The following is a 49902-nucleotide window of genomic DNA, read 5'->3' on the forward strand; positions in this document are numbered from 1 at the left end:
GCCCGTCCTTTTTGGACGGGCGGGACGCCCATCCCACAAACTTGTGGAAGTTATTTAATTCTCATTCCTTAGAAGCAAACCTGACTCGAATTAACACTACATTAATCCAGTAGCTTAACAAATAAGGATTGAAACTTATGACAGAAATTGGACCCGATCCAAACCGACCTTATCCGATGGCCGATCAGCGGCGCGTATGCTTCATCAAAAACTTTATTAAATCCCCCAACATTATCGTCGGCGATTACTCATATTACGACGATCCAATAGATCCAGAAAATTTTGAAAAAAATGTACTTTATAACTACGGAAACGACCGATTAATTATTGGTAAATTTTGTGCGATCGCCACCAACGTCAAATTCATAATGAACGGTGCAAATCACAAACTCGACGGAATTTCAACTTATCCTTTTCCGGTTTTTGGAAATGGTTGGCAAACAGCCATGAATTTATTAATGGAACTGCCAAGTAAAGGCGATACCGTCATTGGCAATGATGTTTGGATCGGCTATGAATCCCTGATTATGCCCGGAGTAAAAATCGGCGACGGTGCAGTCATTGCCGCCAAATCCGTTGTAGTAAAAGACATTCCCCCTTACACCATTGCAGGTGGAAATCCCGCCCATCCAATCAAACAGCGTTTTAGCGATGCTGAAGTAGCACAACTATTAGAAATTAGGTGGTGGGAGTGGGAAATAGACAAGATTTCGCGCAATGTCAGTTTGATTATGCAAGGTGATATTCAAGCACTCAAAAAAGCTGAGTAAACTCGCAAATACAGCGATATTAATTTTAACTCTGATGCTGAGTACAGGTTCCGGCGCGATCGCGCCGGCGAGCAAACTCCCAGCAGCCGAGCCCGGAGAGATATTCTAATCTGCGTTCATCAGCGTCAATCTGCCTGCATCTGCGCTCAAAAAATCCCCAAAAATCACCATGCAAACCCAGGTATCCCCCATACCGTACCGCCCCTCCAACTTACTTAGGATTGCGAATTAAATAATTTACACTCTTGAAAGTGGGGAGTAGGGGTTGGGCTCTTATAGCCCGCCCTTTCTGGACGGGCGGGACGCCCATCCCACAAGAACCATCACGCATTGTAAGTTATTTAATTCTCATTCCTTAGCGGGGCCCACAGCCTCGATCGCATCCTCCAGGGCGATCGATACATGAGTCCAATGAGTCCCCCCCTGACAAAAAGCCACGTAAGGCTCCCGCAGAGGCCCGTCAGCCGAAAACTCCGACGTACTCCCATCAATAAAAGTACCCCCAGCCATCACTAACTGACTTTCATACCCGTGCATCGGAGCCGGCACCGGATCTAAATAGGAACCGACGGGGGAATTTTGCTGAACAGCCCGACAAAAAGCAATTAACTTATCAGCAGAACCGAATTCGATCGCCTGAATCACATCTCGTCTTCTAGCCAAAGGCATAGGATTCACTCGATAACCCAACTTATAAAAAACATAAGCCGTCAAATGATTGCCCTTCATCGCCTCGCCCACACAACCGGGAGCCATAAACAAACCCTGAAACAGCAACCGATTCAAATCAAAAGTTGCGCCGCCGCTGCTGCCGATTCCCGGTGCCGTCAAGCGACAAGTTGCCGCCTCCACCAAATCCGCCCTGCCGGCGACGTAACCTCCAGCAGGGACGATCGTACCCCCCGGATTTTTGATTAAAGAACCAGCCATCAGATCCGCACCCACAGCAGTAGGTTCGCAATCATCCACAAACTCCCCGTAACAATTATCAACAAAGCAAATTGTGTTAGGATTCTGATGTTTGACTATGGCGACGATTTTTTCAATCTCAGAAATAGACAAACTCGACCGCCAAGAATAGCCGCAAGAGCGCTGGATAAAAACCAGGCGAGTCTTTGCTGAAATAGTAGAGCTCAATGCCTGCCAATCCAAACTTCCTTCGCGAGTTAGAGGCAACTCACGGTAACTAATGCCAAACTCAAGCAGTGAACCTTGACCTTGCCCGCGCAAGCCGATCACTTCTTCTAAAGTATCGTAGGGAGAACCAGCCACTGCCAACATTTCGTCACCAGGACGCAGGATGCCAAAAAGAGCACAGGCGATCGCGTGAGTACCCGAAACAAACTGTACCCGGACAGCCGCAGCCTGGGCCCCTACCACTTCGGCAAACACCCCGTCCAAAGTCTCCCGACCCAAATCATCGTGGCCGTAACCCGTAACCCCTGCAAAATGGTGGACTCCAACCCGGTGGCTGCGAAAAGCTTTTAAGACTCGTTGAAGATTTTGCTTGACTGTAGTGTCAATACCAGAAAAAATCTGAAAGAGTGCCTGTTCTGCTTCCTGTAGCCGTGAAACGCTATTCATCTATACCTCGCTCACCCTTTGCGTGCGCGCTGTTCATTATGGCGTAGATGCGGCCCCTAGTTTGTAAACATAATATATTCATGACGATTGCAACTTCCAAAAAAACTTCTCCTGATTGGCCTGTCGTAGGCTTTATGGCCTTTCTGCACATCGGTGCTTTATTTGCTTTGCTGCCGGGTAATTTTAGCTGGTCTGCGGTCGGGCTAGCAGTCTTCCTGCATTGGGTAACAGGTGGTTTAGGAATTACTCTCGGATATCACCGCCTCGTCACCCACCGCAGTTTTCAAACACCCAAATGGCTAGAGTATTTTCTAGTTATTTGCGGTACCCTTTCCTGTGAAGGTGGCCCGATCGACTGGGTAGGAATGCACCGGTTACACCACATACATTCCGACACCGAAACAGATCCCCACGATTCCAATCAAGGCTTCTGGTGGAGCCACATGGGCTGGATGCTATCGGATCTCCCGATCAGAGTGGAAATCCCCCGCTTTACTAAAGACATCGGCGACGACCCAGTATACAAGTTTCTCCAAGCATATTTTATCCCCATCCAAGTTGTCTTCGGTGTGTTGCTTTATTTATTAGGCGGCTGGTCTTTCGTGGTGTGGGGCGTGTTTCTGCGGATCGTGGTGGTGTTCCACTGCACTTGGCTGGTTAACAGCGCTACCCACAAATTCGGCTACCGCACCTACGAGTCGGGCGATCGCTCGACCAACTGCTGGTGGGTTGCCCTCCTTACCTACGGCGAAGGCTGGCACAACAACCACCACGCCTTTCAATACTCGGCTCGCCACGGTCTCCAATGGTGGGAAATCGACTTCACCTGGATGACAATTCAATTGCTGCAATCGCTGGGTTTGGCAACCAAAGTGAAATTAGCAGAAAAATAGCGATCGGCAATTAGTCATTGGTTGTCGCTCATCAGTTCTGGACTAATGGCTGGTGACCAATGGCTAATCCTGTTTTTGCGATCGGTATAGGTTGGGTTGAACAGAGATCGAATCCCCTGGTGCGATCGACCCAACCAAAACCAGAATCAGTTATAATATAATTGGGAACAAAAAATTTTGTTTGGCAGCCAAATTTTTTATTTTCAAAATACAACCGTAAATCTTTTTCAATCCTAATCCCAAATCTATCATTGATTCTTTATTAGTTTGGGCAAGTGTGCAGCAAAAAAGTTCACTGCTCAATCCAAACTATTATGTGTGAATCTAGCTCGGCATCTCATCAGAAATCAAAAAGAGAATGACAATTGCAACGCAAGAAAAACTCCAATACAATTGGAAGCACGTTATTAGTTTAGCAGGACTTCATATCGGCGCTTTGTTCGCACTGCTACCCAGTAACTTCAATTGGACAGCAGTGGGTTTAACAGTATTCATGCACTGGATAACCGGCGGTTTGGGAATAACTCTCGGATGGCATCGCCTGCTCACCCACCGCAGTTTTCAGACACCAAAATTCGTAGAATACTTTCTAGCATTTTGCGGAGCCCTTGCCTGTCAAGGAGGAATAATTGATTGGGTTGGGCTGCACCGATTGCACCACACCCACTCTGACCAAAATGCGCTCGACCCTCACAATGCCCAAAAGGGTTTTTGGTGGAGTCACCTCGGCTGGATGCTATATAAAGGTCCAGCTCACGCTGAAATTCCCCGCTGCACAAAAGACATTTCGAGCGACCCCTTTTACCAGTTTTTGCAAAATTACTTTCTGCCAATTCAAATCGCCTTTGGCGTGTTGCTTTACTTAGCAGCCGGCTGGCCCTTTGTAGTTTGGGTAATTTTTGTCCGCTTAGTTTTCGTTTATCACTGCACCTGGTTTGTTAACAGCGCCACTCACAAATTTGGCTACCGCACTTACGAAACAAAGGATAGTTCTACTAACTGTTGGTGGGTGGCTGTCCTGACTTACGGCGAAGGCTGGCACAACAACCACCATGCTTATCAATACTCTGCGCGTCACGGGATGGAATGGTGGGAGATTGACTTCACTTGGATGACAATTCAAGTTTTGGAAGCACTAGGTTTGGCTACTAAAGTGAAATTACCAGCAGCAAAATAGCAGCAATTCTGTCCTAGACGCAGAACCTATGTAGGCTGCGTACTTCGCACCTTACCGCTTCAGAAACCCGGTTTCTTTAAGAAACCGGGTTTTTTGGTGACTAATAACCTATGACTAATGAGTCCGTTTTTGCTCGCCCCGGCCGCGCAAATATTCCGCTAAAAACGCCAATCCTCCCGAACCTACTATCAACAGCACGCTCAAAGCATTAATATCCGGTTTTACTCCTGTCCGAATTCGGCTAAAAATTTCCATCGGCAGAGTTGTAGTCCCGCTACCTGCGGTAAAACTAGCAATCAAAAAATCGTCCATGCTGAGGACAAAAGACAGGAGACAACCCGAAACAATTCCGGGTATTAATTGAGGGAGCAAAACTTTAATAAAAGCTTCAACAGGCGTTGCACCCAAATCCAAGGCAGCCTCTTCTAAATACGGGTTTAAATCGGCCAATCTAGTAGAAACAGCTAGGGCGATGTAAGCCAGACAAAACACAACGTGAGCGGCGACAATCGTCCACAAACTCAGAGGAATCGCCAGCGCTGCTAAAAATACCAGAGTAGCAACTGCGGTAGCAATATCTGGAATAATAATCGGCAAGTAGGAGACTCCCTGATATAAACTCTTGCCTGGAAAGCGGTAGCGGGCTAAACCAACCGCCATCAAAGTGCCGAGTACCGCCGAGATTGCCACTGCACAAACAGCCACTGTTAAACTGTTTCTCAGGGCAATTAAAATCCGCGTATCGCTAAATAATTTAACGTACCAATCTAAGGTAAATCCTTCCCAGCCGGCGCTAAAACGCGATTTGTTAAAGCTGTAAAAGGTGAGTACCAGGATGGGCAGGTACATATAAAAAAACATCACAACGGCAAATATTACCTGCCAAGAAACCTTAAATTTAGGTTTTAAGTACATATCGGCTTGTATGTCCTCCTGTGTATTTTCGGGGGTATTTTCCATTTCTCGGTAATCGGTAATTGGTAATTAATTGGTAATTGGTAATTGGTAATCGGTTGTTGTCAGTTGTTATTTGTGAGTAGCTACCAATAACCAGTAACCAATAACTAATGACTAATAACTACTGACTAATGACTTCTTTAAATTGCATTACGATCGCCATATTTGAGCAAAAGGGCAATTCCGATACTCACTGCAAAGATTAATACCATACTCAGAGCCGAACCCAGACCCCAATTTTGAGTCGCTCCCAAAAACTGATTGTAAATCAAACGAGCCGCCGTCATGCTCGAAGCTCCACCGAGCAACTCTGGATCGACAAAATCGCCCAAACAGCTAATAAATACTAGCAAAGAACCCGCAGCAATTCCCGGCATCGTCTGAGGTACTGTCACTTTCCAGAAAGTTTCCACTGGATTGGCGCCCAAATCCTGAGATGCTTCTAGCAACCTGCGGTCTAACTTTTCTAAAGAAGCGTAAAGAATTGTCACTATATAAGGCAAATAACTGTAAGCCATGCCGATTAAAACTGCGGAACTTTGATTAAGTAATTCCAGAGGAGGAATTCCTACAAGTGCCAGCAGCGAGTTGAGAACCCCCGTAGGACGCAGAATTGTAATCCAAGCATACGATCGCAACAGCGAAGAAGTCCACAGCGGCAACACAAAGCCTAACAAAGTTAAATTCCGCCACTTTTTCGAGACATTGAGGGCGATCCAGTAAGCGACGGGAAATCCCAGCAGCAAACACAGAATAGTAGTCCCCGTTGCGAAAAAAAGCGATCGACCAATCACCTGCAAATTCAGCGGCTCAAACACTCGCAGGTAATTGCCGATTCCCGAAGGATTCACCAAGTCTCCCGGCTTAATATTCGGCACCAAACTAAGCTGAAAAATCACCAAAGTTGGTATGACTAATAATAAAAGCAGCAACAAGCCAGAAGGGCCGAGCAATGCCAGTGGCCCAGCCCACGCCGACCAGCGAGAAACAGTTTCAGCCTTCGAGGGAGAACCGGGAGGAAGAGGAGGGGGAGCTTGAGTGGAAACAGCCATAAATAAATAGTTTTGAGTTTTGAGTTTTGATTTGTAGGGGCGGGTTTCACCTACAATAATCGCCTAAAATAAACAATCTCATAAACCCGCCCCCACCCCACGGTAAATCGAAATGTAATGTAGGGGCGGGTTCACCTACAATAATCGCCTAAAATAAACAATCTCATAAACCCGCCCCCACCCCACGGTAAATCGAAATCTACATGAAATTTATGGCAAAAATAAGATTAGCCGCTGGTTAATTGAGTCCAATAGCGATCGTACACGTCTATAAATTTTCCTACCGGAGCAACACCTTCGCAATTTTTCAAAGTTGCCTCAGAAGGGAAAAGAATTTCATTTTCGCGGACTTCCGGCGTCAGCAAACTAAAAGCATCTTCCGAAGGAGTTGAGAAACTGAGCCGTTCTACTAAAGAAGCAGCGACATCCGCTTGCAGCATAAAGTTAATCCACTTATAAGCTGCTTCGGGATTGGGAGCACCTTTAGGAATTACTAAAGTGTCAGTCCACAGAGAAGAACCGCTTTTTGGCACAACATAGCGCAATTTGTCATTATCTGGAATTACCTCATTAGCATCAGAAGAATAACACATAGCTACCTTCAAATCCCCCGTCAGCATTTGCGGCCGCCAAGCATCAGTGGTAAAAGATGCGATCGCCGGTTTGAGTTCAACCAACTTTTCATAAGCTTGTTTCACTTGCTCTGGGTTCGTAGAATTGAGAGAATAGCCCAACATCCGCAGCGCAGCACCCATCACTTCTCGAACATCATTTGCCAGCGTCATTCGCCTTGCTAACTCCTGTTTGTGCTTCCACAAATAGTCCCAATCTTCAGGAGCTTCTTTGAGCTGTTCGCTGTTGTAAATTAAGCCTGTGGTTCCCCAACTCACAGGGACGCTGTAGCGGTTTCCTGGGTCATAGACGGGGTTTTGGAACTGTTTTTTGAGCCGATCGAGTCCGCCCAAAATCGAGTGGTCTAATTGGCTCAACAGCCCCAGTTCCGTCATCTGAATCACCATGTAGTCAGACGGGTAAATGATGCTGTAGGCGCGGGCGCCACCGGCTTGAACTCTCGCCAGCATCGACTCATTGGAGTCGAATACATCTGCGATGACGCGGATGCCTGTTTTTTCGGCAAAGCGATCGAGCAAAGCGTTATCGGTATAGCCTGCCCAAGTATAGATGAAAAGTTGGTCGGCATCACCTTTGACGGGAGGAGCAGATTGTACGTCTGCAAGCCGCCAGCCACAACTCGAAACAGCTAAACCGGAAATTGTCGCCGCCGAATTTTTTAGGAACTGACGGCGTGTAGAATTAGCCGGAAAAATCCTGGAAATTGGTAAGTTAGTCGGAGGCACAGTTCGATTTTAGATTTTAGATTTTAGATTTTAGATTGGGGAATTGGGGATTGGGGAATTGGTAATTGGGAATTGCTAATCGGGAATTGGGAATTGTCCTATGTTATTTGTTAGGAGAACGAACCACCAACAAATCACCAATGACTAATGACTAATGACTAATGACTAATGCCAACTACCAACTGCCAACTGACTAATTCCGATCAGTCAAAGCGAGACAATCAGTAGTTCCCCAGTAAGCGTAAATCGGCGTGTGCGGATCTGGGAAAGAACCGCCGGTATTTGGCTGGCGCACTGTAATTTTATCGCCCGACGGCAACTCAACGACGTAATGAACGTGCGTCCCCATGTACATAGTATTTTTGAGCCGCCCTTCAAAACAGTTGACCGACACTTCCGGCTGGTAGAGATTCAAATATACTTTTTCCGGCCGAACGCTGACCACAACAGAGTCGCCTGTGACACCATTCCACATATCCGACTGCTGAACGATTATTTTCAGATTGGCTGATGTGCGAACTGTGATAGTCGATCGGTCGATCGATTCTACCGTACCCGCAAACAAATTCGTATCGCCAATAAAATCCGCCACAAAAGCCGTCTGCGGACACTCATAAATTTCTTCAGGAGAGCCAATTTGCTCAATCCTGCCCTCGTGCATCACCGCAATCCGGTCAGACAGACTCATCGCCTCTTCTTGGTCGTGAGTCACCATCACAAAAGTCAAACCCAATTCTTGATGCAAATTCGACAGTTCCAACTGCATCTGCTTCCGCAACTTCAAATCCAGAGCACCCAGGGGTTCGTCCAACAGCAGAACAGCCGGTCGATTTACCAGAGCTCTCGCCAAAGCCACCCGCTGCTGCTGGCCGCCCGACATTTGACCGGGAAACCTGTTGGCGAAAGATTCCATTTTCACCAATTGCAAAACTTCCCGTACCCGTTCTTCAATTTCTGCTTTCCCCAGCTTTTTGATCCGCAATCCAAAAGCGATATTGTCCCAGACATTCATGTGTCCGAACAAAGCATAGCTTTGAAACACAGTATTTACCGGACGGCGGTAAGCTGGAGTGTTGGTCATCGACTGGCCGCGAATCATCAATTCGCCCGCCGAGGGAGTCTCGAACCCAGCGATTAAGCGCAGCGTCGTAGTCTTGCCGCAGCCACTGGGCCCGAGGATGCTAAAAAATTCTCCTTGGCGGATGTTGAGGTCAACTCCACGGACTGCGGTTTCGCCATTAAATACCTTAAATACCTTGCGGAGTTCAACGTCAAGCGCTGTATCCGTTGCTGTCGTACCTTGGTTGAGTGCTGTCTGAAACATATTCGCCCTTTCCTGGGGGTAATGCACGCCACTTAAATACAGTTTAAGTTTAGACTTTTCTGTATTTTAGGTGAGGAATGTTGGATGTAACAGGTTTTGGGATTGGTTCTTTAAATTCTATCCCAGAGCGCACCATTGTCAGCAACAGGCTTTCCGGCCTGTTCCACAAGACAATTCACTCTTTGTGGAACAGGCACCATTGTCAGCAACAGGCTTTCCGGCCTGTTCCACAAGACAATTCACTCTTTGTGGAACAGGCACCATTGTCAGCAACAGGCTTTCCGGCCTGTTCCACAAGACAATTCACTCTTTGTGGAACAGGCATCTTGCCTGTTCATAAAAGGCTTATTGAGAATGGTGCAACATCTCAGATCAACTGGGCATCTATTTATTCTCAGGACTTGGCGTGGGAGAGGGTTTTTGCGGTTTCTCGGTCTTGGGTGCTTCTGCTTTTTTCCACTCTGACAAAGGTCGTTGGACGGCATTTTTAAAGTCAAAAGGCACTAGCAGCACGGGCAAATTTTGGGCGGAATTTTGAGGGGGCGCTTCCGGCGGATTGGCTTGAGCGTACAAGAAGCGGCCGCTAAAGTCTGTTTTGCCTAAAACTAGGCGGTGAGTTTCCTGGTTGTCCAGTTTTACTGTGACTGTAGCTTGGGGTTGGTCGAGACCGAATTCGGGCAGTTGAGCAGCAGTAGTATTAATCGTGCGATCGCTCTTTCCTGTTGCCAGCCTGTCTAGCAAAAAATCCACCGATGCCTGACTTGCGTGTGCTTGCACTGGCAATTTCATTTCCCAGCTAGACTTGCCTCCTTTTGTAGCATAAACTCGCTCAAAAGTCAATATTTTTTCGGGAGTTTTGACTGTAAAGAATTGTACGCGATCGGAGTTAAAAGCAAAAATTTTCTGTTTTTCTTCCTTAGCAGCTTCCTGTTTAGGAGCCACTTGCATCTCGAACAAAGCAACCAACCCAGTCATGCTAAGTGCGACGGCTATCAATACAAATGTATTTTTCTGCAATTTCATAGTAACTGGGAATTGGGCATTGGGAATTGGGCATTGGGCATCGGGAATTGGGAATTGGGCATTGGGGAGTCTGTTATTAATAACAACTGACAACTGTCAACTGACAACTGTCAACTGACAACTGTCAACTGACAACTGTCAACTGTCAACTAACTTATCTTCTCTTCCACCAGATAGCGCCCCCAATTCCCAGTCCGAGTAAAGGCCAAATTAGCCAAGCTAAAACCAGCAATCCTACTTGGATAGCCGTCATGTTAATGCGACGGTTGGTAGCTTTTTTCGGACTGATAGAAAAGCTTTGCTGGTCTGGTTTACTCAACCAACTGACTGAATTGAGAAACACGTCGCTATTGAGTTGTTGGTCAAACCAACCGTTAGTCACAAATTGAGATGTGCCAATTACTACCATTCGCGATGTTTTTCTAGAAGCTGAAGGCACAGAAGGAGTTGCGGTTGGACTGGGAGATGCTGTGGGAGATGCTGTGGGAGATGCTGTGGGTGTTGGCGAAGTCGTCGGTAATGCTGGAGGCGTAGCTTCTTGCGAGACAATCACCGAATAGCTGATTGGGGAAGCTGTTGGCGAAGTTGTCGGTGATGGTAAATCTGTCGGCGATGGGGAAGTTGTCGGTGAGGGTGAATCTGTCGGCGATGGGAAATCTGTCGGCGATGGGGAATCTGTCGGCGATGGTGAATCTGTCGGCGATGGGGAATCTGTCGGCGATGGGGAATCTGTCGGCGATGGGGAAATTGTCGGTGAGGGTGAATCTATCGGTGAGGGTGAATCTGTCGGCGATGGGGAATCTGTGGGTGAGGGTGAATCTATCGGCGATGGGGAATCTGTCGGCGATGCTTGGGGTGAAGGCGAGGGGGAAGTTGGTGTTGGTGAAGGTGAGGGCTTTGAGGGAGTGGTGTCAGTGGACGATCGAACTAAAGCTACACCTAATAATAGCGGGCCTTGTCGATCGGTCTTCTGATCGAACTCCAATTTCTTAGTCGTTAAATCGCTTTCCGCCCAACTTTCCTGACTCGTCCAAATCAGCGGTTTTGCCTCTATCCCTTCTACTGGCGAGGTTTCCAAAGCACGCGCAAACGGATAAAATGAAATGCCGTTGCCAAAACTTTGAGTAATCGGATGTTCGCCGTAGCGCCTGACTGTGGGAACCGTGGGGCCCAGGCCAAATCTTTGACCAGTGCCCGAAGCATCGATGGCCAAACGGGTGTCTAGTTTTACGCCCCATTCTTCCAGCAATTTGCCCAATCCCGTATCAATTGCCGGGTCTACCATTAACAATAAACTGCCACCGCGATCGAGATAAGCTTTTAGTGCTTTAATTTCTGTATCGGAAAACGGTTTGTCCTGCCCGGGAACGATTAAAGCATCTGCATCTTCTGGCACTTCTTTGCGTTCGGTCAAATTCAGCGTTTGGGCGTTGTAGTATTTATCTTTCAAAGCTTTTTCAGCTTGCTGAATTCCGCCTTGACCTTCCTGTATCGGGCGGGCTCCTTTGCCTTGTAAAAAGTAAACTGTAGCAACGCGAGTGCTCAGGATTTCTTCTAAGCCATTGGTAAGTTTTATCTCTGAAAGCCCTTGATTTGGGTCGCTACCAAAAGCAGTCCCACCTTTTTGCAGAACTTGTTTTTTGTCGCCGGATTGCAGGTAAACTTCTCCGATGCTGGTAATGCTAAATTCCCGCGCTTTTCCAGGTTGGGCCTGCGGGTCAACAAACTCGAATTGGAACTTTTCGCCTCCCTCGCGTTTGTAGTTTTGCAGCAATTCTTTGATTTGGGGATTTTGGATGGGGTCAAATACCCAAACTTTGACTGTTTGTTGCAGGTTTCGCAGTATTTGTTGAGTCTGCGGGGCAAGGGTAAATTGTTGGCTTTCTGTTAAGTCAATGCGGACGGGATAGCGAACGGCTATGAAGTTAATTACTCCGAGAATCACAAAGACGGCTAGGGTGGCAATCAGGGCGTTGGTGCTGGCTTGAGTGGAACGCTGCCCCCAAAAGCTTTGTTCGTAACTCAAATATAGCAGCCAAAGGGCGATCGTCACTGCTCCTGCAATCACTAAACCGACTGTCAGAGGTTCCCATACTCCAGATACAAGTGCTGCTGTTACCCCCGCTGCGATGAGGAGGGGGCCCAGCAAAAAAACGTATTTCCAATTTGTTTTCCTAATTTTCATAATGTAAATATTGAGTGACAAAATTATGGTTGGAGGATGTTATTCTATATCGCATTAGCCTGCAACCATGCTGTTAAATCGGATGGCTTGTTGAAATCGATCACGGCATCTCCTAGTTCTTCTAATTCCTGTATACCTAATTGACGGATGCTGTTTTCAGTTTCCGGTTGTATTGTGCCTAAGCGCTTCACTAGCTGACGCAATATTAACGAGACTTGAGCAGCTTTTGTCACCTGTTCTCTGGCTACATCTATGGCAATCTGCTGGTCTTGAATCCACAGTTCTTGCTTCTGCAATTCATTTAATTCTTCCTGAGTGAAGTTTTCCTCGCTGGCAATTCTAAAAGCTTTCTGAATTTCGGGAACGGCACTGAGTGTTTCTGGTACTGTCTCCAGAGTGCTGGTATTTTCTAGAAAGTAAATCCATTGATCTGCGGTTGTTTCTAATTCTGCTAATTCCTTGCTAAATTTTGGCAGTTCGATAAATACTAATTCTATTTCAGTATCTGGACACTCAAACTGTTGTTCTTTTTCTTGGAAAACAAACCGTGACATAAATTCGGGCTGATTTTCAAACATTTCAAAGTCGGCAATTTTCAAGGAAATTACTGTTTTTAGTCTTTCGTAGCGTTCTTTTCCTGTTAATTGCTGGCTGTAGCTTTTGGCAGCGTTGTACAAAACTCTGTTTCCAAAGGAAGGCACGTTGATTAGTTGAATTTCAACTAGGGCGATTCTGCCGCCGTTAATTGTGGCTTTGACATCTAGGTGTGTGTCTTGGGTTGCGAGAGTTTGAGGTTCTGGTTGGGAGTCGATTATTTCTAAGTCTTCGATGACCGGCTGGGCTTCATAAAGGATGGCGTTTAAAAAATTAATCAGGATGTCTTTGCTGTCGCTGGAACCGAATATTTTTTTGAACGCAAAGTCGATTTTGGGATTGATAAATCTCATTGTTTGAGGTATTTTGTAGAATGATTAACAGGGAAAAATAACCTTCCCTTTGCTCTTTACTTCTCTTTACTTTGGCAAAAATAACCTTCTCTGTCTCGGCCTTGTCTAGTGTTTTTAAGAACGCTGATATCGCAAGGCATCGATGGATTGGGCGGTCAGAAATACTCCTAAAATGATGTAACTGGCAAACATAATTAAACTGCTGGTATCGAAAACTCCCTTGACAAGATTGGTGTAATTTGTTAGGAGCGACAAATGTCCTAATGCTGTTCCGAAGGGGCCACCGATACTGACGGCGACTGCATCGATCACCCAGAGAAATAATACTAGAGTGAAGGTGAGGATGGCTGATAAAATTGTGCTGTCGGTGAGGGAGGAAATAAACATTCCGAGGGACAATACTCCTGCTGCTAGTAAGATTAAGCCGCCGTGTCCTAGCAGAAGAACTCCGGGGGGTACGGGTGGGGTTGAGGAACTGAGGGCGATCGCCTCGCAGAACAGCAGGGGCAGCAACATTGTGGTATAAAATGTTAAAACTCCCAGGAGTTTGCCGGTAGCAACGGCCCAGTTTGTTAAGGGCGATGTGGCTAATAGTTCTAAGGTTCCACGTTTGCGTTCTTCTGCGTAAAGTCCCATTGAGAGTACGGGTAGTACGAACAAGGAAAGGGAACCCATGATTCGCAGGAAGAGTTGCAGGAATTCGTAGGCTACGTCGATGGGAGGTTCGGTAATTCCCATTTGGTCTCGCTGGCCGATTTGGGGAATTAACCCGTCGGGGGCTAGGAGGATGGCTATTAAAAAGTAGCCGGTGATTAGCCAAAAGACTGCTGCGATGGCATAGGCTAATGGCGATGCAAAATAGCTTTGTAGTTCTTTGCGGTAAATTGCGACAATATTACTAATCATTACTAACATTTAGGAATTGGGAATGGGTAATTGGGCATTGGTAATTGGTTCATTCTGAGTCGCCTGCGGGTGGTGTTTCACTGCTGTCGCTATCCTGTTTTTTTCTTTCTATTGGTCGCTTTTTGGTAACAGGTGGCTGTTCGGGCCGAGAATCGCTACTCGGTTGTGGCTTTTTTTTAATTGGCCGATTTTTTACAACTGGTTGGGATTCTGGTTGAGAACGTTCGATCGACTTTGGTGCATCTACAATCGGTTCTGATTCTGGTTGAGAACGTTCGATCGACTTTGGTGCATCTACAATCGGTTCTGATTCTGGTTGAGAAAGCTCGATCGACTTTGGTGCATCTAAAATCGGTTCTGATTCTGGTTGAGAAAGCTCGATCGACTTTGGTGCATCTAAAATAGGTTCTGGTGCTGGTTGAGAAAGTTCGATCGACTTTGGTGCATCTAAAATCGGTTCTGATTCTGGTTGAGAAAGTTCGATCGACTTTGGTGCATCTAAAATCGGTTCTGATTCTGGTTGAGAAAGTTCGATCGACTTTGGTGAATCTAAAATCGGTTCTGGTTCTGGTTGAGAATGCTCGATCGACTCTACTGTTTCTACAATCGGTTCAGGTTCTAGTGGAGAAAGTTCGATCGACTCTACTGTTTCTACAATGAGTAGATTTTCGACAATCGGTTCTGGCTGAGAAAGTTCGATCGACTTTGGTGCATCTAAAATCGGTTCTGGTGCTGGTTGAGAAAGCTCTATCGACTTTGGTGCATCTAAAATCGGTTGGGGTTCTGGCTGAGAAAGCTCGATCGGCTCTACCATTTGAACAATCAGCAGATTTTCGACAATCGGTTCTAGTTGAGAAAGTTCGATCGACTCTGGTGTTTCTGAAACTTTGAGATTTTCGACAACCGGTTCTGGCTGAGAAAGCTCGATCGGCTCTACCATTTGAACAATCAGCAGATTTTCGACAACCGGTTCTGGCTGAGAAAGCTCGATCGACTCTGGTGTTTCTGAAACTTTGAGATTTTCGACAACCGGTTCTGGCTGAGAAAGTTCGATCGACTCTGGTGTTTCTGAAACTTTGAGATTTTCGACAACCGGTTCTGGCTGAGAAAGCTCGATCGACTCTACTGTTTCTACAATAAGTAGATTTTCGACAACCGGTTCTGGCTGAGAAAGTTCGATCGACTCTACTGTTTCTACAATAAGTAGATTTTCGACAATCGGTTCTGGTTGAGAAAGTTCGATCGACTCTACTGTTTCTACAATGAGTAGATTTTGGACAATCGGTTCTGGTTGAGAAGGCTCGATCGACTCTGGTGTTTCGACAATGAGTAGATTTTCGACTATCGGTTCTGGTTGAGAATGCTCGATCGACTCTGGTGTTTCGACAATGAGTAGATTTTCGACTATCGGTTCTGGTTGAGAATGCTCGATCGATTCTTGTCTTTCTACAGTTTCCAGAAAATCTGCCACTGGTTGCATTCCAGGTTCTAAATCGCTTATTTCCTCTGCTGTTTCTGCAATTGGTTCAGATTCTGGTTGAGAATAGTCGCTCGACTCTACTGTTTCTACAACTTGCAGATTTTGGACAATCGGTTCTGGTTGAGAATAGTCGCTCGACTCTACTGTTTCGACAACTGGTTCGGATTCTCGTTCATGATGCTCGATTGACTCTACTGTTTCTGGAACAACGGGCAGATTTTCGACTATCGGTTCTGGTTGAGAATGCTCGATCGACTCTACTGTTTCTGAAACTTCTAGATTTTCGACTATCGGTTCTGGTTGAGGATGCTCGTTCGACTCTACTGTTTCTACAACTGGTTCCGATGCTGGTGGAGAAGGTTCGATCGGGAGTATCTCACTTTTGTAAAAAATGTTTTTTACAAAAGTGAGCATCCTGCTTGCTTGTTTAGATATCTGTAGCGAGTAAGATGATCTGGTTCCTGTGACACCCAAACTGAGATTGTTCCCTTTTATCGGCTGTACGGTTTCTACAACTGGTTCGGATTCTGGTTGAGTATGCTCGTTCGACTCTACTGTTTCTGAAACAACGGGCTGATTTTCGACTATCGGTTCTGGTTGAGGATGCTCGTTCGACTCTACTGTTTCTGAAACTTCTAGATTTTGGACAATCGGTTCTGGTTGATGATGCTCGATCGACTCTACTGTTTCTACAACTTGCAGATTTTGGACAATCGGTTCTGGTTGAGGATGCTCGTTCGACTCTACTGTTTCTGAAACAACGGGCTGATTTTCGACTATCGGTTCTGGTTGAGGATGCTCGATCGACTCTACTTTTTCGACAACTGGTTCTGATTCTGGTTGAGAATGCTCGATCGACTCTACTTTTTCGACAACTGGTTCTGATTCTGGTTGAGAATGCTCGATCGACTCTTGCCTATCTGAAACTAGCGAATTTTCGACAATCGGTTGCGATTCCGATTGATGAGAATCGGCGATCGAGTCTTGAATTTCTGCTGATTCTTGGAGATTTCGATCGACCTCTGGTTCGGTGTGAACCAGATTTTCTTCCGGTTTCTTTTCAGCCGCTGTCAGCCTTAAAAACACATCTTCCAGAGTAGCGCGAGAGCGACGCATTTCGCACAGTCCAAATCCAGATGCGAGGATAGCTGCGGCAATTTCTCGTCCGGGTTCTATGTCGGGTTCGCACAATGCCCGCAGGCGGTAGCGACTCACTAAAAATTGATTGCTTGGAATCAATTCGATCGATCGAACTCCCCGCAAATTTTCCAAAGAAGGCAACAGCAGACTGTTTACCAAATCGGCCTCGCCTTCAACTTCGACTTCGTAACCCTCTCCCACCGCCAACTCTCCCATCAAATTTTCGGGAGTACCCGCAGCGACGATTTTACCGCGATTGATGATGGTGACGCGGTTGCAAGTCATGCTGACTTCCGGCAGAATGTGCGTGGAAAGGATGATTGTGTGCTGGCCGCCAAGGCTTTTGATTAAATTGCGGACTTCGATGATTTGTCGGGGGTCGAGGCCGACGGTTGGTTCGTCTAAGATAATTACCGGGGGGTCGTGGACGATCGCCTGGGCGATACCGACGCGCTGGCGAAATCCTTTAGAAAGCTTGCGGATTAAAACTTTGCGTTTATCAACCAGGCCACAGCGTTCGATCGCGGAGGTAACTCGTCGTGCGCGATCGCCCGCAGGTACTTGCTTAATCCGGGCCACAAAAAACAGAAACCCTTCCACAGTCATTTCTGGATAAAGCGGCGGGTTTTCCGGCAGATAGCCGATGCGCTGTCTGACGGCCATCGAGTTTTCGTGAACATCCATGCCGGCGATGCGGGCCGTACCGCTGGATGCCGGCAAATATCCCGACAAAATCCGCATCGTTGTGGTTTTGCCCGCGCCGTTTGGCCCCAAAAAACCGAGAATTTCTCCTGATTCGACCGAAAAAGACACGTCCGCGATCGCTGCGGTCGAACCGTAAGTTTTGCTCAAGGCATCTACTTCAATCATTTGTCAGAAGTCACGCGATTTTAGGTTTGAGATTTTAGATTTACTTTACCAACCACAGGCGGGACGCCTGTTCCACGAAGGGGAAAGTCCCGCCCGATCGGCGGGTCGATCGAATTTATGGCGAAATTTTTAATTTGATTTTGTCTTCCAGTGTAGTCTGGCAAGAACCAAATCTATCATAAGGGTCGATCGGACTGTCAACTACCCAGCATCAAGCGGAGTACCGCTATGATGTGGGCTTGTATCTGAACTCCACCGCAATTCCGAAAACCTTTGTAGGATTTGGGCTTTGGTTTCACCGCTCGATACATCAGGGGATGCTGACAAGCTCCCCGTGCTCATCCAGTCTTGCCGGACAAGCAACGCTCTCATTGCAATATTTCGCGCACCAACCAAATCAGCGTGTAACTCATGACTACAACATTCGCATCGAAACAATAGTCCTTTGTTTGGTCTATTAGCATCCGAACTATGTCCACATTTAGGACAACTTTTCGATGTGTCATGAGCCGGAACTTTAGTTGCTAACGAACCATTTAGATTGGCTTTGTAGTCGATATACCCGTGCAATTCGGCATAAGACCATTTAGCTTTATTTCGATTAGCTCTACGTCTCTTTTTGCTTGCCTTCCTGCCCGATTTCCTCCTAGTCCTGTCCCGTATTCCGGTGAGGTTTTCTAGTCCAATTAGGGTGTTAGGTTTGGCAATATCCTTACTGATCAGGTGGTTTACATCAGCGATAAACCGTCTTTCTTTCCCAGACAAAGCGATTAGTCTTCGCTTCGCTGAACGAGTGTCTTTACGCTGAAGAGTCATCCGTGCTTTATGGTAGCGGTTAGCTTTATGTCTAGCATTCTTCCCTGAGTAGAATTTAGCCTTATTTTGCAAGTCTATTTCCACCGCTAAGTAGCGCATACCCACGTCAACACCAGAGACTCTAGTTATTTTCAGTGGGTCAATCTTAGGCGTTTCTATTTCGATACTTACCATCAGATAGTATATCTTGGAGGAACGCTGATAGACAATTTTAGCCGCTCCAATCCTGGCACCATTAGCAATTAAATCTAAATGCTTATTGTAACCATCATACGAGACCACTATTCGACCTTGGAGAGTGATGATACTCACTTGCCTCTCGGCTTTAAAAGAGTAGTCACGTTGATAATTTAGGGTACAAGTTCGAGATATATATTTGGGGGCTTTGTCTAGCCCTTTATACCGTCTCTTCGTGTAGCCTTTAGCAATAGCATCGTTAGATTGTTTTACCTTAGTCCACAGAGTCTTATAGGTTCCAGACACTTGTCTGGGTACATTGCAAGCCATTTGCGCTCCCAGCCCAAATCGAACCCGCAATTCGTTGTAGACCGCTTTCTGTAACTTAGCACCATTGCTGGTTTTGCCTGCATCAAAAGCAACTTGTGAAGTGTAATTCAAGGCATCTCGGTAGGCTAAAGCAGTCTGAGACACCAAAGCTTTTTGCTCGGCAGTCAGTTTTAGTTTTAGCTTGGCGGTGATTACTTGGGACATTATTTTCACGAACTTTGGTATTATTGTATCTCGTGAAGATAGTAAAAACAAGGGGCAGGATCAGGAATCTGTTCGTTCTTCGACCACCCCTTCCCGTACAACATCTAAAGATTGTCGGTTTTGGTCAGGGGTGGATCTCTTCACTCACGCGCATTCCTTCCGACGCTCACGCCCTGCGGTAGAGCGCGGGACTCCTGCTGTCTAGTTGAAGCAAAATGCTAGGTAGTAGGGTGCGGCGCGGGGAAATGATTAGCCGATGTACATCGAATCGCTACCAACCGACGCACCCTACCAGTAGAGTCCGTGCCTACCCGAACCCTCTACTAGCTGCCTTCGATGTTGTTAGGCGCTGTTTCTAGGTTGATATCGGCATTAAAAACAATCACAAATTGAGCATGGGGGATTAACTGCCGGACGATCCGCAGATAGCCGTCAGCATCGGAATGCCTGAAAAAGTGGGCCACAGTGATTCGCTGCATATTGGGAAGCAGGCGAACAACCAACCACCTGTTAAGGCGCTGTTTGTAGGGCATAATTAAGTTTGTCTCCATTCAGTGTTGGAGCCAAAGCCAGTTCAATGCTTGTCTAGGGCGCGGACTGGCTTTTGACTTTTGTTAGACTTTGTGTCTATCTCTAGGTTATGACACCAACTACATATAGTCAACTGAATAAATAGAATAAACTGAACTAAGTACGGGACATATAATGACGCTGGGGCAAAAGCTAAGAGAAAGACGTGAAAGTCTAGGTTTGACTCGAATACAAGTGGCAAGAGCGTGTAATGTGGTGGAATCCACAGTAATCAACTGGGAAACCGACAGACACGTCCCCAAGCTATACCCAGCACAGATGAAAGCCCTGTGCGACTTATTGAAATTCTCGATCGAAGATTTAGTAGTTTAGCTTGGGGAGTTAAGATCGAGTAGGTTGGACAATCGCGCTTTTTTGCAGAGAGGGCGATCGCTTTCTATTTGGATTACTGCTGAAATTGAGCCAACAACCAAGCCCCTACCTGTGCTTGATCTTCAGTGCGACTCCGCCGCAAAGCCTCTTCCAACACAGCAATAGTTAATCCCGGCAAAACTTCCGATCGCACAAGCCGCCGACTGCCATTATCAGCAATAATAGCAAAGGCAATAATTTGAGATTTCTGCACGTCTACTACCCAATATTCAGCAACTTTTAACTCTTCGTAAAGCAACCGTTTTTCACCAATATCATCAGCCAAAGTTGAGTCAGCAACTTCTATGACTAAATCTGGCGGTGGGGTAACGTCAAGACTTGCGATCGAACTTCCCCTCGGTGCTAATTGCGCTCTTTCTCCAATATAGTATGATACATCCGGTTGACACTCTCGCACTCCTGTTTTCCGGTAGCTACAGTTATCCAATCCGTTAAGAGAAATACCTTTGATAGTACAAAATAGGTTAATTGCGAAAAGTGCGATCGCATTATCCTGTGCACGATCAGGCCCTACTGACATAGTTTCAATCCTCATTTGTCCGTTGCGGTAATAGCATTTGGCTTTACTGTAAGCTGGGTCATCTGCCATCGCGATGAATTCTTCCCATGTTGCTACCACCCAGGTGTCTGTCGGTAATTTAGTTATTAAGGTACTCATTTTTCACCTTTTGACGAAACTGTTTGGGTGACTATTTGTGTTGTTCAATGACGCTCTCATTTAATCGTAGCACATTCGATCGCACTCTCAACTTCCCCGTTTCCAAATCTTAATTTCCCCCAACCAACCCGCACTAACAATAGTCTTCCCATCGCTGCTAATCGCCACAGCACTAACATAGCCAGAATGCCCGCTCAAATTACCTCTCAATTCGCCCGATCGCACATCCCAAAGCCTCACACTCTTATCCCAACTCCCAGTAACCAACGTAGTGCCATCCCGACTGAATGCCACTGACCAAACTCCGTCGGTATGCCCGCTTAAACGGCGAATTAACTGCCCGTTTCCGGCATTCCACAAACCGATTGTACCGTTGCTATTTCCCGCAGCTAAACTCTTGCCGTCGGGAGTAAAAGCTAGCGACAAAACAGCCAAGTTTTTGCCACTGATCGTGCGAATTGCTTGACCTGTAACTAAATTCCACAACCTAATTGAACCGTCTTTACCGCCACTAGCTAAAGTTTTGTTGTCAGGACTAATTGCAACAGCATTCACCAACCCAGAATGCCCAGTCAAAGTCCGCAGCAACTCCCCCGTTTTAGCGTTCCAAATCTTAATCGTTTTGTCCCAACTACCGCTGGCTACAAATTGACCGTCAGGACTAACGGCAACGCTCGAAACAGCATTGGAATGCCCGCTTAAAGTGCGTACAACCGCGCCAGTTTCTAAATTCCAAATTTTCACAGTTTTGTCGTCGCTACCGCTAGCTAAAACCTTGCCATCCGCACTCGCTGCCAGTGCATTTACTGCTTCTGTGTGTCCTTGCAGAGTAGTTTTTAATTGCCCGCTGGGAAAATTCCAAACTGAGATTGTGCCGTTGCTATTTCCTGTGGTAAAATAAGCGGAAGCAAGGGCAAGGGAACTAACAACTTCCGAAGGCCCTTTGAGAGTATTTGTGGCAGCAAAGGATCTCGCACTTGCGGGCGTGCGAAGCGCATTATTCGCCGGAGTTTTCGGGTTTCCGGCAGTAGGAGATTGGGGAACTACTGGCAGTGAAATAGTCGATCGCCATTTCATGAAAGTATTAATCTCTATTCCCGCCGCCACGATTTTATCAGAGTTGTCCTCTAACCTGACAATGCCGTTAATTGCGACAACTCGCCCCGCGTCATCGAGCACCGGGCCCCCACTCATGCCCGCTCTCACTAAGTTGTTGTATACCAAAGTATAGCCGTTCCAGGGAGTTTGGCGGCCGGTGAGCTGACCTTCCGTGGCGATGAAAATCGGCTGTCTCAGAGAACCGCCGGATATCGGCCAGCCCGCCACATAAGCCTTGTTTCCCTTAGTTGCTGCGGAATTGGCTAATTGAGCCAGGGGGTAGCTTTGAGTGCTGCTGAAGGGCACGATCGCCAAATCCGCACCGGGCATTCGCCGCACGAGGCTGTATGATACAGAGTGAGCTTTGCCGTCGGGAGTTACGACCTCGTAATCGCCAGCTTTATCGACAACGTGCCAGTTTGTGAGAATATAGTATGTGCTGCCCTGCTTCTCTAAAATTACTCCTGAACCGCCTTTTGGCCCCTGGATGCGAACAGTAATTTGTTGGGCAACGGTTTTAACTTTGTCGGCGGTTAATGCGAGGGCGATTTGAGGTGATGTGAGTGGGATGAGGGCGATCGAACTCAGGGCGATCGTAGCACTCAAAATAGCCGGAATTGTTCTGCTGTAATTCATTTTTGTGTCAATTTAACATACCCACATATCAACTGACGGAAAAGTTATCCGGTTTGTGGCGTCTTGACGGTTGAGAATGGAAGAGTGTTTGCGCGATCGAACTTTCGACATTCGCACAAGCCTAAAAATATTTGACACAGCCCTCTGGCTAGCAGAAAAATTTAGAATCGGGAACCGCACCTAGCCTCAACAATAGCAACTGGCTGATCTCTATTTTGTTGTTGGCAAATGATAAGTTTAGCAAAACGCTGCTGGGAATATTCCCCATTAGCCATCCAGCCGATAGGTGCGCCCGCGAGTGCGCCAACTGCTAAACCAGTGATCAGGCTCCCAATAAGATGCTTTCTGGCGATCGGGTTTTGTTGCATAAAAATTTATCCTAAACACTTAACTTTAGCAAAAATATCACAAATAAAATTTACTTTCTTCCTCCTATTTACTTATTTCCTAAGTAGTAACCCATGATTAAGTATCATGTCCTTCACAGTCCGCTTAACACAATCCCATGCGGCAATAATCAAGTATCCAAACTTAACAAAACCGATGGCAAGAAATATATGGTATTTAGAAACTGGGACAAAGAGTTAACTGAGGAAAATCTCCGAGATCAAATAGCAAAAGCCAAGCAAGCATGGAAAAACGCTGAGGCTACAGAACCCCGCGCCGAATCAGTGCAGTATAACCAGTCGGAAGATTTAATAGTTATCAAGCTGAAAAACGGCGCTATTTTTTCTTTTCCGCCAAAGCTGGCACAAGGCTTAGAAGCTGCTTCACCAGAACAACTTGCTGATGTTTGGCTGCCGCCTTCCGGTAGTAGCGTGCACTGGGAAAGCTTAGATGTTGATTTTGGCATTCCCGAACTTGTAGCAGGTATTTTTGGGACAAAATCTTGGATGGCTGATTAATTTATTAGTCCGCGAAGGCGGACTTCGTTTTTGTAGTAGCGGTTTCAACCGCCGAGTAATTTCAAATCCCCGACTTCTGGGAGAAGCCGGGGATTTCGTATGCTATTCTATGCCAAATCAAACAGCAAAAATTCAGCATCTTCCGTAGCTTCAATCACCACCTCAGCCTCCCCGCTAACCGCCGCAGCGTCGCCATTTTGTAAAGTCAAACCGTTGAGCACAACCGAGCCGCGAGCAACTTGCACCCAAGCATGGCGATTCGGCTGCAAAGCATAAGAAACCCGCGAGTCTTTATCCAAAACAGCCGCATACAAATCCACATCTTGATGCACTTTGACAGCACCATCTCTCGCATCTCGTGCCGCTACTAAGCGTAGTTTTCCGCGCCTTTCTGCTAAAGGAAACTCCCGCTGCTCGTAACTCGGCTGCAAGCCTTTTGTATCGGGTAAAAGCCAGATTTGCAGCAAATGAACCGGGTCTGTTTGCGAGTTATTGAACTCGCTGTGCTGGATACCTGTACCTGCACTCATCCGCTGCACTTCACCGGGTTTAATCACTGCACCAGTACCCAAACTGTCCTTGTGTTCTAATGCTCCTTCTAATACATAAGTAATGATTTCCATGTCGCTGTGTCCGTGAGTGCCGAAACCTCTGCCGGGGCTAACGACATCCTCATTAATTACCCGCAAAGAGCGAAAATTCATATAATTTGGATCGTAATAGCCGGCAAAAGAAAATGTGTGGTAACTGTCGAGCCAACCGTGATTAGCGTGTCCTCTTGCTTCACTTTTTCTAATGGTAATCATTTGCTGAATCCTCAGTGTAATTTATCGGGTGTTTCTGTGATGTTTTTATTTTAAACCGAGTCAAGTTATTATGGATAGTACGCACTTAAAAGTGCGATACTTACCAAAAAGATACTATGCAAGTCCAAGAAGTAAAGGTCGATCGGGCAAATTGCCCTGTAGAACGCACTCTAGAGGTGATAGGCGGGCGCTGGAAAGTCTTGATTCTGCGGGAGTTGTTTCCAGGAGTGAAGCGCTTTAACGAGCTGCAACGAGCTGTCAACGGCATTACTCAGAAGATGCTGACGCAGCAACTGCGGGAAATGGAATCAGACGGGATCGTGCATCGGGAAGTTTACCTGCAAGTGCCGCCAAAAGTTGAATATTCGCTAACGTCTTTGGGCGAAAGTCTCAAACCGATTATTAATGCCATGCACGAATGGGGAATTCAGCATATTAGCGAAGATGGAAAATGAGCGGTTTCTAGATGGTTTTTTCCGTCTTCCGACAGATTTCAAATTTTAAGCCTAGTTCAACAATAATAATATGAACAAAATAGAGCGTCTCGCCACCCTCAACCGCATCCGCAAACTCAGCCGCTTAATGGATACCGCCATTGGCATCCCCGGTACTAAATTTCGCATTGGTTTAGATCCCATTATCGGTTTAGTTCCGGGTGCTGGGGATATCGTAGATACGGCGTTTTCCGCCTACCTAATTTATTTAGCAACTCGATTCAACATTCCCCAAAAAACTCTAGGGAAAATGGTTTACAATATCGGTCTAGAAGCCGTTGTTGGCTCAGTACCTTTAGTCGGAGATATCTTCGATGCTTTTTATAAATCAAACATGAGAAATCTGGCGCTTTTAGAAGCACACCTCGAAGAAGTTGAACCCGAACTAGCCGCAGTTGCAGAACCTATTCCTGAACCTATTAAATTGTAGGCGCGGGTTTCACCAACAATAATTGTAAATAACCAACAATCTCTCGAACCCGCCCCCATCAAACGAAAAATCCTGCGCCTATTTTTCGCATTTAAAATGTAGGGGCGGGTTCACAAACAATAATTGTAAATAACACACAATCTCTCAAACCCGCCCCCACCCAACGAGAAATGCCGCGCCTATTTTTGCATTTAATATAAATCAAGGTTGATGTGGATTATTTGTTAGGTGGGTGCGGGTTTCTTAGATTGTTCATAGCTGGCCGGTATTATTTGTAAAACCCGCCCCTACATTTTAATCATTGATGTCGTTTAACCGCTTCCACCAAAGCAATAACATCCGCTTCCAAAGTATTAAAAGCCGTTACCAGTCTAACAGTACATTCATCCCACCGATAAAACAGAAAGCCCTCCGCTAAAACCGCTGTAATTATCGATTCGGGAAGTTGAATAAAAATCTCGTTTGCTTCAACCCGATGGCAAAACTTCGCTCCCTCAACACCTGCCAACCCTTGCGCCAACTTAGCTGCCATATTATTTGCATGAGCCGCATTTTTCAGCCACAAATCATCCGTTATATACGCTTCCAACTGTGCCGATAAAAACCGCATTTTCGAGAAAAGATGGCCGCTGCGCTTGCGGTAAAAAGGGAAAGTCTTTGCTAATTCTTGATTAAAAAATACCACAGCTTCCGCAGCCATCGCGCCGTTTTTTGTTGCTCCAAACGATAGAATATCTACACCAGCGCGCCAAGTGACATCAGCAGGAGAACAGCCAAGACTGGCGACAGCATTGGCAAAGCGAGCTCCATCCATGTGCAGGTGCAAATTGTGAGCGCGAACTACTTCCGAAATGTGCGAAATTTCTGCTGGATTGTAGACTGTGCCGGCTTCCGTTGCTTGAGTGATGCTGACGGCTGCAGGCTGTACGTGATGGACGATACCTGCACCAGCGCGATCGAGTATTTTTCCTAAAGTCTCTGGCTCTATTTTACCATGATTTCCTGTTACTGTAACTAACTTGGCACCGCCTGTAAAAAACTCCGGCGCGCCGCATTCATCTAGATTAATATGAGATTCCGCGTGACAGTAAACAGCGCCGTAAGGAGGAGTAACAACCGCCAGGGCCAAAGCATTAGCAGCCGAACCGGTAGCAACCGGAAAAACAGTCACCGATGTCTCGAACAAATCCGAAAATTTAACTTGCAAACGCTGTGTATATTCATCATCTCCGTAAGACATCACAGCACCGGAATTAGCCGCTGCTATCGCAGCCAGAATCTCCGGCGAAACCCCGGTTGCATTGTCGCTACAAAAATTCATTAGAATAATTGGTAAATAGAATCTATAATATAACTCAACACTCAACAGTCAACACTCAAGCATTAAACCAAGAGGAAGAATTATGGCAGAATACCGCCAAATAGAATACCGCATCGGCAAAGACGGCAAAATTACCGAAACCGTCCTCAACGCCACCGGTTCTAGTTGCACCGAAACCACCGCCGGAATTGAAAAAGCCCTCGGCAAAGTAGAATCTCAAGACTTGCTGCCAGAATATTACCAAGGCGAAGAAAATGTGATCGTTGAACAAACGCAGACTTTAAAACAAGTTTAGAAGAGTTAAAGATGTTTGAGCTCCTCGGTGCAACAGTTGATGTAACAACAGTGCCTGCCTTCAGCTTCGCGCTGGCTGTCGGGGGCATTTTTCTCATTTTAGTCTACCTTTATGCTGCATCTGAGGCGGGAGATGCGATCGAGTTTAAGTACGATACAATTCTGCGGGAACGCATGAATCAGCTAGACATTCTCGATTGGCAAGATTTAGGCGAAAAAGCAGGCTTAAGTCGCTTTGCGGTGCGCTTAGTGCGGCAGGGAGACGTGGGAAAACTGACGCTAGACCAACTGAGGCGGCTGGCAACAGTGCTGAATTTGAATTTCCAAGAGTTCGATCGCACTTTGCTCGCACTGCCAATATCCGCTACAATCTCAACTGAGCCCAGCGAAATAGAAGAATTGAGGCAGCAGTGTTTCCGGCTGCGATCGGAATTGCAGCAGCAAAAAACTCAACTAACTGCCGATTTTCGCCGCGCTACCTTTGAACAGTTGCAAACTTTGTTAACCAACTATCCCGCCGCCCGCAAAATGGCAGAAGCCAAGCCGGATATGCCCGCCAAAAATCTCTCAGCTTTGTTTACTCCCTTAGAAAATCTCTTGTCAAGTTGGGATTTTGAAACGATTGGTTCTGCGTGGGAACAAACTGCTTACAATCCGCAGTTGCACCAGCCGGATGTTGAGGATATAACTGAAGGAGAATTAGTTTATATTCGGTTTGTCGGCTATCGAGAGGGAGAGCGAATTCTTACTCCTGCTAAAGTTAGTCGCACCCTTCCAGCGGGAATGAAAAATTAAATTTAAAATTTTAAATCACCATGACTACAGTTGCCATTGACTTCGGCACCAGCAACACAGTTGTCTGCATTCTCAACCCGGATACGCAAACACCAGAAACTTTGAGATTGGGCGATATCTCCCGGATTTTCAAAACTAATAGTTTGAGCGGAGATGTTCGAGAAATCTCTGTAGTGCCGACTTTAGTCTTTGTGAAAAATGCCGAAGAGTTGGTGCTGGGAGAAAAAGTGCGATCGCAGCGTTTGGGGCAATCCCAGCCCGACCGTTTTTTTAAAGCTTTTAAACGCAATTTAGCCGCCGACTTTCAGCCACCGCCCCGCAATATCGACAGCGAAACCTACACACCAGAATTAGTAGCAGAACAGTTTATCACAAGTATTTGGAAACAATTATATTTACAAAATATACAGCCCGACAAAGTAATTTTTACAGTACCAGTCGGAGCATTTGAGCGATATCTAGATTGGTTTCGCGACTTAGGAGAAAGTTTGGGAGTTGCGGAAGTTCAGGTAATAGATGAATCCACCGCGGCCGCCCTGGGATATGCAGTAAAACGCCCCGGTTCTCTAGTTTTAGTAGTTGATTTTGGTGGGGGAACTTTAGATTTAAGTTTAGTTCGCACTGCTCTAACCCCCCCCTTACCCCCCCTTACCAAGGGGGGGAGAAATCTCGCTTCCCCCCTTACCAAGGGGGGGAGAAATCTCGATTCCCCCCTTAGCAACGCGGGGACAAATCTTGCTCCCCCCCTTACCAAGGGGGGGCTGGGGGGGGTACGTGCCGAAGTATTGGCAAAATCCGATGCTTATGTAGGCGGCGAAGATATTGACATCTGGATTGTCGAAGATTATTTGCGGCAAATTGGTTCGTCGCGCGCAGAAGTCGGCCCAATTGGCTGGCAAAACTTATTAGAAATAGCGGAAAAATTAAAAATTCAACTTTCTCAAGTTAATGAGGCGAAGGAAAGCTGGTTTGACGATGAAAATTTTATGTCTTACGACTTGCAGCTAAACCGAGACAAGCTTGAAGAAATTCTGGAATCTAGGCAGTTGTTAGAACAGTTGCGGGAAAGTTTAGATGAAGTGCTGAGTATTGCACAGGGAAAAGGTATCGGCAAAGCAGATATCGAACAGGTTTTGCTGGTAGGAGGAACTTCTTTAATCCCGGCTGTATCTAATTTAGTGGTTTCGTATTTTGGGCGGCAAAAAGTCCAAAAAGACAAGCCGTTTGAAGCGGTGGCGCACGGTGCTTTAGCGTTGACACAATTAGCGAGTGTTGACGATTATTTGCGCCACAGCTATGCAATTCGCCTCTGGGAACCTTATGCTAAAGCTTATGCTTATTCGCCGATATTTAGCAAGGAAATGAAGTATCCCTGTCAAAGTTCCGAAGAGTTGACGCTGCAAGTGGCAATTGAAGGGCAAAGGGAAATTAGGTTAGATATTGGGGAAGTGGCAGAGGTATCGCAAGCGGAGGTTATTTTTAACGAAAAAGGGCAAATGACGAGCAGTTGGCTCAACAAACAGACGGATTTTCGCTCTTTGGACAGCCACCACCAGCAGGTTTGCGTAGCGCATTTGAACCCGCCTGGGGTATTGGGAATTGACAGGGTTTCGGTGAGTTTTGAGGTGGATGAGAAGCGAGTTTTGTTGGCGACGGTGCGGGATTTGGTGACTGGTAAGGTGTTGGTGGAAAAAGGGGCGATCGCCAAACTGCAATAATGATAAAATTTTTAGATAACATTCGGATCTTGAAATCGGTACTACACAAACTCTCGTCCGAATGGTGCGCGGAGGGAAGAATATTTATTTAAATCAAATTTATGCGGCCATGAAAAAGCAACAAAATAAATTCAGCCACCTGACGGCCATCGAAAGAATTTTTTTGTCATTTCCGGCAAGATTTTTATTAGATAAAAACTTGCTGCAAGGCAAAGTTTTAGATTTTGGGTGCGGCTTGGGCAGCGATGTTAGATTGTTGCAGCAAAAAGGCTTCGATATTACGGGTTATGACCCTTATTATTTCCCGGAATTCCCCGAAGATAAATTCGACACAATCATTTGTTTTTATGTTTTGAATGTTTTGTTTCCTGAAGAACAAGCTAATGTCCTGATGGAAGTGTCGCACCTGTTGAAACCGGGAGGGAATGCGTATTTTGCGGTGAGAAGGGATATCAAAAAAGAAGGATTTCGAGAACATTATGTCCACAAAAAACCTACATATCAGTGCATTGTCAAACTTCCATTTAAGCCAGTTCACCTAGATGAGTCTTGCGAAATTTACAAATACGTGCATTACAACCATCAAAGAAATTCCACTAATAACTGCATATTCTGCAATCCGTATAAAAACCTAATTTTGCTAACTGAATCAGCAACAGCTTTTGCGATGTTTGACGGTTATCCCGCCAGCAAAGGTCATGTTTTAATCATCCCCAAACGTCACGTTGCTAATTATTTTGAACTGCCGTTTCGAGAGCAATCGGCTTGCTGGTTTATGGCTAATAAGGTACAAGAGATGTTAAGTAAAGAGTTTCAGCCTGACGGTTTTAATGTGGGAATCAATATTAATAAACAGGCTGGTCAAAGTCGCAGTCACGCGGCTATTCATGTTATCCCCCGTTACAAGGGCGATGCGGCTGGGAATAAAGGGGGAATTAGGTATGTGATTCCCAAGAGTGAAAAATAAAAGTTAGCCAATTGTCAAAGAAATTATTTTTTACCGCAGAGGCGCAGAGAACACAGAGGTATAGAGAAGAGAGGAATTCATAATTTTTGTAAGGATTGTTATATTTGAGCAAACCGCGAGCAAAATAGAGTTAAAATGTGTTTGCAAGGTCTAAAACTACACATTAGCAGCAATTTGGTGTTCTGTTTATGTCTAAGCGCAAAAAGCAAGAATGGCTCAAGGAAACTTTAGAACTCAAAGAAAACCACAATTGGAAGTCAAAGCCTGGAACTCGAATTTTTGTAGCAGGAAGAGGTGCAGTCCGCTTTGATGTGCCGGAAGATTGGCATTTTGAACCGGATACTAAGTCGTTCCGATTTACGGATAAAAAGCCGCCGGATGATGATTGTTGTTTGGAGGTTTCGTTTAATTTGCTACCACCTAATAACTGGGCAGATTTTCCGCTGGTGCCGCTATTACAGAAGGTGGTTGAAGATGATACCCGAAATCCGATCGCTCCTGGGGACATTATCCAATTGAAGCGGCAAACTGCCCGCATTGTTTGGACTGAATTTAAGTTTATCGATCCTCCAGAACAGCGGGAAGCTTTTTCGCGAATCTGTATTGGATTGGGTTCTAATGTTCAGTGTTTGATTACTTTTGATTACTGGGTTGACGATGCTGAACGTTTGACTCCTGTCTGGGATACGGTGATGGATTCGTTAGTTCTGGGTTTGTTTATTAGCGACCCTCGAACGGGGTTCGCACGTCCAGACTAGACCGATTTTCTGGGAAACTTTCAACAACTAATTTTGCTAAGTGTTGAATTGGCAAGCCACCAGTCAGTAAATTTAGAACCAACATTAAGCTGTCACGCATTTAAATTTCATATTCAGGGCGGGCGAGACGCCCACCCCACAAGACACCGAATTGTTTGTTGACATTCTATTTAAATGCTCAACAGCTTAAACTTTACAGCCGCTTTGCCATGAAAATATCGGGCTTGCCAATTCCGTTCGCGTCGGGCATCACTCCCACGATCGCAAAACCCATTTTTTGATAAAATTCGTAGGGATGACCGCGCAAATTTCTAATTTTGGCGATGTGTTCCCAAACGTTAGGATAAAGATTGATGCCTGAAAGAGTGGTTTGATTGTCTTCGTCGTCGGTACCCACCCACAGCACTAGCCCTCCCCGGTTTTTAGCTTCTGTTGCTAAATCAGCTACGAGCGATCGACCAATTCCTTGTCCGCGAAATTCTGTTCCCACTACCAGCGGGTGCAGTTCCCAAACATTACCGTCATACTGTTTAATCCCGCCAATCCATCCCAAAACTTGATTGCTGTCCCCGACAGCAATTCGACTGATGCGATCGGCTGCTAAAGATTCTTGCACTTCTTGCAAAGCAGATTTTAGATCGGGCCAAGCATCGGGCCAATGCTCTTTAAAACCTTCAACTATTAATCTAGCTACCTGTTGAATTTTTGGCTCGTCGTCAGCACGCAAATCTGTAATTTGTACGTTCATGAATTTACATAGTGACATACTCCTACACCAACTTAGTACAGTATGGTGTAGGCTTCTCAGTGACTCCAGCTATTGCTTCGGACATTGACTGAGCTTTAAGCACGGGATGACCCACCGCCCTATTTTTGATTCCTATTGCTGCATTATGATCGCGGTCTAGACTACACCCACAGTGAGGGCAGTCATGCCAACGAATATGCAGCTTTTTTGGTACTTTTTCGCCACAACTAGAGCAATCTTGTGAAGTATTGTAGGCACTTACTGGGATTACCAACAAACCAGCATTTACGGCTTTATTTGTTAGAATCGACAGAAAGCTTGACCACCCAGCATCCAACACAGATTTAGCTAATTTTGTACGAGCCAGTCCTTTAATATTCAAATTTTCAACCGCAACAACATCATATTTTTTCAACAGCTCGTTAGCCGTCTTAAAATGAAAGTCTTTACGCTTCTCTGCTACTTTCTTGTGACATTTTCCCAGTTGCTTAACTGCTTTCTGTCTCCGGTTGCTACCTTTTTTACGACGCGATACTCGCTTCTGAATAGTTCGCAGACGTTTCCCGGCTTTGCGGTAATGTTGAGGAATTGCAACTGTTTCGCCCTCAGAGGTTGTCAAGAAATTCTTTAGCCCAACATCAATTCCAGTAATCTTTTGAGGATTAAAATCTGGTTTAATCGTAGGAACTGTTGAATCTTCTAGGGAGAGCGTAAGATAGTACCCATCAGCCTTTTTAGTGATAGAGACGGTTTTGATTTTGAATCCATTAGGTATGGAACGGTGTAAAACAACCTTAACTTTTCCAAGCATCGGCAAGTTAATTAAGTTATTTTGTAAACAACCGTCTTTAACTTGAGGATAAGTGAACGTGCGATAACGACTGCGTGGTTTAAATCGAGGTCTGCCACTACGCTTTCCGTTGCTATCACCTTTTAGGAAACGATCAAAAGATACCTTAACTCGCTTAACTACATCTTGAAGAACTTGAGAGTAAATCTCGGCATACCAAGGATGAGTTTTCTTGAGTTGAGGTAACGTTTTTTTCTGACTGTAATATTCTGGATTATCCCGCAGTTCGGGTAAATGGCAAACTAGCCGACACGCATTGATGGCAGAACGGTTTTGCTCGTACCAATTGAATCTATCAGCCAACAAGTAATTGTATTGAGCGCATAACATTGACAGCCATCTGTCGATTTCAATGGCTTGTAACTTTGTTGGACGTAATCGATATTGGTAAGAGCTTCTCATTCCTTGGGCGTGGTCGGTACATATCAATTAGTGTTACTGTACCCGAATACTTTATTTACTGTCAAGTGCATGAGTAAAGTATATTGAAGTACAAAATAGACTCGTTAAACAAAGAGTTTGTTTAACGAGTCATCCACCCGCCTACCGCGCCTTTCATCCCACACTAATCGAAGCGACAAGCGTGTGGGGATTCCCGTCTGTTTAGCTAAATCAAGGATTACGGACTAATACGCTCACAAACTGGATTTTATAACCGGGGTAAACGGCAAAAACGAAATATTATTCATAGTCTTCAGGCTCCTTATGTTCCCAAAGCGAAAAGTTATTATTGAAAACTTGCGATCGCCCGTTAGTGAAGCTTGCAGCTATTCGATCGCCAATTCCCCGCAAAATACTAACACAAGTGCCGTACAATTATCCCACCATCCGGCATCAACCAACCTGCTAACCCCATGCTTTGCGATTACCTAGTACAAATCCTCACCGCCCGCGTCTACGATGTTGCTCAAGAAACAGCCCTAGAATGCGCCCCGAATCTATCAGCACGGCTCAACAATAAACTTTTGCTGAAGCGAGAGGATATGCAGTCGGTGTTTTCCTTCAAACTGCGAGGTGCGTACAACAAAATGGCGCAACTGTCGCCGGATTTGCTAGCACAAGGTGTCATTGCAGCTTCCGCCGGCAACCACGCCCAAGGAGTCGCCCTCGCCGCCCGCCACCTGGGAACTCGCGCGATTATAGTCATGCCCGTAACGACGCCGCAGGTGAAGGTAAATGCGGTGATAGCCCGTGGTGGAGAGGTAGTCTTGCATGGGGATGCTTACGATGATGCTTACGCTTTTGCGCGTCAATTAGAGGCGGAAAAAGGTATGACTTTTATTCACCCTTTTGATGACCCCTACGTGATTGCTGGACAGGGTACGATCGGCATGGAAATTCTGCGGCAACATCAAAAACCAATTCACGCGATTTTTGTGGCAATTGGTGGCGGTGGATTGATTTCGGGAATTGCGGCCTATGTCAAGCGGTTGCGGCCGGAAATTAAGATTATTGGCGTCGAACCTGTGGATTCCGATGCAATGAATCAATCGCTGAAAGCGGGTAAACGGGTGCGTTTGTCGCAGGTGGGTTTATTTGCTGACGGCGTTGCTGTGCGGGAAGTGGGGGAGGAAACTTTTCGGTTGTGTCAGGAGTATGTGGATGAGATTATTTTGGTGGATACGGATGATGTTTGCGCGGCGATTAAGGATGTTTTTGAAGATACGCGATCGATCTTAGAACCTGCTGGCGCTTTGGCGATCGCAGGTGCGAAAGCTTACGTCGAACGGGAACAAATCGCAGGAGAAACGTTAGTTGCTGTTGCTTGCGGCGCGAACATGAATTTCGATCGGCTGCGCTTTGTAGCAGAAAGAGCCGAGTTTGGCGAACGTCGCGAAGCGATTTTTGCAGTCACAATTCCCGAACAACCGGGAAGTCTCCGCAGGTTTTGCGAATGTCTGGGCAAACGCAATTTAACTGAATTTAGCTATCGAATTGCGGATGAGAAAGAGGCACATATTTTTATCGGCGTACAAATTCAAAACCGTGCCGATGCGGTGAAGATAGCGGCAAGTTTTGAAGATTGTGGCTTCAAAACTTTGGATTTAACTGATGATGAATTAACGAAATTGCACGTGCGGCACATGGTGGGTGGGCGTTCGATGCTGGCCGATCATGAATTGTTTTATCGCTTTGAATTTCCCGAACGTCCCGGTGCGTTGATGAAGTTTGTCGGTTCGATGAGTCCTAACTGGAATATCAGCGTTTTTCACTATCGAAATAACGGCGCAGATTACGGGCGAATTGTGGTGGGAATTCAGGTGCCACCCGATGAGATGCAGGAATGGCAGGCTTTTTTGGATACGCTGGGCTATCAGTATGGGGATGAGAGTCAGAATCCGGCTTATAAGTTGTTTTTGAGGTAGGGGTTTTTGGGGAAAGGGCGATCGCACGATTCCCAAATATAAGGGGTGTATGGGAAAAGCTGGTCAAGTTTTGAGAGATGTGCTCAACACCTATGGCATTAGCCAAAACAAATTGGCGATCGCAATGGGTGTGCGAAGTTCTGTTGTCTATCGTTGGTTTAATGAGTTGATAGATCCAACGGGAGACACGCTGGTGAAGATGGTTGTGGCGTTAAAGTTGCTCGATATAGATGCAGCGCGGGAGTTTGTGCAGCGCTATTTGGGTGAGATTTTGGAGGATGAGGGTGAGGGTGAGGTCGATCGATCTACAAACACAGAATAGAGTTAATGATAAAATTATGGCAGAGTGGCAATGACACCGAATTCAAAGCGATGACAGCAGCACTTCCCATTTCTCTCACTCTCGAAGCTTTCCTCAAACTACCGGAAACTCAACCTGCGAGTGAATTTATTAACGGACGCATTCACCAAAAGAGTATGCCTCAAGGCAAACATTCTCGTTTGCAACTCAAGTTTTGCAACGCTGTTAATCTAGTTGCGGAAGCAGAACGAATTGCTCTTGCTTTTCCCGAATTGCGCTGTACTTTTGGCGGGCGTTCTATTGTACCTGATGCTACAGTATTTGCTTGGGATAGAATCACTTTTGAAGCGGATGGCGAAGTTCCGAATTCCTTTGAAATTCATCCCGACTGGACAGTAGAAATTTTATCCCCAGACCAGAAAGCAACTAAGGTGATTAGTAATATTTTACACTGTTTGAAATACGGGACTCAGCTCGGATGGTTAGTCGATCCAGAGGAACGGTTTATTTTAGCATTTATTCCCGGACGAGAACCAGTTGAGTTAACGGGACAAGATCGGTTGCCCGTGCCAAGTTTCTTAACATTAGATTTTACAGTGGAGCAGGTTTTTGGGTGGCTGAAAGCAGGTGGATAACTTGGCTCTAATTTCGAGCAGATCGCAAATTCCGCACATCCTCAATAGTGAGTCCGGTTGTTTGACTGATAGTTGCATCATCCAGGCGATCGAGCAATTGCCGCGCGATCGAAACTAAGATGCGATCGCGCGGCGGTATGATATTCCTAATGTTGAAACGATTTGGTAGTTGCGGGCGATCGCACTTTTGTCTGGTAAGGGCGATCGCTAAAAACATACAAAGCCCAAAAATTGCTATAATAATGATTCTTAGAAACTTAGCCTAGTCTTCTGCTTCCCCGTCCAAGATTTTGACTAATAATTCATAAGCAAGAATAGAAATATCTTTTCCTTGGTTTGTCGCTTTTTTAAAAATTTTTGCTGAGTCTTTGGGGCTAAGATTGACAGTAATAGTACCAAGGTTGCCTTCCCCAGTAACAATAGAAACATCAGGAAGAATAGAAATATCTTTTCCTTGATTGGCAGCTTTTTCAAAAATTTTTGCTGAGTCTTCGGGGCTAAGATTTATGGTAACAGTCCCAGGATGGCCTTCCACAGCAACTATAGGAACATCTTTTTCCTGTCTGGCAGTTTCTTGCACTGGTTTTGGTGAGGCGTCGGGGCTAAGATTAACAGTAACAGTGTCAGGAGTCGTTTCTCTATTCTTCTTGTTTTGATTATTGTGACTTACTTCAGTTATTCTTGAAGAAACCACAAACCCTGCAACTCCTAACCCTAGCATTGCTAGAGAACTTCCAATAATATATTGAGCCTGGTTAGTATTTATTGGCAAAGGCTGCACTACTTCAACACCAGGAATCCCACTTTCTATGATTGGAGCTTTTTGCGGTTCTTGAGCGCGGGCTAACTTTATACAGCCAAATGCGAACAACAAGACACTCAAAACCATAACTCCTACACTAAGAATTTTAAAAAGCGTCTTTTTCATGTTTATTGCCTCCTGTGTGGTTAAATACTCTGGATTGGAGAGGAAATTTTACTTTTTTACATTTCAACAATTTTCATCAAAACTCTTCTTTATTCTCTCTTGCGCCTCTGATATAGGTTTCCAAATTTCATCAATTGATGTCCTAACCATTCTAGGTTTTTTTAGAGTATATCTATATTGACAGTTTGCAGTCTCTCCCGTGAATTTCAAATCCTTTGAGGAAGTTCCTTTCAAGGGATTATCAGGATCGGCAATTACATATTGAGGTGATAAATCATATCCTAATTGATCAGAAATATAATCACTAACAGATTCTATAGATATACCTACAAATGAATGAATTAAAACATCTCCTACATAAATACCTAATCTCACTAATTGCTCAGTAACAGGGTTACATCCAACTAGCAGAGGGATAAATAGAAGGATGAGCCACCAACGTGTTTTTCTCTGTTTTTTGTATTGCATGATAATTAGCTCCTTGTAATGTGATTATCTCAATAGCCTAGTTTTTTACTGTTCGATATTTCAGTTTACTGAATATATGGAAGCCGAGGAAAAACAAGCCTAAAAGACCTGCTACTCCAAAATGATATAAATTCTCTGACGTAACTCTAGCAAAGGGATGCGTGAAAGGAAAAAATCTAGCATATTGAGCATCTATTAAGTTATCTATACCTAATTTTACCAAGTCTAGCAGAGACGGAAAAAATAAAGCAACAACGGCGATTACCATTTTTGAAAAGTAGTCAAATGCTAGGTCAAAATCTAAGAGTGCAATCATACCTCCGGCGAATATGATATAACTAACTAAACCCAAAACATCTAAAAGTAAATTGGCAGGGTAAATATGATGATATAGGGAAGTTACTAACACCCAAATTAGCGCTAAAGCACCAAGCCAAACTCCATAAGCAATTACCCTGATTGCTCTAGCAGCAGCAATTTCCCAAGGAGAGCAAGGAGTAAGCCGCAACCAGAGTAACTGGCTTACAGAAAAACTATCTCCCAAGGGTAACAGTAACCCAGAAAATACATAAAAGGCTATACAAATCCAAGCCCATGAAAACAATTCATGGAGAAGATTTATATAGACTGTTTCTCTGGCTCCCTGATATACCTCTAAAGGGATATTAAAAAATGTTAGTTGTTCTCCATCCCAACTAAAAGGCAATGTTGCAATAATTATTCCTCCTACTAATAAAATTAGCAAATGATATGACTTGAGCAATTTTATTATTTCTGGCTTAACCATCACCCATGCCTTGTTTAAATCGATCATAAACTTTCCCTCTTTTGGAGAACCCCTGTCATCTGGAATTTATGGATTGATGAATCTGTAAAAATTTCTTCCAAAGCTTGAAACGCCCCATCTTTCGAGAGATTTAAATATTTTTTAGCCTCGGCGTTAATAGAATCAGTCTCTATTTGACAATCAAAACCTTGACGCTCTTGTTCATGTAGTTTACCTTGAAATAGCTCATAAACTTTATCGGTTAACCTAGCGACTTCATCCCGTCGGTGAGAAATCCATAAAATCCCTGCTTGATGACAATTAGCAAGTCGTTGAACTTCTGACAATACAATTTTTTTACCTTCTTTGTCTAATCCTTCTGTTGCTTCATCTGCAATTAACAACTGTGGTTTCTTAGCCAAAGCTAAAAATGCCATCAGTCTAATCCGTTGTCCTTTGGATAGCTTGCTAACATCAGATTCATAAAAGCTAGGAATCTGTAGCCGTTCTTCAATTTCCCGGTAAGATAAGTCTTTTAGCTCCTTTTCTTGCTGGGATAGAGACTTAAAAATTTGCACAAGCTCTTTAACTAAAATCCCCGTTGGCAAGCCTAACTCTCCAGGGTAATAAGAGGGATCACCTATGTAGCCTAGCTGGGGGTAATTATTGCCCCATAAAACTTTCCTTCCAAATAAATTTACTGTTCCGTTGTTAGGAAAGCATAATCCTAGCAATAGTTTGATAATTGTAGATTTACCGCAGCCATTTTCTCCAATCAGACCAATATTCTCACCCGGAAACAAGCTTAATGAAACATTATCTAAAAGCTGATTCTGGCTGTTAGCATAGCTAAATGTAACATTTTTTAACTCAAATAATGGCTGTTGGCTTAGACGTGAGTCAGTCAAAAAATTTGGTTGCATCAATACTGTTTACTCGCTAAATGTATATTGCTCACAGACTCTACCCAAATCCTACAAAATCGTGAAGTAGCAGATTTTTGGGCGACTTACAGAGTTACACTTTGAGATTGAATATTAAAACACTGTTCCTACAGTAGACCGATCGCACCAACCCTGTAAAGCCAAAAAAGTTGGAAAAAGTTGGAACTTCCTAAAATTGGGATGCGAAGCTCAAAAAGTTGGAAAAAGTTGGAAAAAGTTTGGTATAGTAACCATACCTATCTCACCATCCCACCTATGGACAGTCCTCAGATATTGCAATTTGTCGATGAAGCTGTCTGCGCCAAGACCGGCAAACATCTAAACAACTTGCAGCGGAAGATTATCGCGGGAATACTGAAAAATAAAAAATATGCTGACGTTGCAGAAACTTATGGTTATAGTTCCCAGCACGTTAAGAAAGCCAGCCACGAGCTTTTGCAAATGTTATCTGAAGTGTTTGGGGAACCCGTTAAAAAAAGTAATCTTGAATCCGTCCTAGAAAGGCAGATAAATCAGAATATAAATCTTGGCAAAAATAATAATTTTCAAAATAACAGAATTAGCTACGTCAATAATTGCCCTAATCCCTCTACTTCTACCCCAGATAAAAGTCAGCCGGAAACTCCCGACTTGCAGGAGGAAAGCAAAAATCAAACTAAGATTGAAACAATTGATAAATTACGGCAGTTTGGCTTGAGCGACGAACAAATTGCAGAAGCGCTAGATATACATTTAGAGCAGGTTAAGCAGGTGGACTTCGAGGAGTAAAGTCTGCTACAGTAATGAAGAGGTAAGTTTTGAGAATAAATTAGGAGAATCAATTGAAAATCAAAATTATTATTCACGAAGCAGAAGAAGGCGGATACTGGGCAGAAGTTCCTGCTATTCCGGGCTGTGCAACAGAGGGAGAAACCTTCGAGGAACTGCTGCAAAACCTCTATGAAGCAATCGAAGGTTGCCTTAGTGTAGATATTGAATCTATCGAGACAAATGAGCGAGACAAAATTATGGAGATTGCGATATGAACTCCATGTCTGGCAAAGAGTTAGCCAAGCTGCTAGAACGTAATGACTGGATATTATTAAGAGTTCAAGGCAGTCACCACATCCACGGGAAAGCGGGAAGCTCAATCCGAATTTCTGTGCCAATTCACGGTAATAAATCTTTAAAAGTTGGGTTACTCAAACACTTGTTAAAACAGGCGGGTTTATCGGAAAATATCCATCAAAATACCAGCACAGTTGAAGAGTCAAATAGTGACAATAAGGCGGCGAATGAATCTGATTCGATCGATGAAGAACAAGAATGAAATTGCCTCCATCTTGCGATGAAAGTAACAACCCAGCCTACAAGCTATTTTGGGAAACGTTGATCGCAAATCCCTGCAATAAAGGTTTCGCCATCAATCGACGGAGTATGTTCGCACATGGCAACAGCAGCATCTATCTTAACTCGTACAGAATCGATCCACTGGCGATCGTACTCATCTAACAATCGCAAAGCCACTTCACAACACAAACTAGAATCATCGTGCAAACTCATAGGCAATATTCGTGATGCGGCCGCGCCAGTAGGGCAATAGCGAGCCATCAGGCAGTTGCCACGCCACCTCACCGGAGAGGGGAATCCGCATACCGTCTCGCAGTTCGTAGTCCCAGAAACGGCCTTGCCAGGGCGCAAACAGCAGCCCGCCGTTAACTGTACGGGCGCGGGCATCGGCGCGGACAGTGGCGATTAGCCCTGCTTCATCAAAGCGGAAATCGAGGGAAACAGCGGTGTCGCCATCCTGTAGCGTTGCTCTGGCCGAAGAATTGTCGATCGCCTCCCAGCGAACACCCTGACTCGGCAGCAGTCTCGTCGGATACCAAGCAGCCTCCGCGAAAAAGCGCATCAGTTCCCCTTGGGCAGCTTCTGGAGTGCCGCGGATATCCGCCAGAGTCACCAGACCCAGCAGCGCTGCATGGAGGATGCCTTCGCCAGAAATGTAGGCATCATGAACAAACGCATTGATACCGGGCATCATGGCAATTCGCCCCTCCCAGTCAAAGCCAGGGCGCTGAGTAATTACCAGTTGAGTTGAGGTAAAGGCGCTCCATTTTTCTGCGGTTTCGCTCATGTTAAACGTGCCTTCGTGGGAAACCCGCGCTGTTGCAATTAGCGGTTGTCCATCCTTGAGCACCGCGCCAAAGTAGCGCTGCACTGGCTGGGGTAAATCGGCGATTTCCCGCGCATCAAATGTCAGAGGTTTAATCGGCAAGCGCCCAGATTCCAGATTTGCTCGCAGTTCCTTGGTACCGAGATGCCAGCGGTATGCTCCAAGGGCGATCGCGCCAACAATGCCAACTACAAGCGCGAGGATAATTAGTACGATCGCCGATCGCCACATGGTGATTCCTCTTGATAGGTAAAAACGAGTTAATCCAGGGCGAGTCTTAAACCCATCTACCCACTACAACTCTCAGCGTTCCATCTGCCAAAGTTTCCTCTTCTTCAACATTAAAACCCTCTGACTGCACCGCCGCCATCAAACTTTTCCGCGCGTATTTTTGACTAATTAAATTGACAAAATCCTGTTGCTTAATTCGAGCGCCCCAAAAATCCGCCACCAATTCGTAATCCTCTCCGCTGCGACGAAAACCCAAATCGTAACCGTTGGATTGCCGAATCACGTACTCCGCATTAGTTTTGTCACCGCGATAACCCCGCACCTGCACATTGCACTCTACTTGATAACCCAACTCTTCCAACACTTGATGTAGCAGTTCGCCGTTTTTGATCTGAACCTTAATCGTTGTGAAGTGTGACATATCACTTTCGGATTTTTGTGTGAAACGCTGATTTGATTATAATACTATAAACTGCAACAGTCAATAAGTTATAAGTTGCGCTCTTAAACGAGGTTTGAGCGTCACCGAAAGCAGCCAGGGTACAAGCCCCCGGATTCATGTCTGCAGAGATTAACAACCTAGTATCCGATAACAATTCCCCCCGATTTGTCGGTGAGTTCGCTTTCTTCAATCCTCAAATTATTCAATCTAAAATCTAAAATCTAAAATCTAAAATCCTATGATGACCGACAATTCTAACCAACCCAGAGAATATGATGCCGTCCTCGGCGGCCAAAGTCAAATCCCGATCGCAGGCGCAGTTTTGGGAGGCATCGCCGGAGTCAAGCAGCGCTTCAACAGCCCTAGTATCGAGTCGCGGATTGCCGCTGTTAAAGATACTCCTAAATACGGAGGCGCTGGTTTAAATTTAGCAATTGAGGCGCTGCTTGACCCCGCAGCAGAAGTGCAGCGAGTTGCGTATTTAATTTTGCGATCGAGGACAGAACCTCTAGTGCGCCAAGCTTTAAAAGCCTTCGTGCCTTACAAGCTTTTTGACTGCATCCGCACTGTCAAAACTGGGACAAATATTGCGATTAGTCCCGGAGGTGATCGCACGGCTAGTTTGCACGGGAAAATAATTAGAATTTGCGATGTAGAGACAGGAGAAATACTCTATACTGTTGACAAGTATCCCCGCGCTCAAGAAACTTTTGTCCTTAGCCAAGAAAGCGAAGTTTTTGTGAGGAGCAGAAATACTCCGAAACACCGCGCGATCGAAATTTGGCAAGGAGGAGAATTGCGGCATACTTCCCTCGGACATGAAGGGGAAATTAGCGCAATTGTCATCAGTCCCGACAGTCAAGTTATCGCCAGCGGTTCGGCAGATACTACTATCAAAATTTGGAATTTAGAGACGGGAAAGTTAATCTGTACTTTTGGCAGTCTTTTAACTTGGGGATCTCATAAAGCAGGAATTGTTAGTTTTGCTTTTAGCCCGATCGCACAAACTCTCGCTAGCAGCAGTTCTGACGGTACAATTAAGCTGTGGAACCTCCGCAGCAGAGAATGCTTTCAAACAATTAAAGGTTACGCGAATTGTCTGGCTTTCAGCCCAGACGGGCAGACTTTGGCTACTGGCGGCTGGGACAGAAATATTCAACTGCGGCAGCTATCGAATCCAGATAGTCCAATCACTTTGGCCGGGCATTTTAACTCGATAAATGCGATCGCCTTTAGTCCCGACGGACTCACTGTTGTCAGTGCTAGTGCCGATGGTAATATCAAATTTTGGAATGCCAGTACCGGCGAACATATTCATACTCTCAGCGGACATCAAAACTCTGTTACTTGTCTTACTTTTAGCAGCGATGGTGAAACTATTATCAGTGGCAGTATCGACAAAACTGTCAAAATTTGGGGAATTAATTGAAGGAAGTTCGGCAACGGATTATGTAACGGATGGAAGAAAGAGGGAAGAGGGAAAAAGGAAGAAGGCAGAAAGAAGAAGGAAGAAGGCAGAGGCGATACGCATGGGACAAGTGCAATTAAGGAATGAGAATTAAATAACTTCCACAAGTTTGTGGGATGGGCGTCCCGCCCGTCCAAAAAGGACGGGCGGGCCGCCCAACCCACAATAACAATTAAAATTGTAAGTTATTTAATTCGGGATCCTAAGCGCGTCCTAACGGTCGGGCGCGCTGGCTATATTTACAAATTCCAGATTCCAGATTCCTCGGTGCGTGAATCTACGCAAACAAATATAATAAATTTACAATCCCAGTTATTGTGCAAGCCGATAATTGCGGAATTTATTTTTGCAATACTACAAATAGTTACCGTAAAAATACTGAGTTACAGGCATTATTCAGCTTATTATCAATTTGTGAACTGTTGCCAGAAAGCCTGAGCAAGGAGCATTTTCTGAATCCTTTAAACTAGCTTTAATATATCGCATCTTGGTTGGATGAGTATTCCTGCTAATTGTAATATTTGACTTAAAAAGTTTATGCTTAAAAGATAGGCTGGGGTTAAATATACAGTGCGCCCTAGAGTAACCATGTCACACTGCAACCAATCCATCTGTCGTTCCCGCAATCTCGTAGAAATGTGCGATACGGCTGCCAGTTGGCAGCAAAAAGCCGATCGACTAACGGTAGAATTAAAGACCACCCAGGATCTGCTTCACGCAGAAATCGATCGGCTAAAACTTGCCAACGAAACCCTTCACGCCGCTGTCAGTTGTGCCCCCGTTTTCCTGTGGGCAACAGACAGAGAAGGCAAGTTAACTCTTGCAGCAGGGAAAGGATTAGAAAATTTGGGACTCAAACCAGGTGCAACTGTCGGGCGATCGATTTTTGAAGTTTACAGCAGCCAGCCAGATATCTTAGAAAATATTGCCGAGGTATTAGCAGGAAACGATCGCAATTGGAATGCCCGACAGGGGCATTGTATTCACGAAATTCGATCGGCAGCCCTGCGAGATGGAAACGGCGAAGTTGTCGGCGCAGTGGGTGTTTCTACTGAAATTACCGAGCGCGAGCAGTCCATCGCCACTCTGGAAACGGCAAATCAAGAATTAGAAGACAGACTTCAGCAGCAAACGGCAGTCTTCTATGCAGCACTTGCCGAAAGCGAAAAAAAGTACCGCAACCTCGTAGAAACCTCCCAAGAATTGATTTGGTCGATCGATATTGAAGGCCTCTTGACTTTTGTCAATTCCGCCGCCAAACGCATCTACGGTTACGAACCGCCAGAAATGATCGGACGGCGCTTCACCGATTTTTTAGTTCCCGATCAAGAAAATAGACCAAGAGAAATATTTGCCCAACTTTTAGCGAGAACCAAAATTCAGCCACAAAGCGCTAATTCTCCTTACGAAACAGTACACCTTCGCAAAGACGGTACCCCCGTCCACCTGCGCGTCAACAGCATCGTCAACCAAGCTGAAAACGGCGCTATTTTAGGCTTGTGCGGAACGGCGACAGATATTAGCGATCGCAAGCGATCGGAAGAAGCACTCAAAGAAGCTACAGACCAACTTCGCGCCGTTTTGGATGCCGTACCCGGACTGATTTCTTGGATCAGTTCCGATTTGCGGTATATCGGAGTCAACCAGCACTTAGCAACCTCATTCAACCTGTCTCCTGAAAGCTTTGTCGGTCAAGAAATCAACTTTCTCGACAAAGGCTCGACTTTCGGAGAACTGATCCGAATTTTTTTTAACAGTTCATCTCAGCAAACCTGCCAAGAAATAGAAATAGAAATTAACGGTTTCGTCCGCAACTATTTGATAGTAGCTCAGAAATATCATCAGGGAACCGCAGCAGTTTCTGTAGGAATAGACATTACCGATCGCAAGCGTGCGGAAGCTCTCAAAAACCAATTGATCTGCTCGTTGCAAGAATCAGAACACAAATTTCGCAGCCTTTATGAAGCCACCAGCGACGCAGTAATGTTGCTTGACGAACATGAGTTTTTTGACTGCAACCCCGCCACCTTAAAAATATTTGGCTGTAGCAACAAACAAGAATTTTACGGCAAGCATCCGAGGGAATTTTCCCCGCCATTTCAGCCTAACGGACAAGATTCAGCCAGTTTAGCTGCACAGAAAATGAACATAGCAATGCTCATAGGTAGCTGTCGATTTGACTGGGTACACCAACGACTCGACGGTTCAGAATTTTCTGCAGAAGTTCTGTTAAACGCAATGGAAATTAACGGACAAAAATTTCTCCAAGCTGTAGTACGCGACATTACAGACCGCAAACGGGATGAGGATCAAATCAAAGCCTCCCTCGCCGAAAAAGAAGTCCTTCTCCAAGAAATTCACCACCGCGTCAAAAACAACCTCCAAGTTATTTCTAGCCTGCTGAAACTTCAGTCTCGCTACATTCAAGACAGCCGCGTTAGTGAAATGTTAAAAGAAAGTCAAAACCGAGTCAGATCAATGGCCCTGGTTCACGAACAATTGTATCAATCCAAAGACTTGTCAAACATTGACTTTGCTGAATACATCCAAAATCTCGCCCACAATTTATTCCAAGCTTATGAAAATCATGCAGAAGGCGTCAACTTGCAAACAAATATTGCGCCGTGTTCTCTCAATATTGATACGGCAGTTCCTTGCGGGTTAATTATCAACGAGCTTGTGACAAACGCCCTCAAATATGCCTTTAAAGGACAACTTAAAGGTAAAATTAACATAGATTTCACTTTAGATAATAACAGATTTTGCGTGCTAACCGTGAGTGACAACGGAATTGGTTTTCCTCAAGACTTAGATTATCGCACAGCCCGAACGTTGGGTTTGCGACTTGTGGGGTCTTTAGTCAAGCAAATCCGGGGGGAAATAGAACTGTTAGAAACTGCTGGCACGACTTTTAGAATAACCTTTTCTCAGCCAAAATTGCACTCTAAGGAGAAAATTTAGTGTCCAACAAAAAAATTCTGATAGTTGAAGACGAGAGCATCATTGCGGAAGACATTTCCGACAGTTTGATATCTCTAGGATATAGAATAACTGGGATGGTCTATTCGGGAGAAGAAGCGATTGAATCTGCCGCAAAGTTGCGCCCGGATTTAGTTTTAATGGATGTTAACCTCCAAGGAGAAATCGACGGCATTACAGCAGCGGAAGAAATTCGCTTGCGATTTCAAATCCCGGTAGTTTATCTGACAGCCTATGCCGATGAAACTACTTTGCGACGAGTCAATAGTACAAAACCGTTTGGCTATATTGTCAAGCCATTTGAAGAAAAAAACTTGCATACAACTATTCAACTGGCACTCTACCGACATCAGTATGACAGCTTGACCAACCTGCCGAATCGTTCATTTTTGCGAGAAAAGTTAAGTCGAGTATTAGATGGTCAAAAAGAATTGTCAGGAGTCGTTCCAGTTATCACGCTTAGCTTAGATAAAATCAACCGCATTAACACTACCTGGGGACACGATATCGGCGACTCAGTGCTTTGCACCATCGCCCAGCGGCTAACTAACTGCATGGAAAACATTAATATTGTTGCTCGTTTGGAAGCGGCAGAATTCGCGCTGATTCTTAAACCAGTGGCCGAAAAACAGGATGTGGCTAAGATTGCTCAAAACATTTTAGATATTGTATCCCAATCTATGATTGTCAAAGATTGCGAAGTCTATGTCACTGCTAGTATCGGGATATGCTTGTATCCTGGAGGCGGCACCGACGGAGATGAAATGCTGAAAAATGCTTATATAGCAATGTATCAATCTCAGCAGAAAGGCGGCAATAATTATCATTTTTATAATCCCATAAATGCTAATTATTTCATCAATACAATTCTTCAAGAAACTTCCCTGCGCCATGCTTTAAAAAGCTCAGAATTTGAGATATACTATCAGCCGCAAATAGCAATTAAAACAGGTAAAATTATTGGTGCTGAAGCTTTGGTGCGCTGGAATCATCCAGAACGGGGGCGAGTTTCTCCGGGGGAATTTATTCCAATGGCTGAAGAGATGGGCTTGATTGCGCCGTTGGGTGAATGGGTATTAGAGACTGCTTGCAGGCAAACTAAAACATGGCAAATAGCAGGTTTACCGCCCCTGCGAGTCGCAGTTAACGTGTCAGCCCGTCAATTCGAGCGCAAAAATTTCACGGAAAGAGTCAGGGAGATATTAACAGAAACCGCTCTCGATCCCAAGTGTTTGGAATTAGAACTGACGGAAAGTCTGGTTTTGCAAGACGAAATTGCAGCAGCTAAAGCTTTTACGGTGTGGAAAGAGCAGGGGATTAGGATAGCAATTGATGATTTTGGGACGGGATATTCTTCTTTGAGTTATCCAAAACGCTTTCCGTTTGATGTGATCAAAATTGACAAGAGTTTTATTCGCGATCTTGCAGACGATCGCCAAAATGCAGCGATCACAATAGCGATTATTCAAATGGCACACTGCATGAACATGACGGTGGTGGCTGAGGGGGTAGAAAATAAGCAAGAACTTGATTTTTTGTGCGAGTACGAATGCGACGAAATTCAAGGCCATCTTTTCAGCCCAGCTTTGCCAAGCGCTGAGTTTGAAGCGCTGCTGAAAAGCGATAAGTGCTGGGATTTACATCAATTCCGGTTGCAATCCTCATGACAGTTAACTGTTAACTGTTGACTGTTAACTGTTGACTGTTGACAACTGCCCACTGACAACTGACAACTGAACTAATTCAAAAAAATCGATCGCCCAACCAAGTTCCCAGCCACAGCCCAAAACCGGAAGTAGCCACCAACAGGATAACCGTATAAAGCCCGCTGCCAGTGTGGATCAACCTTTCTGCAGCTACCATCCGCGCCACAACTCCCGCAATAATGCCGATCCCAGCCCAAGCCCCATAAACAGTCTTAGATCCGGCGATAGCCAAGGCTTCGACGATCTCCCCCGAACCCGCCCCAGCAAAAACCCCCGCCCACGCCCCAATCCCCAGCCCGATCGCACCTCGGAGCCCGACGGGGCCGCCAGAATGCACACCTACTTCCGCCACCAGCCCGCACGTCAAGCCGACAATCGCCCAACACGCGGCAGTCACCAACGCCTTAACCCAATTCCCAGAAACCGTTCCCGCCATCAATCCCACCACTGCCACCACTCCCCCTACAGCCAACACAACAGCCACAGCCCGATACTCGGCCTCGGAACTGGCGATCGCCCCCAAACCAGCCCCAACTGCGGCCCAAGCAGCCCCTGTTACCATTCCTCCCGCCTGAAAACCAGCGATCGACCCCCCCACCGCCCCAGCCAAAACTAACGCCGCCAGCCACACTCTAGGCGTTGGCGAACCCTCCGCCAGCAAAATCGCGGCCCACAGCCAATCTGCACCGCAGATTAAAGCCCACATCCACAGCGGGGCGGCTGATTTCGTCAAAATCCAACCGGTCAAAGCGTAACTCACCACGGCGATTGCCAGCGGCCACCAAGGGAAGCTTGAATACTGTTGAGATGGGCGCACTTCCCTCGGCGGGATTCGTGGTTTTGAGTATTGAGTGGAAAATTCTGTTTTCCTTCTCGAAGTAAGCTTTCGATAGTTTTGAGATCGCCCTGCTTTCCTCGCAACGCTTCGCCCTGGTTGCTTTGTGCCCCGCCACCCTGGGCGACTGTGAGTGGTAAATCGTTTCTTTCTTGAAGAGGTTTTTTGAGTTAGAAATTTTTTGGAGGCGGCTTTTGGGCGGGTTTGACGGCGCTCTTGACCAGGCCTGGCGGCTGATTTTGCAGAACGCCTTCTCAGGGGTTTTTCCGGCGCAGGCGGTGGTGGCTGCTGAAACTGTTGTTCGATCGACCTCGATTCAGGCTGACTCAGAAACAACACCAACTCCTGGTAAGCTTCATTAATTTCTGTTAATCTTTGGTGAGCTTTTTGTTGCAGGCGATCGTTGTGGGCAAACCGATCGGGATGCCACACAAACGCTAAATCCCTGTAAGCGCGCTTAATTTCTTCTAAGGAAGTTCCAGGCTCAATTTCGAGGATTTCGTAGCATCGATTAATGTCAGCCATAGGCTTCGATCGGCAGGTGTTGGTAAATTTGCGTGAAGCGCAGCTATCCCGACGAGCGGGAATCCCACTTAACTCCTCGCTCCTGTTGTCCCCCGCTATAACTGTACCCAGTTTAGCGGTGGGATGAAAGGCAGGGAGATTGTAGGTACGGAAATCTCCAAATCTTTATCTTTGTAGCTGTTTTACTGGAATGTGTATAATACAGTAAGGAGGTAATGAGATGCTGCATACTGCTATCAAGGTTCGACTTTATCCAACATTAGAGCAACAAGCCATACTGTCTCAGCACTTTGGCTGTGCCAGATGGTGGTGGAACTATGCTCTAAATAAGTCAATTGAGACTTACAAAGAAACGGGTAAAAGCCTTGGTCAGTCAGCACTCAATGCCTTTTTACCAAAACTCAAGAAAGCCGAAGAAACACTTTGGTTGTCTGAATGTTACAGCCAAGTTTTGCAAGCAACAACGCTCAACCTCACAACTGCCTATAAAAACTTTTTTGCAGGTCGTGCTAGGTTCCC

The 49902-nt window shown here is 45.5% G+C and carries 48 protein-coding genes and 2 pseudogenes; 23 read left to right on the plus strand and 27 right to left on the minus strand.

All coding sequences use genetic code 11. The features are described from left to right. The first annotated feature begins 137 nt into the window (after positions 1 to 137). The gene (locus tag QT987_RS20385) at positions 138 to 770 is read left to right on the plus strand and encodes a Vat family streptogramin A O-acetyltransferase (RefSeq protein ID WP_333243557.1); all 633 of its coding nucleotides are present in this window, start codon (positions 138 to 140) and stop codon (positions 768 to 770) included. Positions 771 to 1118: 348 nt separating this feature from the next. Here QT987_RS20385 and QT987_RS20390 read toward each other — a convergent pair whose 3' ends face one another. After that, positions 1119 to 2354: a methionine gamma-lyase family protein gene (locus tag QT987_RS20390; protein WP_333243560.1), complete on the minus strand. Its 1236-nt coding sequence runs from the start codon at positions 2352 to 2354 to the stop codon at positions 1119 to 1121. An 80-nt stretch (positions 2355 to 2434) separates the two neighbouring features. Here QT987_RS20390 and QT987_RS20395 point away from each other — a divergent pair, with 80 nt between their 5' ends. Then, positions 2435 to 3247, plus strand: coding sequence for an acyl-CoA desaturase (locus QT987_RS20395; RefSeq protein WP_333052723.1), 813 nt, complete (start codon positions 2435 to 2437; stop codon positions 3245 to 3247). Positions 3248 to 3605: 358 nt separating this feature from the next. Then, complete coding sequence (locus QT987_RS20400; RefSeq protein WP_333052724.1) at positions 3606 to 4424, plus strand: fatty acid desaturase; 819 nt, start codon at positions 3606 to 3608, stop codon at positions 4422 to 4424. A gap of 114 nt (positions 4425 to 4538) precedes the next feature. On the opposite strand, the gene QT987_RS20405 is transcribed toward QT987_RS20400, so the two are convergent. The 11 genes and pseudogenes from QT987_RS20405 to QT987_RS20455 all read right to left on the minus strand — a co-directional run bounded on the left by QT987_RS20405 (position 4539) and on the right by QT987_RS20455 (position 19744). Further along, positions 4539 to 5384, minus strand: a complete 846-nt coding sequence (locus QT987_RS20405; protein WP_333052725.1) for an ABC transporter permease — start codon at positions 5382 to 5384, stop codon at positions 4539 to 4541. Between the two features lie 137 nt (positions 5385 to 5521). Beyond that, positions 5522 to 6433: an ABC transporter permease gene (locus QT987_RS20410; RefSeq protein ID WP_333052726.1), complete on the minus strand. Its 912-nt coding sequence runs from the start codon at positions 6431 to 6433 to the stop codon at positions 5522 to 5524. A gap of 227 nt (positions 6434 to 6660) precedes the next feature. Then, a complete protein-coding gene (locus QT987_RS20415) occupies positions 6661 to 7791 on the minus strand; it encodes a spermidine/putrescine ABC transporter substrate-binding protein (RefSeq protein WP_333243563.1) in 1131 nt (376 codons plus the stop codon). A gap of 193 nt (positions 7792 to 7984) precedes the next feature. Then, positions 7985 to 9115: an ABC transporter ATP-binding protein gene (locus tag QT987_RS20420; RefSeq protein WP_333243565.1), complete on the minus strand. Its 1131-nt coding sequence runs from the start codon at positions 9113 to 9115 to the stop codon at positions 7985 to 7987. A 384-nt stretch (positions 9116 to 9499) separates the two neighbouring features. After that, positions 9500 to 10138, minus strand: coding sequence for a DUF4340 domain-containing protein (locus tag QT987_RS20425; protein ID WP_333243568.1), 639 nt, complete (start codon positions 10136 to 10138; stop codon positions 9500 to 9502). 154 nt (positions 10139 to 10292) lie between these two features. Then, positions 10293 to 12323, minus strand: a complete 2031-nt coding sequence (locus QT987_RS20430) for a Gldg family protein (RefSeq protein WP_333243572.1) — start codon at positions 12321 to 12323, stop codon at positions 10293 to 10295. A gap of 44 nt (positions 12324 to 12367) precedes the next feature. Beyond that, the gene (locus QT987_RS20435; protein WP_333243575.1) at positions 12368 to 13270 is read right to left on the minus strand and encodes an Rpn family recombination-promoting nuclease/putative transposase; all 903 of its coding nucleotides are present in this window, start codon (positions 13268 to 13270) and stop codon (positions 12368 to 12370) included. A gap of 114 nt (positions 13271 to 13384) precedes the next feature. Beyond that, positions 13385 to 14185, minus strand: coding sequence for an ABC transporter permease (locus tag QT987_RS20440; RefSeq protein WP_333052732.1), 801 nt, complete (start codon positions 14183 to 14185; stop codon positions 13385 to 13387). A 2776-nt stretch (positions 14186 to 16961) separates the two neighbouring features. Further along, positions 16962 to 17666: pseudogene (locus QT987_RS20445) on the minus strand (ABC transporter ATP-binding protein); the annotation flags it as partial. A 201-nt stretch (positions 17667 to 17867) separates the two neighbouring features. Beyond that, positions 17868 to 19193, minus strand: coding sequence for a transposase (locus QT987_RS20450; RefSeq protein WP_333243578.1), 1326 nt, complete (start codon positions 19191 to 19193; stop codon positions 17868 to 17870). 323 nt (positions 19194 to 19516) lie between these two features. Further along, positions 19517 to 19744, minus strand: coding sequence for a hypothetical protein (locus QT987_RS20455; RefSeq protein ID WP_333243581.1), 228 nt, complete (start codon positions 19742 to 19744; stop codon positions 19517 to 19519). Between the two features lie 154 nt (positions 19745 to 19898). On the opposite strand from QT987_RS20455, the gene QT987_RS20460 reads away from it, so the two are divergent. Next, on the plus strand, positions 19899 to 20096 hold the full coding sequence (locus tag QT987_RS20460) for a helix-turn-helix transcriptional regulator (RefSeq protein WP_332970604.1): 198 nt from the start codon (positions 19899 to 19901) through the stop codon (positions 20094 to 20096). Between the two features lie 73 nt (positions 20097 to 20169). On the opposite strand, the gene QT987_RS20465 is transcribed toward QT987_RS20460, so the two are convergent. Together QT987_RS20465 and QT987_RS20470 are read right to left on the minus strand one after the other, a co-directional pair. Continuing rightward, complete coding sequence (locus tag QT987_RS20465; RefSeq protein ID WP_333243584.1) at positions 20170 to 20814, minus strand: Uma2 family endonuclease; 645 nt, start codon at positions 20812 to 20814, stop codon at positions 20170 to 20172. Between the two features lie 87 nt (positions 20815 to 20901). Further along, positions 20902 to 22548 carry a WD40 domain-containing protein gene (locus tag QT987_RS20470; RefSeq protein WP_333243587.1) on the minus strand — a complete coding sequence of 549 codons (1647 nt, stop codon included), beginning with the start codon at positions 22546 to 22548 and terminating at the stop codon, positions 20902 to 20904. A 557-nt stretch (positions 22549 to 23105) separates the two neighbouring features. Here QT987_RS20470 and QT987_RS20475 point away from each other — a divergent pair. After that, positions 23106 to 23453: a DUF2442 domain-containing protein gene (locus QT987_RS20475; protein ID WP_333243590.1), complete on the plus strand. Its 348-nt coding sequence runs from the start codon at positions 23106 to 23108 to the stop codon at positions 23451 to 23453. 107 nt (positions 23454 to 23560) lie between these two features. Here the strand turns inward: QT987_RS20475 and QT987_RS20480 are convergent, their stop codons facing one another. After that, positions 23561 to 24259 carry a pirin family protein gene (locus QT987_RS20480; protein ID WP_333243592.1) on the minus strand — a complete coding sequence of 233 codons (699 nt, stop codon included), beginning with the start codon at positions 24257 to 24259 and terminating at the stop codon, positions 23561 to 23563. A 116-nt stretch (positions 24260 to 24375) separates the two neighbouring features. On the opposite strand from QT987_RS20480, the gene QT987_RS20485 reads away from it, so the two are divergent. Continuing rightward, positions 24376 to 24714 carry a helix-turn-helix domain-containing protein gene (locus tag QT987_RS20485; RefSeq protein WP_333243595.1) on the plus strand — a complete coding sequence of 113 codons (339 nt, stop codon included), beginning with the start codon at positions 24376 to 24378 and terminating at the stop codon, positions 24712 to 24714. 70 nt (positions 24715 to 24784) lie between these two features. After that, on the plus strand, positions 24785 to 25183 hold the full coding sequence (locus QT987_RS20490) for a DUF4112 domain-containing protein (protein WP_333243598.1): 399 nt from the start codon (positions 24785 to 24787) through the stop codon (positions 25181 to 25183). Between the two features lie 298 nt (positions 25184 to 25481). Here the strand turns inward: QT987_RS20490 and QT987_RS20495 are convergent, their stop codons facing one another. Then, positions 25482 to 26504: a low specificity L-threonine aldolase gene (locus QT987_RS20495; RefSeq protein WP_333243601.1), complete on the minus strand. Its 1023-nt coding sequence runs from the start codon at positions 26502 to 26504 to the stop codon at positions 25482 to 25484. An 82-nt stretch (positions 26505 to 26586) separates the two neighbouring features. Between QT987_RS20495 and QT987_RS20500 the strand changes: the two genes are divergently transcribed. From QT987_RS20500 to QT987_RS20520, 5 genes are all read left to right on the plus strand, one after another. Then, positions 26587 to 26799, plus strand: coding sequence for a DUF2997 domain-containing protein (locus QT987_RS20500; protein WP_333243604.1), 213 nt, complete (start codon positions 26587 to 26589; stop codon positions 26797 to 26799). Positions 26800 to 26810: 11 nt separating this feature from the next. Next, the gene (locus QT987_RS20505; protein WP_333243607.1) at positions 26811 to 27593 is read left to right on the plus strand and encodes an XRE family transcriptional regulator; all 783 of its coding nucleotides are present in this window, start codon (positions 26811 to 26813) and stop codon (positions 27591 to 27593) included. 20 nt (positions 27594 to 27613) lie between these two features. Next, positions 27614 to 29311, plus strand: coding sequence for an Hsp70 family protein (locus QT987_RS20510; protein ID WP_333243610.1), 1698 nt, complete (start codon positions 27614 to 27616; stop codon positions 29309 to 29311). Between the two features lie 109 nt (positions 29312 to 29420). Then, positions 29421 to 30278 carry a bifunctional class I SAM-dependent methyltransferase/HIT family protein gene (locus QT987_RS20515; RefSeq protein WP_333243613.1) on the plus strand — a complete coding sequence of 286 codons (858 nt, stop codon included), beginning with the start codon at positions 29421 to 29423 and terminating at the stop codon, positions 30276 to 30278. 188 nt (positions 30279 to 30466) lie between these two features. After that, positions 30467 to 31036 carry a hypothetical protein gene (locus QT987_RS20520; RefSeq protein ID WP_333243616.1) on the plus strand — a complete coding sequence of 190 codons (570 nt, stop codon included), beginning with the start codon at positions 30467 to 30469 and terminating at the stop codon, positions 31034 to 31036. A 193-nt stretch (positions 31037 to 31229) separates the two neighbouring features. On the opposite strand, the gene QT987_RS20525 is transcribed toward QT987_RS20520, so the two are convergent. Continuing rightward, positions 31230 to 31784: a GNAT family N-acetyltransferase gene (locus QT987_RS20525; protein ID WP_333243619.1), complete on the minus strand. Its 555-nt coding sequence runs from the start codon at positions 31782 to 31784 to the stop codon at positions 31230 to 31232. A 22-nt stretch (positions 31785 to 31806) separates the two neighbouring features. Next, positions 31807 to 33036: a transposase gene (locus QT987_RS20530; protein WP_333243622.1), complete on the minus strand. Its 1230-nt coding sequence runs from the start codon at positions 33034 to 33036 to the stop codon at positions 31807 to 31809. A 303-nt stretch (positions 33037 to 33339) separates the two neighbouring features. Here QT987_RS20530 and QT987_RS20535 point away from each other — a divergent pair, with 303 nt between their 5' ends. The 4 genes from QT987_RS20535 to QT987_RS20550 are packed head-to-tail and all read left to right on the plus strand — an operon-like array spanning position 33340 to position 35936. Next, a complete protein-coding gene (locus QT987_RS20535; RefSeq protein ID WP_333243625.1) occupies positions 33340 to 33507 on the plus strand; it encodes a hypothetical protein in 168 nt (55 codons plus the stop codon). Continuing rightward, positions 33489 to 35000, plus strand: a complete 1512-nt coding sequence (gene ilvA / locus QT987_RS20540; RefSeq protein WP_333243629.1) for a threonine ammonia-lyase, biosynthetic — start codon at positions 33489 to 33491, stop codon at positions 34998 to 35000. Before QT987_RS20535 ends, ilvA begins: the two co-directional genes overlap by 19 nt. Before the next feature lie 49 nt (positions 35001 to 35049). After that, positions 35050 to 35322 (plus strand): helix-turn-helix transcriptional regulator, encoded by a 273-nt coding sequence (locus QT987_RS20545; protein WP_333243632.1) that lies wholly within the window; start codon positions 35050 to 35052, stop codon positions 35320 to 35322. A gap of 5 nt (positions 35323 to 35327) precedes the next feature. Continuing rightward, positions 35328 to 35936 carry a Uma2 family endonuclease gene (locus tag QT987_RS20550; RefSeq protein WP_333243635.1) on the plus strand — a complete coding sequence of 203 codons (609 nt, stop codon included), beginning with the start codon at positions 35328 to 35330 and terminating at the stop codon, positions 35934 to 35936. A gap of 7 nt (positions 35937 to 35943) precedes the next feature. On the opposite strand, the pseudogene QT987_RS30000 reads toward QT987_RS20550, so the two are convergent. The 5 genes and pseudogenes from QT987_RS30000 to QT987_RS20575 form a co-directional block, all read right to left on the minus strand. Beyond that, positions 35944 to 36051: pseudogene (locus QT987_RS30000) on the minus strand (Rpn family recombination-promoting nuclease/putative transposase); the annotation flags it as partial. Positions 36052 to 36198: 147 nt separating this feature from the next. Next, entirely contained in the window at positions 36199 to 36864 is a 666-nt protein-coding gene (locus QT987_RS20560) for a hypothetical protein (protein WP_333243641.1), read from the minus strand. 63 nt (positions 36865 to 36927) lie between these two features. Next, on the minus strand, positions 36928 to 37332 hold the full coding sequence (locus QT987_RS20565; protein WP_333243644.1) for a hypothetical protein: 405 nt from the start codon (positions 37330 to 37332) through the stop codon (positions 36928 to 36930). A gap of 37 nt (positions 37333 to 37369) precedes the next feature. After that, on the minus strand, positions 37370 to 38146 hold the full coding sequence (locus QT987_RS20570) for a hypothetical protein (RefSeq protein WP_333243647.1): 777 nt from the start codon (positions 38144 to 38146) through the stop codon (positions 37370 to 37372). Next, positions 38143 to 39021 carry an ABC transporter ATP-binding protein gene (locus QT987_RS20575; protein ID WP_333243649.1) on the minus strand — a complete coding sequence of 293 codons (879 nt, stop codon included), beginning with the start codon at positions 39019 to 39021 and terminating at the stop codon, positions 38143 to 38145. The genes QT987_RS20570 and QT987_RS20575 overlap by 4 nt, the downstream gene beginning before the upstream one ends. Positions 39022 to 39297: 276 nt before the next feature. Here QT987_RS20575 and QT987_RS20580 point away from each other — a divergent pair, with 276 nt between their 5' ends. From QT987_RS20580 to QT987_RS20590, 3 genes are read left to right on the plus strand one after another with little or no spacing between them, the layout of a single operon-like run. Then, complete coding sequence (locus QT987_RS20580) at positions 39298 to 39810, plus strand: hypothetical protein (RefSeq protein ID WP_333243681.1); 513 nt, start codon at positions 39298 to 39300, stop codon at positions 39808 to 39810. A 53-nt stretch (positions 39811 to 39863) separates the two neighbouring features. Further along, positions 39864 to 40067, plus strand: a complete 204-nt coding sequence (locus QT987_RS20585) for a type II toxin-antitoxin system HicB family antitoxin (RefSeq protein WP_332960085.1) — start codon at positions 39864 to 39866, stop codon at positions 40065 to 40067. Next, the gene (locus QT987_RS20590) at positions 40064 to 40351 is read left to right on the plus strand and encodes a type II toxin-antitoxin system HicA family toxin (protein WP_333243652.1); all 288 of its coding nucleotides are present in this window, start codon (positions 40064 to 40066) and stop codon (positions 40349 to 40351) included. Before QT987_RS20585 ends, QT987_RS20590 begins: the two co-directional genes overlap by 4 nt. A 44-nt stretch (positions 40352 to 40395) precedes the next feature. Here QT987_RS20590 and QT987_RS20595 read toward each other — a convergent pair whose 3' ends face one another. Genes QT987_RS20595 through QT987_RS20605 form a run of 3 tightly spaced genes read right to left on the minus strand, consistent with a single transcriptional unit; the run spans position 40396 to position 41849 of the window. Beyond that, on the minus strand, positions 40396 to 40584 hold the full coding sequence (locus QT987_RS20595) for a hypothetical protein (protein WP_333243656.1): 189 nt from the start codon (positions 40582 to 40584) through the stop codon (positions 40396 to 40398). Then, positions 40568 to 41428 (minus strand): DUF6920 family protein, encoded by an 861-nt coding sequence (locus QT987_RS20600; protein WP_333243659.1) that lies wholly within the window; start codon positions 41426 to 41428, stop codon positions 40568 to 40570. Before QT987_RS20600 ends, QT987_RS20595 begins: the two co-directional genes overlap by 17 nt. A gap of 46 nt (positions 41429 to 41474) precedes the next feature. Next, positions 41475 to 41849 carry a DUF1257 domain-containing protein gene (locus QT987_RS20605; protein WP_333243662.1) on the minus strand — a complete coding sequence of 125 codons (375 nt, stop codon included), beginning with the start codon at positions 41847 to 41849 and terminating at the stop codon, positions 41475 to 41477. A gap of 259 nt (positions 41850 to 42108) precedes the next feature. Between QT987_RS20605 and QT987_RS20610 the strand changes: the two genes are divergently transcribed. From QT987_RS20610 to QT987_RS20620, 3 genes are all read left to right on the plus strand, one after another. Further along, positions 42109 to 43299 (plus strand): WD40 repeat domain-containing protein, encoded by a 1191-nt coding sequence (locus tag QT987_RS20610; RefSeq protein ID WP_333243665.1) that lies wholly within the window; start codon positions 42109 to 42111, stop codon positions 43297 to 43299. Positions 43300 to 43926: 627 nt separating this feature from the next. After that, positions 43927 to 46299, plus strand: a complete 2373-nt coding sequence (locus QT987_RS20615) for a PAS domain S-box protein (protein WP_333243668.1) — start codon at positions 43927 to 43929, stop codon at positions 46297 to 46299. Next, complete coding sequence (locus QT987_RS20620; protein WP_333243671.1) at positions 46299 to 47984, plus strand: EAL domain-containing protein; 1686 nt, start codon at positions 46299 to 46301, stop codon at positions 47982 to 47984. Before QT987_RS20615 ends, QT987_RS20620 begins: the two co-directional genes overlap by 1 nt. Positions 47985 to 48060: 76 nt before the next feature. On the opposite strand, the gene QT987_RS20625 is transcribed toward QT987_RS20620, so the two are convergent. Beyond that, on the minus strand, positions 48061 to 49383 hold the full coding sequence (locus QT987_RS20625) for a J domain-containing protein (RefSeq protein ID WP_333243674.1): 1323 nt from the start codon (positions 49381 to 49383) through the stop codon (positions 48061 to 48063). A gap of 220 nt (positions 49384 to 49603) precedes the next feature. Between QT987_RS20625 and QT987_RS20630 the strand changes: the two genes are divergently transcribed. Continuing rightward, positions 49604 to 49902, plus strand: a 299-nt coding sequence (locus QT987_RS20630) for a transposase (RefSeq protein WP_333243677.1), incomplete at its 3' end; no start/stop codon positions are given.

It is taken from the genome of Microcoleus sp. SVA1B4 (assembly GCF_036700545.1).
Taxonomy (GTDB): domain Bacteria; phylum Cyanobacteriota; class Cyanobacteriia; order Cyanobacteriales; family Microcoleaceae; genus Microcoleus.

What these genes read in the sequence shown, in the direction of transcription:
- QT987_RS20495 (WP_333243601.1), bottom strand. Translation starts at nt 26,504, where the DNA reads ATGAATTTTTGTAGCGACAATGCAACCGGGGTTTCGCCGGAGATTCTG.
- QT987_RS20520 (WP_333243616.1), top strand. Translation starts at nt 30,467, where the DNA reads ATGTCTAAGCGCAAAAAGCAAGAATGGCTCAAGGAAACTTTAGAACTC.
- QT987_RS20560 (WP_333243641.1), bottom strand. Translation starts at nt 36,864, where the DNA reads ATGAAAAAGACGCTTTTTAAAATTCTTAGTGTAGGAGTTATGGTTTTG.
- QT987_RS20625 (WP_333243674.1), bottom strand. Translation starts at nt 49,383, where the DNA reads ATGGCTGACATTAATCGATGCTACGAAATCCTCGAAATTGAGCCTGGA.
- QT987_RS20605 (WP_333243662.1), bottom strand. Translation starts at nt 41,849, where the DNA reads ATGTCACACTTCACAACGATTAAGGTTCAGATCAAAAACGGCGAACTG.
- QT987_RS20425 (WP_333243568.1), bottom strand. Translation starts at nt 10,138, where the DNA reads ATGAAATTGCAGAAAAATACATTTGTATTGATAGCCGTCGCACTTAGC.
- QT987_RS20600 (WP_333243659.1), bottom strand. Translation starts at nt 41,428, where the DNA reads ATGTGGCGATCGGCGATCGTACTAATTATCCTCGCGCTTGTAGTTGGC.
- QT987_RS20615 (WP_333243668.1), top strand. Translation starts at nt 43,927, where the DNA reads ATGTCACACTGCAACCAATCCATCTGTCGTTCCCGCAATCTCGTAGAA.
- QT987_RS20590 (WP_333243652.1), top strand. Translation starts at nt 40,064, where the DNA reads ATGAACTCCATGTCTGGCAAAGAGTTAGCCAAGCTGCTAGAACGTAAT.
- ilvA (WP_333243629.1), top strand. Translation starts at nt 33,489, where the DNA reads ATGCTTTGCGATTACCTAGTACAAATCCTCACCGCCCGCGTCTACGAT.
- QT987_RS20420 (WP_333243565.1), bottom strand. Translation starts at nt 9,115, where the DNA reads ATGTTTCAGACAGCACTCAACCAAGGTACGACAGCAACGGATACAGCG.
- QT987_RS20595 (WP_333243656.1), bottom strand. Translation starts at nt 40,584, where the DNA reads ATGAGTTTGCACGATGATTCTAGTTTGTGTTGTGAAGTGGCTTTGCGA.
- QT987_RS20545 (WP_333243632.1), top strand. Translation starts at nt 35,050, where the DNA reads ATGGGAAAAGCTGGTCAAGTTTTGAGAGATGTGCTCAACACCTATGGC.
- QT987_RS20515 (WP_333243613.1), top strand. Translation starts at nt 29,421, where the DNA reads ATGAAAAAGCAACAAAATAAATTCAGCCACCTGACGGCCATCGAAAGA.
- QT987_RS20450 (WP_333243578.1), bottom strand. Translation starts at nt 19,193, where the DNA reads ATGTCCCAAGTAATCACCGCCAAGCTAAAACTAAAACTGACTGCCGAG.
- QT987_RS20570 (WP_333243647.1), bottom strand. Translation starts at nt 38,146, where the DNA reads ATGATCGATTTAAACAAGGCATGGGTGATGGTTAAGCCAGAAATAATA.
- QT987_RS20500 (WP_333243604.1), top strand. Translation starts at nt 26,587, where the DNA reads ATGGCAGAATACCGCCAAATAGAATACCGCATCGGCAAAGACGGCAAA.
- QT987_RS20480 (WP_333243592.1), bottom strand. Translation starts at nt 24,259, where the DNA reads ATGATTACCATTAGAAAAAGTGAAGCAAGAGGACACGCTAATCACGGT.
- QT987_RS20385 (WP_333243557.1), top strand. Translation starts at nt 138, where the DNA reads ATGACAGAAATTGGACCCGATCCAAACCGACCTTATCCGATGGCCGAT.
- QT987_RS20465 (WP_333243584.1), bottom strand. Translation starts at nt 20,814, where the DNA reads ATGAGTACCTTAATAACTAAATTACCGACAGACACCTGGGTGGTAGCA.
- QT987_RS20490 (WP_333243598.1), top strand. Translation starts at nt 24,785, where the DNA reads ATGAACAAAATAGAGCGTCTCGCCACCCTCAACCGCATCCGCAAACTC.
- QT987_RS20410 (WP_333052726.1), bottom strand. Translation starts at nt 6,433, where the DNA reads ATGGCTGTTTCCACTCAAGCTCCCCCTCCTCTTCCTCCCGGTTCTCCC.
- QT987_RS20400 (WP_333052724.1), top strand. Translation starts at nt 3,606, where the DNA reads ATGACAATTGCAACGCAAGAAAAACTCCAATACAATTGGAAGCACGTT.
- QT987_RS20565 (WP_333243644.1), bottom strand. Translation starts at nt 37,332, where the DNA reads ATGCAATACAAAAAACAGAGAAAAACACGTTGGTGGCTCATCCTTCTA.
- QT987_RS20535 (WP_333243625.1), top strand. Translation starts at nt 33,340, where the DNA reads ATGTTCCCAAAGCGAAAAGTTATTATTGAAAACTTGCGATCGCCCGTT.
- QT987_RS20395 (WP_333052723.1), top strand. Translation starts at nt 2,435, where the DNA reads ATGACGATTGCAACTTCCAAAAAAACTTCTCCTGATTGGCCTGTCGTA.
- QT987_RS20550 (WP_333243635.1), top strand. Translation starts at nt 35,328, where the DNA reads ATGATAAAATTATGGCAGAGTGGCAATGACACCGAATTCAAAGCGATG.
- QT987_RS20525 (WP_333243619.1), bottom strand. Translation starts at nt 31,784, where the DNA reads ATGAACGTACAAATTACAGATTTGCGTGCTGACGACGAGCCAAAAATT.
- QT987_RS20530 (WP_333243622.1), bottom strand. Translation starts at nt 33,036, where the DNA reads ATGAGAAGCTCTTACCAATATCGATTACGTCCAACAAAGTTACAAGCC.
- QT987_RS20510 (WP_333243610.1), top strand. Translation starts at nt 27,614, where the DNA reads ATGACTACAGTTGCCATTGACTTCGGCACCAGCAACACAGTTGTCTGC.
- QT987_RS20575 (WP_333243649.1), bottom strand. Translation starts at nt 39,021, where the DNA reads ATGCAACCAAATTTTTTGACTGACTCACGTCTAAGCCAACAGCCATTA.
- QT987_RS20430 (WP_333243572.1), bottom strand. Translation starts at nt 12,323, where the DNA reads ATGAAAATTAGGAAAACAAATTGGAAATACGTTTTTTTGCTGGGCCCC.
- QT987_RS20405 (WP_333052725.1), bottom strand. Translation starts at nt 5,384, where the DNA reads ATGGAAAATACCCCCGAAAATACACAGGAGGACATACAAGCCGATATG.
- QT987_RS20580 (WP_333243681.1), top strand. Translation starts at nt 39,298, where the DNA reads ATGGACAGTCCTCAGATATTGCAATTTGTCGATGAAGCTGTCTGCGCC.
- QT987_RS20475 (WP_333243590.1), top strand. Translation starts at nt 23,106, where the DNA reads ATGGTATTTAGAAACTGGGACAAAGAGTTAACTGAGGAAAATCTCCGA.
- QT987_RS20390 (WP_333243560.1), bottom strand. Translation starts at nt 2,354, where the DNA reads ATGAATAGCGTTTCACGGCTACAGGAAGCAGAACAGGCACTCTTTCAG.
- QT987_RS20610 (WP_333243665.1), top strand. Translation starts at nt 42,109, where the DNA reads ATGATGACCGACAATTCTAACCAACCCAGAGAATATGATGCCGTCCTC.
- QT987_RS20455 (WP_333243581.1), bottom strand. Translation starts at nt 19,744, where the DNA reads ATGGAGACAAACTTAATTATGCCCTACAAACAGCGCCTTAACAGGTGG.
- QT987_RS20470 (WP_333243587.1), bottom strand. Translation starts at nt 22,548, where the DNA reads ATGAATTACAGCAGAACAATTCCGGCTATTTTGAGTGCTACGATCGCC.
- QT987_RS20435 (WP_333243575.1), bottom strand. Translation starts at nt 13,270, where the DNA reads ATGAGATTTATCAATCCCAAAATCGACTTTGCGTTCAAAAAAATATTC.
- QT987_RS20460 (WP_332970604.1), top strand. Translation starts at nt 19,899, where the DNA reads ATGACGCTGGGGCAAAAGCTAAGAGAAAGACGTGAAAGTCTAGGTTTG.
- QT987_RS20440 (WP_333052732.1), bottom strand. Translation starts at nt 14,185, where the DNA reads ATGTTAGTAATGATTAGTAATATTGTCGCAATTTACCGCAAAGAACTA.
- QT987_RS20485 (WP_333243595.1), top strand. Translation starts at nt 24,376, where the DNA reads ATGCAAGTCCAAGAAGTAAAGGTCGATCGGGCAAATTGCCCTGTAGAA.
- QT987_RS20505 (WP_333243607.1), top strand. Translation starts at nt 26,811, where the DNA reads ATGTTTGAGCTCCTCGGTGCAACAGTTGATGTAACAACAGTGCCTGCC.